Origin of the sequence: Desulfovibrio sp. 1214_IL3152, assembly GCF_036763055.1 — a bacterium.
In the GTDB taxonomy this organism is placed as follows: domain Bacteria; phylum Desulfobacterota; class Desulfovibrionia; order Desulfovibrionales; family Desulfovibrionaceae; genus Desulfovibrio.
The window spans coordinates 1-43,346 of sequence record NZ_JBAIYW010000496.1 but is presented as its reverse complement, the minus strand read 5'-3'; the positions used below and the strand labels follow the sequence as shown (position 1 = coordinate 43,346).

Annotated in this window: 39 protein-coding genes; 24 read left to right on the top strand and 15 right to left on the bottom strand. The window is 55.2% G+C overall.

Going from position 1 to position 43,346, the window contains the following annotated elements; translation table 11 throughout:
* Both V6C07_RS10725 and V6C07_RS10720 read right to left on the bottom strand, forming a co-directional pair.
* The coding region (locus V6C07_RS10725) for an NAD(P)H-hydrate epimerase (protein ID WP_333536476.1) at positions 1 to 884 on the bottom strand (884 nt) is incomplete at its 3' end.
* Positions 884 to 1,258 (bottom strand): holo-[acyl-carrier-protein] synthase, encoded by a 375-nt coding sequence (locus tag V6C07_RS10720; protein WP_333536475.1) that lies wholly within the window; start codon positions 1,256 to 1,258, stop codon positions 884 to 886. The genes V6C07_RS10720 and V6C07_RS10725, both read right to left, overlap by 1 nt.
* Positions 1,259 to 1,431: 173 nt before the next feature.
* Here V6C07_RS10720 and V6C07_RS10715 point away from each other — a divergent pair, with 173 nt between their 5' ends.
* Together V6C07_RS10715 and V6C07_RS10710 are read left to right on the top strand one after the other, a co-directional pair.
* Positions 1,432 to 2,766, top strand: coding sequence for a UDP-glucose dehydrogenase family protein (locus tag V6C07_RS10715; protein ID WP_333536474.1), 1,335 nt, complete (start codon positions 1,432 to 1,434; stop codon positions 2,764 to 2,766).
* A gap of 363 nt (positions 2,767 to 3,129) precedes the next feature.
* Positions 3,130 to 4,698 (top strand): sigma-54 interaction domain-containing protein, encoded by a 1,569-nt coding sequence (locus V6C07_RS10710; RefSeq protein WP_333536473.1) that lies wholly within the window; start codon positions 3,130 to 3,132, stop codon positions 4,696 to 4,698.
* A 220-nt stretch (positions 4,699 to 4,918) separates the two neighbouring features.
* On the opposite strand, the gene V6C07_RS10705 is transcribed toward V6C07_RS10710, so the two are convergent.
* Complete coding sequence (locus V6C07_RS10705) at positions 4,919 to 5,065, bottom strand: hypothetical protein (protein WP_333536472.1); 147 nt, start codon at positions 5,063 to 5,065, stop codon at positions 4,919 to 4,921.
* A gap of 148 nt (positions 5,066 to 5,213) precedes the next feature.
* On the opposite strand from V6C07_RS10705, the gene V6C07_RS10700 reads away from it, so the two are divergent.
* The 5 genes from V6C07_RS10700 (at position 5,214) to V6C07_RS10680 (ending at position 11,493) form a co-directional block, all read left to right on the top strand.
* Positions 5,214 to 6,419 carry an ammonium transporter gene (locus V6C07_RS10700; protein WP_333536470.1) on the top strand — a complete coding sequence of 402 codons (1,206 nt, stop codon included), beginning with the start codon at positions 5,214 to 5,216 and terminating at the stop codon, positions 6,417 to 6,419.
* Positions 6,420 to 6,437: 18 nt separating this feature from the next.
* Positions 6,438 to 6,776, top strand: coding sequence for a P-II family nitrogen regulator (locus V6C07_RS10695; protein WP_333536469.1), 339 nt, complete (start codon positions 6,438 to 6,440; stop codon positions 6,774 to 6,776).
* A 51-nt stretch (positions 6,777 to 6,827) separates the two neighbouring features.
* Positions 6,828 to 9,020: a glutamine synthetase III family protein gene (locus tag V6C07_RS10690; RefSeq protein WP_333536468.1), complete on the top strand. Its 2,193-nt coding sequence runs from the start codon at positions 6,828 to 6,830 to the stop codon at positions 9,018 to 9,020.
* Between the two features lie 362 nt (positions 9,021 to 9,382).
* Positions 9,383 to 10,246, top strand: a complete 864-nt coding sequence (dapF, locus tag V6C07_RS10685; RefSeq protein WP_333536467.1) for a diaminopimelate epimerase — start codon at positions 9,383 to 9,385, stop codon at positions 10,244 to 10,246.
* A gap of 20 nt (positions 10,247 to 10,266) precedes the next feature.
* Positions 10,267 to 11,493, top strand: a complete 1,227-nt coding sequence (locus tag V6C07_RS10680) for an LL-diaminopimelate aminotransferase (RefSeq protein WP_333536466.1) — start codon at positions 10,267 to 10,269, stop codon at positions 11,491 to 11,493.
* A 259-nt stretch (positions 11,494 to 11,752) separates the two neighbouring features.
* On the opposite strand, the gene gdhA is transcribed toward V6C07_RS10680, so the two are convergent.
* On the bottom strand, positions 11,753 to 13,102 hold the full coding sequence (gene gdhA, locus V6C07_RS10675; RefSeq protein ID WP_333536465.1) for an NADP-specific glutamate dehydrogenase: 1,350 nt from the start codon (positions 13,100 to 13,102) through the stop codon (positions 11,753 to 11,755).
* 606 nt (positions 13,103 to 13,708) lie between these two features.
* Between gdhA and V6C07_RS10670 the strand changes: the two genes are divergently transcribed.
* The 6 genes from V6C07_RS10670 to V6C07_RS10645 all read left to right on the top strand — a co-directional run bounded on the left by V6C07_RS10670 (position 13,709) and on the right by V6C07_RS10645 (position 21,902).
* The gene (locus tag V6C07_RS10670) at positions 13,709 to 14,695 is read left to right on the top strand and encodes a transglutaminase-like cysteine peptidase (protein ID WP_333536464.1); all 987 of its coding nucleotides are present in this window, start codon (positions 13,709 to 13,711) and stop codon (positions 14,693 to 14,695) included.
* Positions 14,696 to 14,703: 8 nt separating this feature from the next.
* The gene (locus tag V6C07_RS10665) at positions 14,704 to 16,800 is read left to right on the top strand and encodes an HD domain-containing phosphohydrolase (protein ID WP_333536463.1); all 2,097 of its coding nucleotides are present in this window, start codon (positions 14,704 to 14,706) and stop codon (positions 16,798 to 16,800) included.
* Positions 16,801 to 17,389: 589 nt separating this feature from the next.
* Complete coding sequence (locus V6C07_RS10660) at positions 17,390 to 18,448, top strand: glutamate synthase (protein ID WP_333536462.1); 1,059 nt, start codon at positions 17,390 to 17,392, stop codon at positions 18,446 to 18,448.
* Positions 18,436 to 20,061, top strand: a complete 1,626-nt coding sequence (locus V6C07_RS10655; protein ID WP_333536461.1) for a glutamate synthase-related protein — start codon at positions 18,436 to 18,438, stop codon at positions 20,059 to 20,061. Before V6C07_RS10660 ends, V6C07_RS10655 begins: the two co-directional genes overlap by 13 nt.
* A 22-nt stretch (positions 20,062 to 20,083) precedes the next feature.
* The gene (locus V6C07_RS10650; RefSeq protein WP_333536460.1) at positions 20,084 to 21,217 is read left to right on the top strand and encodes a 4Fe-4S dicluster domain-containing protein; all 1,134 of its coding nucleotides are present in this window, start codon (positions 20,084 to 20,086) and stop codon (positions 21,215 to 21,217) included.
* 175 nt (positions 21,218 to 21,392) lie between these two features.
* Positions 21,393 to 21,902, top strand: coding sequence for a nitroreductase family protein (locus V6C07_RS10645; protein ID WP_333536459.1), 510 nt, complete (start codon positions 21,393 to 21,395; stop codon positions 21,900 to 21,902).
* A gap of 515 nt (positions 21,903 to 22,417) precedes the next feature.
* On the opposite strand, the gene V6C07_RS10640 is transcribed toward V6C07_RS10645, so the two are convergent.
* From V6C07_RS10640 to pdxR, 4 genes are all read right to left on the bottom strand, one after another.
* Positions 22,418 to 23,125, bottom strand: a complete 708-nt coding sequence (locus tag V6C07_RS10640; protein WP_333536457.1) for a DNA-3-methyladenine glycosylase family protein — start codon at positions 23,123 to 23,125, stop codon at positions 22,418 to 22,420.
* A complete protein-coding gene (locus V6C07_RS10635; protein WP_333536456.1) occupies positions 23,103 to 23,603 on the bottom strand; it encodes a methylated-DNA--[protein]-cysteine S-methyltransferase in 501 nt (166 codons plus the stop codon). Before V6C07_RS10635 ends, V6C07_RS10640 begins: the two co-directional genes overlap by 23 nt.
* A gap of 45 nt (positions 23,604 to 23,648) precedes the next feature.
* Positions 23,649 to 24,251 carry a bifunctional transcriptional activator/DNA repair enzyme AdaA gene (locus V6C07_RS10630; protein WP_333536455.1) on the bottom strand — a complete coding sequence of 201 codons (603 nt, stop codon included), beginning with the start codon at positions 24,249 to 24,251 and terminating at the stop codon, positions 23,649 to 23,651.
* An 89-nt stretch (positions 24,252 to 24,340) separates the two neighbouring features.
* Positions 24,341 to 25,765 carry a MocR-like pyridoxine biosynthesis transcription factor PdxR gene (gene pdxR / locus V6C07_RS10625; RefSeq protein WP_333536454.1) on the bottom strand — a complete coding sequence of 475 codons (1,425 nt, stop codon included), beginning with the start codon at positions 25,763 to 25,765 and terminating at the stop codon, positions 24,341 to 24,343.
* 186 nt (positions 25,766 to 25,951) lie between these two features.
* Between pdxR and V6C07_RS10620 the strand changes: the two genes are divergently transcribed.
* The 4 genes from V6C07_RS10620 (at position 25,952) to V6C07_RS10605 (ending at position 29,530) form a co-directional block, all read left to right on the top strand.
* Positions 25,952 to 26,413 (top strand): pyridoxamine 5'-phosphate oxidase family protein, encoded by a 462-nt coding sequence (locus tag V6C07_RS10620; protein WP_333536453.1) that lies wholly within the window; start codon positions 25,952 to 25,954, stop codon positions 26,411 to 26,413.
* Between the two features lie 419 nt (positions 26,414 to 26,832).
* Positions 26,833 to 27,153: a cupin domain-containing protein gene (locus V6C07_RS10615; protein WP_333536452.1), complete on the top strand. Its 321-nt coding sequence runs from the start codon at positions 26,833 to 26,835 to the stop codon at positions 27,151 to 27,153.
* Positions 27,154 to 27,352: 199 nt separating this feature from the next.
* Positions 27,353 to 28,828, top strand: a complete 1,476-nt coding sequence (locus V6C07_RS10610) for a DUF438 domain-containing protein (RefSeq protein WP_333536451.1) — start codon at positions 27,353 to 27,355, stop codon at positions 28,826 to 28,828.
* 348 nt (positions 28,829 to 29,176) lie between these two features.
* The gene (locus tag V6C07_RS10605) at positions 29,177 to 29,530 is read left to right on the top strand and encodes a hypothetical protein (RefSeq protein ID WP_333536450.1); all 354 of its coding nucleotides are present in this window, start codon (positions 29,177 to 29,179) and stop codon (positions 29,528 to 29,530) included.
* 149 nt (positions 29,531 to 29,679) lie between these two features.
* On the opposite strand, the gene V6C07_RS10600 is transcribed toward V6C07_RS10605, so the two are convergent.
* The 4 genes from V6C07_RS10600 to V6C07_RS10585 are packed head-to-tail and all read right to left on the bottom strand — an operon-like array spanning position 29,680 to position 34,209.
* Positions 29,680 to 30,513 carry a lysophospholipid acyltransferase family protein gene (locus tag V6C07_RS10600; protein ID WP_333536449.1) on the bottom strand — a complete coding sequence of 278 codons (834 nt, stop codon included), beginning with the start codon at positions 30,511 to 30,513 and terminating at the stop codon, positions 29,680 to 29,682.
* 2 nt (positions 30,514 to 30,515) lie between these two features.
* Entirely contained in the window at positions 30,516 to 31,739 is a 1,224-nt protein-coding gene (locus tag V6C07_RS10595; RefSeq protein WP_333536447.1) for a replication-associated recombination protein A, read from the bottom strand.
* Positions 31,736 to 32,494: a 16S rRNA (uracil(1498)-N(3))-methyltransferase gene (locus V6C07_RS10590; protein WP_333536446.1), complete on the bottom strand. Its 759-nt coding sequence runs from the start codon at positions 32,492 to 32,494 to the stop codon at positions 31,736 to 31,738. Before V6C07_RS10590 ends, V6C07_RS10595 begins: the two co-directional genes overlap by 4 nt.
* Positions 32,491 to 34,209, bottom strand: coding sequence for a hypothetical protein (locus tag V6C07_RS10585; protein ID WP_333536445.1), 1,719 nt, complete (start codon positions 34,207 to 34,209; stop codon positions 32,491 to 32,493). The genes V6C07_RS10590 and V6C07_RS10585 overlap by 4 nt, the downstream gene beginning before the upstream one ends.
* A gap of 274 nt (positions 34,210 to 34,483) precedes the next feature.
* Between V6C07_RS10585 and V6C07_RS10580 the strand changes: the two genes are divergently transcribed.
* The 3 genes from V6C07_RS10580 to V6C07_RS10570 all read left to right on the top strand — a co-directional run bounded on the left by V6C07_RS10580 (position 34,484) and on the right by V6C07_RS10570 (position 37,542).
* Positions 34,484 to 35,524, top strand: a complete 1,041-nt coding sequence (locus V6C07_RS10580) for a GAF domain-containing protein (protein ID WP_333536443.1) — start codon at positions 34,484 to 34,486, stop codon at positions 35,522 to 35,524.
* A 2-nt stretch (positions 35,525 to 35,526) separates the two neighbouring features.
* The gene (locus V6C07_RS10575; protein ID WP_333536442.1) at positions 35,527 to 36,552 is read left to right on the top strand and encodes a rod shape-determining protein; all 1,026 of its coding nucleotides are present in this window, start codon (positions 35,527 to 35,529) and stop codon (positions 36,550 to 36,552) included.
* 204 nt (positions 36,553 to 36,756) lie between these two features.
* Complete coding sequence (locus tag V6C07_RS10570) at positions 36,757 to 37,542, top strand: inositol monophosphatase family protein (RefSeq protein WP_333536441.1); 786 nt, start codon at positions 36,757 to 36,759, stop codon at positions 37,540 to 37,542.
* 60 nt (positions 37,543 to 37,602) lie between these two features.
* Here the strand turns inward: V6C07_RS10570 and V6C07_RS10565 are convergent, their stop codons facing one another.
* Positions 37,603 to 38,118, bottom strand: a complete 516-nt coding sequence (locus V6C07_RS10565; RefSeq protein WP_333536440.1) for an NUDIX hydrolase — start codon at positions 38,116 to 38,118, stop codon at positions 37,603 to 37,605.
* On the opposite strand from V6C07_RS10565, the gene rimI reads away from it, so the two are divergent.
* The 4 genes from rimI to V6C07_RS10545 all read left to right on the top strand — a co-directional run bounded on the left by rimI (position 38,117) and on the right by V6C07_RS10545 (position 40,993).
* Positions 38,117 to 38,590 carry a ribosomal protein S18-alanine N-acetyltransferase gene (rimI, locus tag V6C07_RS10560; RefSeq protein WP_333536439.1) on the top strand — a complete coding sequence of 158 codons (474 nt, stop codon included), beginning with the start codon at positions 38,117 to 38,119 and terminating at the stop codon, positions 38,588 to 38,590. The two genes, V6C07_RS10565 and rimI, sit on opposite strands and share 2 nt — an antisense overlap.
* Positions 38,591 to 38,607: 17 nt before the next feature.
* Complete coding sequence (gene tpiA / locus V6C07_RS10555; RefSeq protein WP_333536438.1) at positions 38,608 to 39,375, top strand: triose-phosphate isomerase; 768 nt, start codon at positions 38,608 to 38,610, stop codon at positions 39,373 to 39,375.
* A 53-nt stretch (positions 39,376 to 39,428) separates the two neighbouring features.
* Entirely contained in the window at positions 39,429 to 39,821 is a 393-nt protein-coding gene (gene secG / locus V6C07_RS10550; RefSeq protein WP_333536477.1) for a preprotein translocase subunit SecG, read from the top strand.
* Between the two features lie 566 nt (positions 39,822 to 40,387).
* Positions 40,388 to 40,993, top strand: coding sequence for a Smr/MutS family protein (locus V6C07_RS10545; RefSeq protein ID WP_333536436.1), 606 nt, complete (start codon positions 40,388 to 40,390; stop codon positions 40,991 to 40,993).
* 214 nt (positions 40,994 to 41,207) lie between these two features.
* Here V6C07_RS10545 and V6C07_RS10540 read toward each other — a convergent pair whose 3' ends face one another.
* Both V6C07_RS10540 and mutS read right to left on the bottom strand, forming a co-directional pair.
* Positions 41,208 to 41,618 (bottom strand): DnaJ family domain-containing protein, encoded by a 411-nt coding sequence (locus tag V6C07_RS10540; protein ID WP_333536434.1) that lies wholly within the window; start codon positions 41,616 to 41,618, stop codon positions 41,208 to 41,210.
* Positions 41,611 to 43,346, bottom strand: a 1,736-nt coding sequence (mutS, locus tag V6C07_RS10535; RefSeq protein WP_333536432.1) for a DNA mismatch repair protein MutS, incomplete at its 5' end; no start/stop codon positions are given. The genes mutS and V6C07_RS10540, both read right to left, overlap by 8 nt.

Here is a 43,346-nt window from a genome sequence, read left to right as displayed (position 1 = left end):
TCTAGACCGGCTCCGGCTCTCAGCGCGGCACGCGAGGCCAGATGCGCTGCACCGCCATATCCCGGCGCACCGCCGAGAACCAGCACATGACCAAAAATGTTTTTAAAGCTGTTTTCAGGCAGACTGTCGGAAGAACCAAGCCGCGCAATGCAGCGCCCATCTATAAGATAGGCAGAGCAGGGCGTTTGGTGGCGCACTATTGTCGGGATGCCGATGTCGCATACGTGTACCCGTCCTGTCCAGGGGCGGGCGCAGGGAAGAGCCAGCCCCGGCTTGCCCGCGGCAAAGCTTGCAGTGACCGTAGCCCGGACAGCTTCGGGCTGCGGCAGACCGGTGTGCGCATTCAGGCCGGAGGGAATGTCCAGCGCCAGCACCAGCCGCTGTGCGGCAAGGCTGTTGATGGTTTCGATAAGGGTCAATGTCTGTGGGCGCAGCACCCCGCTGAAGCCCGTCCCCACAATGCCGTCAACAATAATATCAGGCAGATTGTCTGTGGGGAGACGCCACTTGCCCCTGCTTTGGCGCAATGGGAAAAAGGGAACGCCCGAGGCTCTGGCAATGGCGACATGTCTGGCGCATGCGCCCTTGCAGTGGCTCAGCGCTTTTGCGTGGAGCACCAGGGGGCGGGCGTGTGCATCAAGAAGCTGGCGCGCAAGGCAGGCAGCATCGCCGCCGTTGTTGCCGCTGCCCATGAAAAGCCATATGCTTTTTCCCGTCAGATCCGGGCAGTGGCGACGCAGAACATGCAGCGCCGCGCGTGCGGCATTTTCCATAAGCAGGATTTCCGGCAAACCGAGAGCCGCCGCGTCCTTGTCCCAGGCGCGTAATTCTTGCGGCAAGGGCAGCGGAGGGAAAAGGGGCGGATCGCAGACAAGCCCTGTCATTACAGCGCCTCCAGGACTACCACGGCCACAGCAGAGGAGCGGTCATGGCTGATGGTTACATGACAAGCGGTCACGCCCATATCCCGGGCGCGTTGCAGGGCTGCCCCATGCAGCCGCAACTGCGGTTTGCCGCCGGGAGTTGCCACGGTTTCCACAAGAGCGGGACCGATGCCCTGGCTGAAACCCGTACCCAATGCCTTTACGGCAGCCTCTTTGGCTGCAAAACGTCCGGCTACGTAGTTGACGGTCAGCGCGGGCATGGCAGACAGCTCTTCTGGGCCGAGAATTTTTTCGGCAAAGCGGCGTCCGAAGCGCGCGAGGTTTTTTTCTATGCGCGCAAGTTCAACAATATCAATGCCCAAGCCGACAATCATGCTCCGTCGCTCCCTTGTGAAAAAAAGTGTGTTCCAGGGGCTAGGCCCCTAAAGGGCTGGTTGCCCAATGAAAAAAAATGTCGTATATGCGGCCATTCGGAAAACTATTTTGACCCGTTCCCGGCTGTAAGGTCAAGAGCGCAGCCAGGTTTGGACGCAGGAGAACGTCATATATGAAACTGTGCATTATCGGCACCGGCTATGTTGGCCTGGTCAGCGCCGCATGCTTTGCGGAAATGGGCAACACCGTAACGTGCGTTGATGTGAATCCCGAGGTGGTAAAAAAGCTGAATGCGGGATCCGTGCATATATTTGAACCGGGCCTTGAACCGATGGTGCGCCACAGCCGCGCTGACGGCCGGTTGACGTTCACCACCAGTCTTGAAGAAGGCATTGCTCAGGCCGATTGCGCTTTTATCTGCGTCGGCACACCGCCACAGCCTGATGGTTCGTGCGATTTGAGCTTTGTGCGGCAGGTTGCCTGCGAAATCGGCCAATATATGCAGAAAGATATGGTCGTCGTGGACAAGTCCACCGTACCCGTAGGAACGGCGGATGAAGTGCGCGGCATTATTAAAAAAGAATTGGAAAAACGTGGCGCTGACCTGCGGGTGGACGTGGTTTCCAATCCCGAGTTCCTTAAGGAAGGCGACGCCATTGCCGACTTTATGAAGCCCGATCGTGTGGTCATTGGCACGGATTCGGAGAAGGCCGCCACACTTATGCGCGAGCTTTATTCGCCTTTTGCCCGTACGCGGGACAAAATCATTGTCATGGGCGTGCGCAGCGCAGAGATGACCAAGTATGCGGCCAACTGCATGCTCGCCACAAAAATTTCATTCATTAATGAAATTGCCACCATATGTGAACAGGTGGGCGCGGATGTGCGCGATGTGCGCACGGGCATCGGCTCGGATTCTCGCATCGGCTATCAGTTCATTTACCCCGGCGTGGGGTACGGCGGTTCGTGCTTCCCCAAAGACGTGAAGGCCCTTATCCGCACTGCGGAAAGCGCCGGTGTCGAGCCAAGGCTGCTTAACGCGGTTGAAGCCGTCAACGCCAGGCAGAAAAAATACATGGCTGCCCGTGTGGAAGGGTATTTTGCGCCTCAGGGCGGCGTGGCTGGCAAAACCCTGACCATGTGGGGATTGGCTTTCAAGGCCAATACCGACGACATGCGCGAAGCCGCCTCCATTACCATTATTAATGAGCTGACGGCCAAGGGCATGAAAATTCGTGCGTTTGACCCTGTTGCCGCTGACAATGCCCGGAATATTTTTGCGGACAACAAGCTGGTGGAGATCGTGGACGATCAGTACGCGGCCTGCCAGGGAGCACAGGGACTTATGGTTGTGACGGAATGGAACCAGTTCCGCAATCCCGACTTTGAAAAGGTTCGCGGGCTGCTCACAGCCCCCCTGCTGTTTGACGGGCGTAATCTGTATTCGCCTTCTGCCATGGCCGAGCGCGGCTTCGCCTATTTCTGCATTGGCCGGGCCAATGCCTAGCTCATAGCAGTGCCGGGTTTAATAGCCTTGCAGCAAGGGGGTTGAACGGATTACGTTCAATCCCCTTGTTTATCTGTGAAAGGCGCCTGTTGCCGCGCTGGGGCAGGGTGCAGGGCGACAGTCGGACCCTGTCCTGCGAACTGCCGATCGCCCCTCGTGCTGGAAAAAATCGCAGAACGGGCCATTCATCCATGCATGCATGCGTGCGTGCCGCTGTCCGGCAAGCGGAAAAACGGGAAGTACGGCTCCCGGCATATGCGCTCTCCATGCGGTCTGGCGCAGGGGTTCTACGCATTGCATGCCCGGCGCTGCTGGAGTATACCGACCAGAGTGAACAAACCTATTTTATTCAGGCAAGAAATTATGCAGCAGACAAATCTTGTTCATGAAAATGCCAATAAGCTTCATGAGCAACAGCTCAGCCTTTTATATGAGCTTGCGCAGATCATGAATTTTACGACAGATTTGACTCAGGCTCTGGATAAGGCGCTAAAACTTATGGCTCGGCAGCTGCACATGATGCGCGGGGCCATAACCCTCATTTCGCCGCATACCGGAGAAATACGCACTGAGGCAGGTTATGGGCTGAAGCCCGCAGAGTTGCGCCGTGGCCGCTATGTGCGCGGTGAAGGCATTACGGGCAGGGTCATTGAGAGCGGGCGACCCATGTACATCTCCAATGTGTCTGAAGAGCCGCTGTTTTTGAACCGTACCCGTTCGCGCGATTTGAACAAGGAAGGCATTTCTTTCATATGTGTGCCCATTCGCCTCAACGATCAGGTGGTGGGCGCTCTTTCCGTGGATCATCTGTTGGTGGACGATGCTACCCTGGAAGATGAAATGCGCCTTCTGACCATAGTGTCCACACTGCTTGGCCATGCCGCGCTGGAAAGTCAGGGGCGTATGGACGAAGAAACTTCCTCCCCTCTGCGGCCCAGAGGCTTTGTGGGTAATTCCGAAGGAATGCAAAAGGTTTATGCCCAGATAGCCCAGGTGGCTCCTTCAGTGACAACCGTTTTTCTTCAGGGTGAATCAGGCACGGGCAAAGAGCTTGCCGCCCGTGCCATTCACGCCGGCAGCGCCCGTGCCGGCAAGCCATTCATCTCGCTCAATTGCGCGGCCTTGCCGGAAAACCTCATAGAGAGCGAACTGTTTGGTCATGAACGCGGGGCATTTACCGGGGCCAGCGCCACGCGCAAGGGGCGGTTTGAACTGGCCCACGGTGGTACCCTGTTTCTGGATGAGGTGGGCGAGTTGTCGCTCATGACCCAGGCCAAGCTTTTGCGTGTCTTGCAGGAACGCGCTTTTGAGCGCCTGGGTGGTATGGATACGCACTATGTGGACGTGCGTTTTATTACTGCCACCAACAGAAACCTTGAACACATGGTCGCCAAGGAAAGTTTCCGCCGCGACCTTTTTTATCGCTTGAACGTGTTTCCCATCTACCTGCCTCCGCTGCGCGGCCGCCCTGAAGACATACTTCCGCTTGCCAACCATTTTATCCGAAAATTCGCCCAGGCCAATGGACGGGAAAATGTGCGCCTTTCCCTGGCTGTGATGGACATGTTGCAACGATATGCCTGGCCCGGAAATATTCGTGAACTGGAAAACGTCATGGAAAGGGCGGTGTTGCTTTTGGGCCGTGAAGGTCTTGTGCTGCCGCAGCACCTGCCCCCGGCTTTGCATGGCGCGCACTGCGCCGGCATGAATGGAGAAAACGCCTGTGCCGCGCGCCCGGGCTTTTCCGGCAGCCTTCAGGACCAGCTGGATGAGCTTGAACGGGCCTCCATCGTGGAAGCGCTGGAGTTCAGCCAGGGGCAAATGGGCAAGGCCGCTGCGAGCCTTGGCCTTACGGAGCGGATTATGGCCCTGCGCATGAAAAAGTATGATATCAGCTACAAGGAATTTCGTCCCAAGCATAACCGTTCATAGTGTGGTGTCGTTTCTGCTGCCATATTGTCTCAAAAGACTATAAAGGGCATAAAATTACAGATTTGTAGTTTTATGCCCTTGTTCTTTATGGGGTGCTTTTAATAAAAAATCTATTTATTATATATCATTATAATGATTTTGATGCGCAAAAAAGCAAATCGGACATGAAAAGCAACAAAAATGTATAAAATTATAATATATTGATATAATTTATTTAAATTTAAATTTTTCCAATAGCACGGTTTTCACTGTGCTCACATGTCTTTTTTTCTACAAAAACGTAAAAAATTTCATATTTTTTCAACCAGCCACCACAGCCAGTCACAATACCATAAAATAAATATCCTTCAATATCAGAGCATTGCAAATGATCTCCTCCCTGCATTTGCCTTGGCACAGTTAATGCTTTTAGGGGGACAGGCAGCGATATTGTATCGTTGCTGCGGATCCGGCGCCGGGCCGCTGAAGAAATTCAGCAACACGCACCTCTTGTGCGTAATGATCAAGGACGCTCTATGAATACCCCTGATACTGCCTTTGTCATTATCTGCGCCGCCATGGTCATGCTCATGCTTCCGGCTTTGGCCCTGTTTTATGGCGGCCTTGTCCGCGCGAGCAATGTTCTTTCAACCCATATGTACAGTTACGCCTGTCTTGGGCTTGTTTCCGTGCTTTGGGCGCTTGTGGGCTACACGCTGGCCTTTGGCGATGATGTGGGCGGCCTGGTGGGAAATTTCAGGTTTGCCCTGCTCAACGGGGTAAACGGCAGTCCCGCCCCAATGGCCCCGCAGTTGCCGCATACGGTCTTTATGGGCTTTCAGTGCATGTTCGCCGTGCTCACCGTGGCCTTGATTTCGGGAGCCTATGCCGAACGTATGCGTTTTTCCGCCATGCTGCTTTTCTCTGCCTTGTGGCTCGTTTTTGTGTATGCCCCCGTGGCCCATTGGGTGTGGGGCGGTGGATGGATGGGCCGCATGGGCGCTCTGGACTTTGCCGGTGGCGCAGTGGTGCACATGTCTTCAGGAGCCGCGGCGCTTGCCTGCGCCCAGGCTTTGGGACCCAGAATTTCAACCGGATCAAGCCATGCTCCGCACAATCTGCCGTTAACGCTTCTTGGCGGCGGTATCCTCTGGTTCGGCTGGTTCGGCTTTAACGCCGGCAGTGCTCTGGCTGCGGGAACTCTTGCGGGGCAGGCGCTGGTCACCACGCACATGGCAGCGGCCTGCGGCATTCTTGGCTGGATAATCATTGAATGGAAGCACACGGGCAAGCCTACCAGTCTGGGAGCGATTTCCGGCGCTCTGGCAGGGCTTGTGGCAATCACCCCGGGTGCGGGCTTTGTGGAGGTGCTGCCAGCCATGCTCATAGGATTTATAGGCGGAATGGTGTGTTACGGCGGCGTGTTGCTGAAGAGCCGGTGCGGTTATGACGATGCCCTTGACGTTGTGGGCATACACGGCCTTGGCGGAACCTGGGGCGCGCTGGCTACAGGCTTGTTCGCCAGTGCGGCGGTCAACGGCGTGGACGGTCTTTTTTACGGCAATCCCGAGCAGGTGTGGATACAGCTTGTGTCCATCGCAGGAACCTGGGCGTTTGTTTACGTTGCCACCCGCATCATCGTTCGCCTTGTGGATGCCGTGGTCGGATTGCGGGTTGCTCCCGAGGAGGAATACAGCGGCCTTGATCTCGGTGAACACAATGAACGTGGCTATAATCTGTAATCCGGGAGAGGCAGCGCCATGAAAAAACTCGAAATAATTATCCGTCCCGGCATGTTTGAAAAAGTCAGGGATGTGCTTTCAGAGTTGGGCATTCACGGGATGAATTACACGGAAATAAAGGGCTTTGGACGGCAACGCGGCCACACTGAAGTGTACCGTGGCTCCATCATGCAGGTGGACTGCCTGCCCAAGATAAAGATTGAAGTGGTTTTGCATGACGCCATGCTTGAGTCGGCAGTGGACGCGGTAATGCTTACTGCCCGCACGGGGCAGGTAGGGGACGGAAAGATTTTTATCAGCCATGTGGATGATGCCGTGCGCATCCGCACAGGCCAACGCGGCGATGCGGCCCTCTAGGCCGGAAGTTTGACGGCAAGATTCACCTGTCCAACTGAAAGGAGTAAAGGCATGAGTTCCACCCGCAAAAAAGCTTTATTCATGGCTATAAATACCGCGCCTGTGGTTCCCGCTCACAGGGAAGGACCCGCCTGCCGCGTGGAAGACAACTTTGGCCGTTATGTTTTTGGTCTTTCCACCATGCGCAAGCGCCTGCCCAAGGATGTCTACAGCAAGCTGGTCAAGACCATTCGCGATGGCGAACGGCTGAATCCGGACATTGCCGATGTGGTTGCCAATGCCATGAAGGACTGGGCCATAGAAAATGGCGCAAGTCATTATACGCACTGGTTTCATCCCATGACCGGCCTTACGGCCGAAAAGCACGATGCCTTTTTGTCGCCCACGTCCGATGGGCAGGTCATAAGCGAATTTTCGGGCAAAATGCTTATCAGTGGTGAACCTGACGCCTCGTCCTTTCCTTCGGGGGGCCTCCGCTCCACCTTTGAGGCGCGCGGCTACACCGCCTGGGACCCCAGTGTGCCGGTTTTTATCATTCCCGCGCCTTATGGGGCGACACTGCACATTCCCACATACTTTTATTCGTATTCCGGCGAGGCCCTGGATCGCAAAATTCCGTTGTTGCGCTCCATATCCGCCTTGTCCCGGCAGGCCATGCGCATACTTCGCCTGTTCGGCAACGACTCTGCGGCATATGTGCGCGCCATGGTGGGACCGGAACAGGAATACTTTCTTGTGGACAAGCATCTTGCGGCCCTGCGGCCGGACCTGCTGCTGGCAGGACGCACCCTCCTGGGGGCGCCTTCGGCCAAAGGACAGGAAATGGAAGACCATTACTTCGGCGCAATTCCTGCCCGGGTAATGAGTTTCATGCAAGATGTGGAAAAAGAGCTGCTGGCTTTGGGCATTCCTGCAAAAACCAGACACAATGAGGTGGCTCCGGGCCAGTTTGAGCTGGCCCCGGTTTACGAAGAGGCCAACATTGCCTGCGATCATAATATGCTCACCATGAACATGATGCGGCATATGGCCGCAAGGCACGGCTTTGTCTGCCTGCTGCATGAAAAACCTTTTGCCGGAGTAAACGGCAGCGGCAAGCACAATAACTGGTCCATGAGCGATTCCGACGGCCAGAATCTTCTCAATCCCGGAACAACGCCGCAGGATAATGCGCAGTTCCTTGTTTTTCTGGCCGCCGTTCTGCGCGCGGTACACAAACACAGCACGGCCTTGCGGCTTGGGACCATAAGCGCGGGCAATGACCATCGCCTGGGGGCCAACGAGGCCCCTCCGGCCATTCTTTCAGTCTATCTCGGTGAGCAGCTCACCGGGGTGCTGGAGGGCATCATCAGCGGTCAAGGACACAAAAGCAAAAAGAGCGGCTTTATGGAGGTAGGCGTCTCAACGCTGCCGCCTCTGCCGGTGGACCTTTCCGACCGCAACCGCACAAGTCCTTTTGCCTTTACGGGCAACAAGTTCGAATTCCGTTCGGTTGGCTCATCGCAGTCGGTGGCCCCGGTCAATATCGTCCTTAATGCCGCAGTGGCCTGCGCCCTGGACGACATTGCCACCGAGCTGGAAGCTTCCGTCTCCGCCGGAGCCGACCTTAATGCCGCGCTTCAGGAACTGTTGCCGCGCATGTTCAAGGAGCATATGCCGGTTGTTTTCAACGGAAACGGTTATGCGGCATCGTGGAAAACAGAAGCCGCCAGGCGCGGCCTGCCCAACCACAGCAATACGGTAACAGCTCTGGAGCATTACAGTGATCCGGACGTTATGAATGTTTTTCTGCGGCACGGCATCCTGACGGAACGCGAGATACTGTCACGCCAGGAAATATTGCTTGAAAACTACTGCAAAACCATCTGCATCGAGGGGAATCTGATGCTGGACATGCTGCGTGCTTCTGTAGTGCCTCAATGCCTTGAGGCGCAGTCACGGGCGGCCGATGCCGTTATCAAGACGCGCGCCGTTTTGGGAGACAGTGGAGCCGCACCTGAAGAGAGGTATTTTAATAAGCTGCATGCAGACCTGGCGGCGCTTCAGGGCAATATGGAAGAACTTGAGCAGGCCCTTGTCAAAACGGCCAGCATCAAGGGAATTCTGGAAGAAGCCAAGGCTGCCCGGGACGGCGTGCTGGTCGCCATGAACCGGTGTCGTGAACATGCCGACAACCTTGAAAGGCTTGTTGACGACAGCCTGTGGGTCTTGCCCAAATATGCTGAGTTGCTGTGGTCGCATTAAGGTCGCTATGAAAAATTCACTGCGGCAGTAAGTGCTGTTTCAATATGAATTATTTCGGAGGCGTAAGGGAAAAACAGACTTTGCAATGTTGATGGCAGAAGCCTCATCCCGGGGGGGAGCGTGGCCTTCATGCCGTCAGCCCCTGCGCATGGCGCGGGGAGTCTCCGGCCAGGGTCGTTTGCCGCAACGAACGGCTCTGGCCGGAGCCACAAGGCGGAGAGTCTGGCGGCTCTTCGCCTTTCATTGCGGGGCGGGTACACCGCGTTTACTTTTGATTTGAATCGGAATACTTTCTTTATACATCATATTGTCAAAGATGTTTTTTTGAGGCGCTGAGCGCCTTTGAAGAAAAAGGAGCAACTATGGCTGTGGCATTGCGCTTTACCAAGATGCAGGGCATCGGCAATGACTATGTTTATATCAACGGCTTTCAAGAGCGTATTGACAGCCCGGGAGAACTCGCCAAAAAAATCAGCGACCGCCATTTCGGCATCGGCTCTGACGGGCTTGTTCTTATTTTGCCGTCTGCATCGGCCGACGTGCGCATGCGCATGTTCAACGCTGACGGCTCGGAATCGGAAATGTGCGGCAATGCGGTGCGTTGCGTAGGCAAATATGTTTATGATCACGGCATACAGGTCAAAGACGTTATTACGGTGGAAACCCGCGCAGGCGTCAAGATTGTTCGCCTTTTGTTTGAAGCGGGGCAGGTTTGCGGCGCCACTGTGGACATGGGCGAGCCTGAGCTGAATCCGGCCAGAATTCCCGTGCTTACCGAAACATCAGGGGACGGCAGCCAGCAGCGCTTTGTGGCCCGCCCTGTGGACGTGAACGGCCAGCTCTATGAAATAACCGCCGTATCTATGGGTAATCCCCACGCCGTCATTTTCACGAAGGGCATTGACGACCTTGACCTTCCGCGCATCGGGCCGCGCTTTGAGCATCACCCCCTGTTTCCCAAGCGCACCAATACGGAGTTTGCGGAAGTCATATCCTCCACCAAGGTTCGCATGCGCGTGTGGGAACGCGGTGCGGGAGAAACGCTTGCCTGCGGAACCGGCGCCTGCGCCGTTGCCGTTGCCTGCGTGCTGAACGGCTATGCCGGACGCGAGGTGGAGGTTGAGCTTAAGGGCGGTTCTTTGCATATCCACTGGGATGAAGCCAGCAATCACGTGTATATGACCGGCGGCGCGGTGACCGTCTTTTCCGGAGAGTATTACATCTGAACCTGATTGAAGAGGATGGCATGACTACCATAAACAGCAATTTTCTTAAGCTTCAGAGCAATTACCTTTTTGCGGATATCGCCCGCAAGGTTTCGGCCTATAAGGATGCCAACCCTGGCAAGCGCGTTATCAGTCTGGGTATAGGCGATGTTACACGTCCGCTGGTTCCCGCTGTCATTCAGGCCCTGCACAGGGCTGTGGACGAAATGGGAGATGCGGCGCATTTTCACGGTTATGGGCCGGAACAGGGCTACGCGTTTTTGCGTGATATCATCATGCAGTATGACTATAAGGCGCGTGGCATTGCCCTTGACCCTGATGAAATCTTCGTCAGTGATGGCGCAAAGCCTGATGTAGGCAACTTTCAGGAGCTTTTTGCCCAGGACAGCATCGTGGCGGTTACCGACCCGGTGTACCCGGTATACGTTGACTCCAATGTCATGGCCGGGCGCTCGGGCGAAATGAAAAACGGGCAGTGGAGCAGGATTGTCTATCTGCCGTGCGTAAAAGAAAACGATTTCGTACCGGATTTTCCTGCCGTCCGGCCTGATATCATCTACCTCTGTTATCCCAACAACCCTACAGGCACAGTGCTTTCACGCGCAGCCCTGCAAGGGTGGGTGGATTATGCCAGGCGCGAGGGCTGCGTCATTCTGTATGACTCGGCCTATGAAGCTTTCATCACCGAAGCCGACATTCCCCACAGTATTTATGAGATTGAAGGCGCGGAAGAAGTGGCTGTGGAGTTTCGCAGCTTTTCCAAAACGGCCGGCTTTACCGGCCTGCGATGCGCCTATACCGTAGTACCCAAGGCTCTGCGCATCAGTGACGGAAAAAACGGTTCGGTGAGCCTTAACGCGCTTTGGAATCGCCGTCAGTGCACCAAGTACAACGGTTGCCCCTATGTTGTGCAGCGCGCCGCCGAGGCCGTATACAGCGAGCAGGGGCAAAAGGAAGTCATGGGGGTTATTGCGGGCTATCTGCGCAATGCCGCCATGTTGCGCACGGCGGCAAGTGAAATGGGCTTTGGCGTCTATGGCGGCGTGAACGCCCCTTATATCTGGGTGCGCGTGCCTGACGATACAGACTCCTGGAGCTTCTTTGACAAACTGCTGCAACAGGCGGCGCTGGTCTGCACTCCCGGAGCGGGCTTTGGCGTTTCAGGCGAGGGATATGTGCGCCTGACGGCCTTCGGCACGCCCGAAGATACGGAAGAAGCCATAAAAAGATTGCGCGGTTTGTGCTGATACATTGTTTTTTGCAACCGTGAAGGATGCGCAGGGGCCGCCGGAGAAAAACGGCGTTCTCCATGCCAGGCTCTCGGGCGCTGCTGTTTCAATTGTTTCTTCAGGGCGGGACAACGTGGCATGGTTGTTCCGCCCTGATGCTGTTTGGGGCGTACCTGCGGGCATAGCTGTGCGTTTAATAAAGGCATATATGTAAAAAACCGGAGGCCCCGCAGGACCACCGGTTTTTTACAAGACAGGCAGAAATGGTTTCTGGCCGTTATACGCCCTGGGCAACCATAGCGTTGGCAACCTTGCGGAAGCCAGCAATGTTGGCGCCCATCACAAGGTTGCCGGGCTCTCCGAATTCTTTGGCAGTTTCGGCGGCGCTCATATAAATATTGCGCATGATTTCGTGCAGCTTGCTGTCCACTTCTTCAAATGACCAGCTTTGCATGCTGGCGTTCTGTGCCATTTCAAGCTGGCTGGTGGCAACGCCACCTGCATTGGCGGCCTTGGCAGGGCCGTAACAGATGCCCGCCTCAAGGAAGGCATGCACCGCGTCAAGGGTAGAGGGCATGTTGGCCCCTTCGGCCACGCACTGGCAGCCGTTGGCAAGCAGAACTCTGGCGTCTTCAAGATTCAGTTCGTTCTGGGTCGCGCAGGGGAATGCGGCGTAGCAGGGAACAGACCACACGGCATTGCGACCGTCAGCGTATTCGTTCACCGGCGTATACACAGCGGAAGAAACCAGGTCAGCGTAGCGGGTGAGGGATTCGCGTTCCACTTCCTTGATCTGTTTAAGCACATCCAGCTTGATGCCTTCCGCATCGTAAATCATGCCGCGCGAGTCGGAAACGGTAAGCGGAGTGCCCCCCACCTGATAGAGTTTTTCGCAGCAGTAGATAGCCACGTTACCAGCGCCGGAAACCGTACATTTTTTGCCTTCAAGGCTCTGGCCTTTGCCCTCAAGCATGCTCTGGGCAAAGTATACGGCGCCATAGCCGGTGGCTTCGGTGCGGGCAAGGGAGCCGCCGAACAGCAGGTTTTTCCCGGTCAGTACGCCTTCATAGCTCTGGGTAAGGCGCTTGTACTGGCCGAAAAGATAGCCAACCTCGCGGCCGCCGACACCGATGTCACCGGCGGGAACGTCAATGGTGGCTCCGATATGGCGGTAAAGTTCGCTCATAAACGCCTGGCAGAAGCGCATGACTTCCATTTCAGACTTGCCCTTGGGGTCAAAATCCGCGCCGCCTTTGCCGCCGCCAATGGCAAGTCCCGTAAGGGAGTTTTTGAAAATCTGCTCAAAGCCAAGAAATTTCAGAATGCCCTGGTTAACGCTTGGGTGAAAACGCAGGCCGCCCTTGTAGGGTCCAATGGCGGAGTTGTATTGAACACGAAAGCCTTTGTTAACCTGAATCTGCCCTTTGTCGTCAATCCATTGAACGCGAAATGATATGGTGCGCTCTGGCTCTACAATGCGCTCAAGAATCTTGTAACGTTCGTACTGCGGGTTTTTGTCCAGCACGGGCTGTAGGCTTTGTAGCACCTCTTGTACAGCTTGCAGGAAGATGGGTTCGTAGGCGTATTTATCTTGAAGATTACTCACTACACGCTGTACATAAGACATTGTCGCTCTCCTTGTGGCGATGATCAGGAAGTTGCCCTGAAAAGGCGTTCCTGTTTTTGGGGCGGGTTACTAAGTAATCCAAAATCGCGGCGTCTGACAAGGCTTTTCAGGCCCGGAAACCGACAAGAGAAAAAAATATTTGCGCCCCTGTCTGATATTTTTTCCTGCACGGCATGTTTCAAAAAAAACGTCATGCAGACCAATATGTTTGCGCAGCCCCAAGCCCCCTCTAACACCCTCATGGGAGCCGCGTGGAACACTGTGCGGGACTTCGGCCGGGGCGTGCAATCTTCAGTCGCGCGCCTTGCATTTCTTGCGGCCTGTCTCGCGCTCTGTCGCAGCGGTCGGCTGGCCCTTGGGGGTATATCATAGAAGGAAGAAAGGTCCAGCGGCAGGCAAGGGGCAGAGCAAGCATCACGTAAAACTTCTGGGGTGACAGATACAGGATCAGATGCTTGTGTCCGGACCCGACGAGTGTTAGCGTGCGCTAGTAAGAACGTATGCCGATATCTTTCCGCAACGCATTGTGACAATCCATTCATGAAGCATTCCCGCATATTACGCGTCTCAATTCTCATAGCACTGTTTGTGGCGGTGGTCTTTTTTTTGTCTGCCCTGGCCTGGCGGCATGTTGCGCCTGCCACTGCCAGGGCTGAGCAGGACTACCGCGCCGAAATAGTCGCCGGTAAGCCCATTGGCGAAGCTGCCGCGCCGGAGCGTCCTCTTTCTGCCAGCCTGGATGCGGTGGACGATGTAAAGCCGGCTTCTTTGGAAGATGCCGCTGCGCCCCCCCAGCCGCTTGTTTCAGCACCTGACTTTGAAACTCCTGATGCCTCTGCGCAGTCCGAAAACGCCGCCGCTTCGGCTCAGGAAGACAAAGCTTCGGTTCAAGGGGAGGCCGCCAATACGACTGATGCCGCTGAGGCAGCAGAAGAACCGCCCCAATCCGCCGAGCTTGCGGCCCAATCGTCTGCCGATGCAGGAAGCAGCGCCGCACAGGCAGCCGTTGCGCCAAAATCCAGTACGCAAAGTTCGAGGTTGCATCTTTTCGGCACCGTGGAATTTAAGCGCCCTTTATCTTCATTGCCGGGTTGGCTGGACGTCCTTAAGCGCAATAAAAAGGATCCGATCTTTATTCCCGGTAAGTATTTTAAAAAATCGGTTACCTGGGACAGCTTTAAGAAAAATGCTCAGGGCAAAAGCCCCATGGAACTTTTGCGCTATGTTAACGGCTTCTGGAATACCTGGCCCTACAAAGAAGACATCGTTAATTGGGGTGTAGAGGATTATTGGGCTATCCCGTCTGAATTTTTGAGAAAATCAGGTGACTGTGAAGACTATGCCATTGTCAAATATTTCACCCTCAAGGAATTGGGCATTCCGGCTGAAAACATGCGTATAGTGGTTGTGCGCGACACGTTGCGAAACCTGGCGCACGCCGTTTTGGCCGTTTATTTGAATGGTGACGCATATATACTTGATAATCTTAGTAATACTGTTTTGTCACACAGCAGGATCAGGCAGTATAGTCCACAGTACTCGGTCAACGAAGTTGGCCGATGGGCGCATCTCAAAGGGCGCAAGCTGAAGTAGGAAAATTTATGAAAATTCAAGAGATGGATGTCCAAAGTGTCGTCAGCAAGTACCGGTTGAGAAAAGCAGTGGTTGCTGCGGTAAGTTTGGCGTTTTTTCTGGTGGCGGCCTCTGTGGCCTACGTGCTGTGCGCGCTCCAGATCAAATATGCCACGCAAGATTTTTTGCACAATCAGAGAGAGATAGAGCAGCTCTGGCTGGAAAAATCCCTTGAGGGTGTCCGCACATGGCATAACAACCTTGTGGAGCAGGCGCGCTTTGTCAGTTCTGCGGAAATGTTCCGCCTGTATGCTGTGGATGTGCGCAATCTTGGACCCGATGGCGCTGCCCGGCTTGTCGCGCCTGACGCCTCGGCCAGCAGCAGCGAAGCTCTGCGCTCGTTGGCCGAACAGTTGCCATACATGCAAGACCTGCTGCAGGACTTTGCAAAGAGCAGACAGTGGACAGCAGCCCGTATTGTTTTGCCTGACGGCCAGTCGCTGATCATGCAGGAACATGCAGCGCCCCTTGGGGAGGCCCAGGCAGACATAGTGCGCAGGGCCATTGCCGGAAAATCCATTGTTTTTGGCCCTGTACGTGCTCTGGGACAAGACTTTGTCATGGATCTTGCCGACCCTCTTTATGAGGTGCTCGGTCAGGGCAGCACCGTGCCGGTGGCGGCGTTGCTGGCTACCGTGCCGGTGGACAGGGCGCTGGTTTCATTTCTGGCTCTGGGGCAGGAACAGTATCGCGACATTCGTCCGTGCATTGTGCAGGAGAATGATAAAAGCATGCAGGCAATACGCCTGCACGACGGCAAGGCGGAACTCGCCCCGATCTCTGCAGATCTGAAAAAGGGCAATTTGGCCTTCCAGCGCCGACAAGGCATTGCAGAGCAGGGCGACGTGTACTCACTGGGCAGCTATCTAAGCGCTTTCAACTGGTGGGTTGTGGTTGAGGTTCCTGCAAACATTGTTGATTTCTTTCTGGAGCGCCAGAGAACGCAGATATATGGTCTGGGCATTCTCGGCAGCCTGGGTACAGCCCTGCTGGTGGCCTTCGTGTGGGCCAGCATTGCGGGGCGTTCATATCGAGCCACGGCCAGACATTTCCAACGGCTTTATACGCTTATCAAACAGCAAAAACTCATGCTCGACAGCGTGAATGCTTCCCTTCAGGCGGGCCTTATGCTTGCCGACAGCCGAGGGCAATTGCAGATGTATAATCCGGCTTTCAGCGCCATGACCGGAAAAAGGGAAGCAGAACTTGCGGGCAGCAACCTTTGCAACGTCTTGCCCGAATCTGCCGCAAAAACGCTTCTGGATGGCATGCGAAAAGTCGTCAAAGAAAAAGCTGAAGGAAGCCTTGAAGTTTCTCTGGGGCAATCCCAGGAAGCACGCCTGTACCGGGTAACGCTTTTTCCCTTTGAAGACAGCTTGATGGAAGAAACTGCCGAACCCGGCGGATGCGTCGGCATTTTTCAGGACATCACCGAGTTCCGCCGCCGGGCCGAGGCCGCCCGCGAACGCCAGGCCAGCAGTATTGCAGCCCTTGTGCGCGCCATTGAGAGCGTGGATGTCAATCTCATCGGCCATTCACAAAAGATGGAGCAGGTTGTGGAACTGCTTGCCGAAAGTCTGCAGCTTTCTGACAAGGACAAAGAAACGTTGCGGCTTGCTGCACGGCTTTCTCAGGTGGGCAAGATATTTGTGCCGCACCACCTGCTGAGCAAGACCGGCAAGCTCACCCCGGAAGAGCAAAGCGAAGTTATGCGCGCTCCCGAATATGCATACAGGGCCTTGTGCGACTTGCAGTTTGGACTGCCCGTTCCGGACGCTGTATACCAGATGGGCGAGAGGCTCGACGGCACAGGGCAGCCCCGCAAGCTCAGCGGCGACGCCATTACGCCCAATGCGCGCATTCTGGCCGTGGTTAACGCCTTTTGCGCAATGGTCAGCTCCCGCTCATACCGGGCAGGCATGGATGCGGACGAGGCCATTGCCCTGCTTAAACGCGATCATGGTTTTGACCAGGAAGTGGTGGCAGCCCTTGCGGCCTTGCCGGTAGACAAGCTGCAGAAGGCTATTGACGACGTCATAACCATGCAGGCAAAAAGCGAAGAGTAAGCCTGACGGCTGCGGAACAGATTTTATTTTTTAGAGTCATGAGCAAAACAACAGACCGCCTGTCACAGGGCGGTCTGTTGTTTTGCTCATTGCTGTCTTTGGGGGAGGGATAAAATCGGTGCTGTTTCATGTGGGCAGGCAACCCCCTGGCATTAGCCGCACCTGGCCGTGCGACGTGTCACGCACTTGTCATGCCATTGCGCGTATGGGAGCGCAGAGATTAATTTAAATTATTCATGCCGGTTAAAATTTTTGCTGTTTTTTGAAGATAAATTCTTGCCTGTCGGGGCTGTTTGTAGCAATCTTGCTCTTCCCCCCCTATCGTGACCGAAACTACCCGCCAGTATGGTTTCGGCAATCCGTCAGGATTGCCCGGCTGCCCGCAGTCGTAAAGACCGAAGTTCGCTCACAGCCTTGCGGTTGCGCCATGCGCTCCACAGGGTTTTCACTCTGACCATCCATAGTGCGTACACATCAGCGTTGCGGCTGCCGCGTATTGCGGGCCGGTCTTTTCGTGACGCTTTTTATCGAGGTTACAACCATGTGCAGAATAGGCGCTATCAAGAGCGGAATGCCGGTGCCTCCCTCCGTGGCACTCAATCTCATGCTGCCGCAGCAGGAAGGACACGACAATTCCGGCTTTGCCATGATCATGCAGGATTTGGAAGGGGTGTTCAGCCATTATAAGAACAAACCCTTGCTTTCACTGGCCTGTACGCCGCAGGGCGTGCAGCTTGCCAATGATTTTATGGAAAAAAAGGGTTTTGTGCAGGTGGCGCAGTGGGTTCCTGACGTGGACAGGCAGCCGGGTCTTAAAATTGAGGCCATGCCCCGCTATATATTTAGAAACTATGATTATCCTGAAATATATCGCTATCGCAAACAAAAAGAGCGTGATGACCTGCTGCTTGATACGCGGCTTGAGCTGCGGGCCTTGCTGGAAAAAAACAATGACGGCTTTGTCTACTCTTTCTGGCCTGACACCCTGACGCTGAAAGAGATAGGCGATCCGGCAGATATCGCCACCTATTTTCGTCTCTGGAATGATGATGAACGCCTTACCGCCAGAAACATTGTGGTCCAGTGCCGCCAGAACACCAACTACGACATTGTGCGCTATGCGGCTCATCCCTTTTTTCTTCAGGGGTACACTGTTTGCGCCAATGGCGAAAACACTTTTTTTACCAGAAACAAAGAGCTTCAGAGCGCGCTGCACAGGGGATATGTGGGTTTTGAGTCCGACTCGCAGACTTTGTTGTACACCCTGCATTATGTGCTGCATGAGCTTGAGTGGCCCATAAAATACTTCAAGCACGTGATTACGCCCTTGCCCTTTGCGGAAGCGGAACAACGCGCTGACGGCAAGGTGCTCACCCTTATACGGGAATCTCTGGCGCATCTTGAAATCAATGGTCCCAACGCCATTATCGCTCTTTTGCCGGACGGAAGCCTGATGACCTGCTGCGATTCAAAAAAATTGCGGCCCCTTGTTGTGGGACGCCATAGGGACATGGTGGCAATTGCCTCCGAGGTCTGCGGGCTGAACGCAATTTTGCCTGACCGCAATGTGGCAGAAGATATCTATCCGCATGAGCGGGAGATGGTGGTCGTGGACAATGACTTGGCGGTGCAGCGATGGAATCAGTAAAAACTCAGGACATCAGCGTCAATGACCTGTTCTGGAAGATAGAGTTCAGGCCGAATATGTGTATCGGATGCGGCTCCTGTGCGGCTGCCTGCACCTTTGCGGCCATTGAGCCGGCCAGGCTGCGTCGCCGTGCCGTGTCGCGCACGGCTGCGGAGCCTGCGAAGGAGAATGCCGCTCCTTTTATCATCATGCAAAAGTCTTCAATCCAGCATGCCTGCGTTGGATGCGGCATGTGCGAAAAAAGTTGCCCCACCGGAGCCATACGCCCCGTACGCAATGCCGATCAGCGTGTCGGCTTTCTGGCGCGTGAGCATGGCCCCATAAAGCGCGGTGGACGGAGCAACCTTGCCATGCCGCGCACCCTTGATTCTATCGTTGTCGGGCGCATCAGCCAGATGACAGACCCCGCCCTTGATTCGGAACGGCACACCTTTGACATGCGCGCACCTCTGGGACGTGTTTTGCCGGCGGGTGATCTGCCGCTCAGGGTAGAAGGAACAAGCCTTGTGCCTGCGGGACGAGCGCCCACGGTGAACTGGATTTATCCGCTCATATTCAGTGACATGAGTATCGGAGCTTTGTCCACGCGGGCCTGGGAAGCAATCGCCCTGGCTACGGCCTACCTTAACGAAAAATGCGGTATGCCGGTGCGCATGTGTTCAGGCGAAGGTGGCATGCCCGGCAGGCTTCTGGAATCAGAGCAGCTGAAATACACGATCCTGCAAATAGCATCGGGGCATTTTGGCTGGAACCGGATCATCAGGGCCATGCCCCATATGAGAACCGACCCGGCCGGAGTGCTCATAAAAATAGGGCAGGGGGCCAAGCCCGGCGACGGCGGCCTGCTGCCAGCGGCCAAGGTGGCGCCGCACATCCAGGCCATACGCGGCGTACCCAGAACTACGCTGCATTCCCCGCCCAATCACCAGGGGCTTTATTCCATTGAAGAGTCTGTGCAGAAGATGCACCTTTCCCTCAATGCCGCCTTTGGTTTTCGCGTTCCTGTGGCGATCAAGTGCGCGGCTTCGGCCACATCCGTTTCTGTCTATAACAACCTGCTGCGCGATCCTTACAGAATCTGCGGCGGTTTTTTTCTTGACGGCATCCAGGGCGGAACCGGTGCTGCCAATGAGGTTTCCCTGGAGCATACGGGCCATCCCATAGTCTCCAAGCTGCGCGATTGCTATCAGGCCGCCGTGGCCCAGGGACTTCAGGGGCAGATTCCCCTGTGGGCGGGCGGTGGCATCGGTTTTTCAGGCAATGCGGCGGCTGACGCCTTTAAAATGATCTGCCTCGGGGCTAATGGGGTTATCGTAGGTAAAATTCTCATTCAGCTGCTCGGCTGCGTGGGCAACGAGCATGGCCGCTGCAATGCCTGCAATACGGGTAAATGCCCCACCGGTATCTGCACACAGGACCCGCGCCTGGTCAGACGCCTGGATGTGGACAAGGGCGCACAAAGCATTGTGGATTACATGCTGGCCTTTGACGCCGAGCTGCGCAAACTGCTGGCCCCTGTGGGCAACAGTTCCATGCCGGTAGGGCGGTCGGATGCACTGGTAACGACAGACAGGGCCGTTGCCGACAAGTTGGGCATTCAGTATGCCTGCTAGTTTTCAGTAAAAGGATAACTGTATGTTGCGAATGAACACGCTGCACAATCACGAACGCATGTCCACTCAGGATCTGCTGCTGGCAATTGAAGACGCAGTGGACAGGGGTGAGACGGTTTTTCATATAGAGGCATCGGGCCAGCACGATATTGGTGGCCCATTATGGAACAGGGACGGCAAAAAGCTCATGTTTACCGTGAGCAATCCCGGCCAGCGTGTAGGGTCCATGTGCCTGCCTGATACAGAAGTGCTGGTTGAAGGATCTGCTGCCGCTGATGTCGGCTGGCTTAACGCAGGCGGGCGCATTACCGTACGTGGCGATGCGGGCGATACTGCGGGGCATTGCGCGGCTGCAGGGGTGATCTACATCGGCGGGCGGGCAGGCACACGCTCCGGCTCACTGATGAAGCACGATCCCATGTATGAGCCGCCGGAACTGTGGGTGCTCAAAAGTGTGGGCAGCTTTTCCTTTGAATTCATGGGGGGCGGACGGGCTGTGGTTTGCGGCTACGAAAGCCAGACCATGCCGTCCATTCTCGGTGAAAGGCCCTGTGTGGGCATGGTGGGCGGCGCTGTCTATTTTCGTGGCCCTGTGGGCAATCTTTCGCCGGATGTGCGCGTAAGCGCCTTGACCGGCCAGGACCTTGCGTGGCTTGAGGCGGGGCTGGAGTCTTTTCTTGCCGCCATTGACAAGCCGCAGTTGCACAAAGAACTTTCTGTCTGGAAGCACTGGAAAAAAATTGTTCCAGTGCCGCAAGAGCAGGATGAACACAAAGGCGTTCAACAGATGGCGCAATTCCGCGCCGAGGAATGGATTAAAAACGGTATTTTCAGCGATGTGGCCCCAGATGATTTCGCGGTCAACGGGCTTGTCGCCGTGGGAGATTATCGCCTGCGCGTCCCGGCATGGGAAAACAGGGGGCATGCCGGGGACGGCTCCTCCGCTTGTTCGCTATCCGTTTCGGGGCCTTGCCGTGATTGCAAGATATGCATCAAATCATGCCCACAGAAAGCAATTCGCCGCAAACAGGTGAATGAAGGTTTTGACTACGCGGCAGATCCCGCGCGCTGCATTGGCTGCGGCATCTGCGCGGCAGTTTGCCCCTGCGGTGTCTGGCGGATGCATGCCAGCCAGGATATGTGCGCAGGGGGCTGAGTGGCATCATTGGCCTGTCATGCCTGAGGCCCGGCTAAAGGAGTGACGGGAAAAGCGGTGCGTATGCGCTAATGCTGTCGGCATGCGGTATTATAAGGTATATGCCTGCTTTTTCTTTTACGCGTTCTGATGCATACTGGAGCGGCGGGACAGTTCTTTTTCAGGAGAGTGCCATATGGACATTTTTGAAGCCCTTTTTACACGCCGCAGCATCCGCAAGTTCACTTCCGAAGATGTGAGCGACGCTGACCTTGAAATCATGCTGCGGGCAGCAATGGCTGCGCCCAGCGCCCATAACCGCCAGCCCTGGCACTTTGTTGTTGTGCGCGACAAAACCCTGCTGGCGGAAATAGCCAACCGCCATCCCTATGCCAAGATGGCCGCCGAAGCGCCCCTTGCCATTGTTGTCTGCGCCGACCCCGCCGAAGCCAAAGAGCCGCGCTACTGGCAGCAGGATTGTACGGCCGCGCTGGAAAATATGCTGCTGGCCGCGCGCGGCAAGAATATCGGCACGGTGTGGTGCGGCATGCATCCGCTTGAAGACAGGGTAGAGCCTATCCGCCAGTTGCTGAAAATTCCTGCGAACATCAATATTCTGGCGCTGGTTGTCGCCGGGCATCCGGCACAGCCCTTTGGCGAAGCTGACCGCTATCGCGAGGACAGGGTTCATCACAACGGCTGGTAGACAACCGCCTGTTACCGAAGGCAAATAAGAGTTCCGCTGTTTTTTGTGCGGGCCGCTCCGGGTATGGTCCGTTGCGGCCCGCCTTTATTTGGAAACAGCCCCCGGAGCGTTCACCGCTTGAAATATCTGCTTAACGGCTAGAGCATTTAACACTTGAAATGCTCGCTTACGGCAGGCAAAAGCCTGCCTTCTCGCATTTCGTGGCAAGGATTTTCAAGAAAATCCTTGCAGAGCAGTTAACTCATTTCATTCGTTAACTGCTCTAAACCTCTCTGCCGCTTTGCCACCTAGAGCAGATTAACTTTGAGAATATACATTCTCAAAGTTTAAGGCACGCTCACTTCGGCGTTTAACCGCGCAGATAAACTGCGCTTACGCCTCCGTAGCGAACGTCTGCTCACGCAGCCGTCCGAGCAATTTAAAAGTTAAATTGCTCTAGCTTCCTCGGCGTAAAAACCAGCATCGCCGTGGTGCGTCATCAGTTCAGGCGGTGTAACGACATGTCACAGACACGGTCACCGCGGTTCCTGGTTTTTCTGCGCTTTGACCGGCGGCTTTTTTGGCGTTTTGGTTTTCTTTTTCAGCGGCGCACAGTCTTTGAGGTTGGCGCAGGCCCCTCCCGCAATGGCCCACAGGTACAGGGCGGCAGTGGTGGCATGAGGGGAGTAGCGTCTTTTGTATCTGGCAAAGAGCGTGGGGGTAATCTGACGATGCCTGTACAGCATGCGCAGCCCGCGTTGGATTGCCAGGTCATCCCAACTCAGGATATCCGGCCGCTGCATGGAAAAAATCATAATCATTTCCGCAGTCCACACGCCTATGCCCTTCAGTTGCACCAAATGTGCGCAGACTTCCTCATCTGTCATGGATGGCAGACGCTCAAGATCGAGACTTCCATCCAGGGCAGCCGCGGCAATGTTTTTTATATAAACGGCCTTGCGCATGGATATGCCGCAGGTCTGCAAGCTCTCCGCGCTTATGCCCATCAGGTTTTCCGGGGTTAGAGGGCAGAACTGTTCCCGCATGCGCCTCCAGACAGTGGCCTGGGCTTTTGTTGATATCTGTTGCCCCACGATGGAATTTAAAAGCGCGCTGAAAATGTCAGGCGTGATTTCGCGCCGGATATGACCGATTTCGTCCATAGCTGCGGCCAAAACCGGATCACGCGACCTGAGCCATGATTTTTCTTTTTCGCCGTATTCAAAATAAGGTGTATTGGGCATGGGCTTTCTCTGGTTGCCATATTTTTTCATGCTCCAGCAGATATTGCTTGACGGCAAGGCCACCCGCATATCCGGTAAGGCTGCCGTCCTGCCCGATGACACGATGGCAGGGAACGATGATGGCTACCGGGTTGCGGTTATTCGCCATGCCGACGGCGCGGCTGCCGCCGGGCTTGCCGATCATGACGGCTATGTCTTTATAGCTGCGCGTTTCTCCGGCCGGAATGGTCTGCAACGCCTGCCATACGGTGGTCTGGAATGCTGTGCCGCCGAGATTCAGGGGCAAATCAAATTCTTTTCTGCTGCCCGAGAAATATTCCGTAAGCTGGCGTTCCGCCCGTTCAATAACCGGGCTTTTCTGTAGCGCAAAGCCGTCAGGCGGAGCCTCAGTGCTGAAAAATACCTGGCAGATGGCGTCATTTTTTTCAGCTATGCCGATCTTGCCGATAGGGGAGGCGTAAAACCATAAATTTGTCATGGTGTAGCTCCGATTGGCGGCGCATTGCGCCGGAAGTGAACTTTTTTAGTGTGTCGCGGCAAGGCGAGCACGCGCGTCACCTGCGCTTGCCGAATGTTGTCGTTGTTTACGGTATTTGGCGGGGCTTGTGCCTGTCTGTTTTTTAAAAAAGGCATAAAATGACGTCAGACTTTCAAAACCGATGGTCGCGGCAATGTCTGTGATGGGCATACCTGTTTTTTCCAGCAACGCGCAGGTCTGCCGCTCCCGAACCTGTCCGAGATACTGTGCCGGGGTCTGGCCGTACTGCTGCCGAAAAATAACCGCAAGATGACTCTGTGATACGCCAAGCCGTCCGAGTTCACATTTCAGGCGGGCGCGGTTGCCGAAGTGCCTGTCAATGAGGTTTTTGGCCTGCCCGGCAAGCAACGCCGCCGGATCATGCTTGTCCAGATCGGGACGGCAGCGTTTGCAGGGCCGCAGCCCGGCTTGTTTCGCCTCCTCTGCTGTGTGGAAGTATAAAACATTTTTCCGCAACGGCGTTCGTGACCTGCATGAGGGGCGGCAGTAAGCACCCACAGTTCTTACCGCATAAAAAAACTGTCCGTCATAGGCCGGATCACAGTCACACAGCGCCCGCCACATGGTGGCATCAGAAAGTTCTGTCATATATAAACCTCACCTGTTTCAAAGCCATAACACAGGCATACGCATGCGTCTTACCCGTTTTCAAGATGTAATTCCTGTCTGGGCAAAGGTCAAAACCATGCATTTTTCAGCCGTCCCAGAGCAGCGATGATATCCGCTTCCGGCAGCGTGCCATAGCCCAGAAACAGGCAATTGGCAGGGCAGCGTGTTTTGTCCTGCCAGAAAGGCGAAGCAGGGTACACACGAACGCCGCAAGCGGCGGCTTTTGCCGTAAGGCGTGTTTCGTCCGGTCCTGCGGGAAATTCCAGCAAAAGGTGCAGACCGGCATTGTGGCCGTGTATACGCACACGCTTGCCGAACAGGCGGCCAACCGTATGTACAAAAAGGTCGTGCTTTTTTTTCTTGAGCAGACAGATTTTTCTTAAATGTTTTTCCCAGTATCCCAGTTTCATGAAGCGGCTCAGAACCGCCTGCTCAAGCCACGGGGCAGTACACTGGAAACCGGAAAAAACAGAGCGGAACCTGTCTGCAAGCAACGGAGGAAGCACCATATACGACATGCGCATGCCTGGCGAAAGTACCTTTGAAAATGTTCCCATATAGATGACGCGGCCATTCTTGTCGATGGATTGAAGCGAGGGAACCGGCCTGCCGTGATAGCGCAGTTCGCTGTCATAGTCGTCTTCAACAATAAAGCCGTTGTTTTTCTTTGCCCATTCCAGAAGTTTCACACGCCTGCCAATGGGCATGACAACGCCTGTGGGAAACTGGTGCGAGGGTGCTATGTGAACAAGTCTGGCGGGTGACGCCGCAAGGCTTTCTATATCGATGCCGTCGCTTTTTACCGGAACAGGAAGCGTGGCTGCGTTGAAAAATTCATAGGCCGCTCTGGCTCCTGCATAGCCGGGGTCCTCAAGGGCAACAAGAGCACATTCATCCTGAAGCAGGCGCATGACGGCAAGAATTGAGGGCTGCAGGCCGCTGCATATGACCACCTGTTCGGGGGCGCAACAAACGCCTCGACTGCGGTAAAGATACGAAACCAGCTCGCTGCGCAGGGCCAGGCTGCCGCAGGCATCTGCATAGGTGTGCATATCTGTAGCCTGGCCGCTGTTTTTTTGAAGGGACGACAAAATGTCGGCCATCAGTCTGCGCCATAGCCCAGCGGGAAAGATAGAGGCATCCAGATTTTCGTAATTGAAGTCATAGTCGATGCGTTGCCGTGATGCCGGATTTTCTTTTTCGGATGCGTCCGTGCGGGCAGCGACGGGAAGGGGCCTGGCGGCATGCATGTCGCGGTATACGGAGTTCACCTTGTACCCGCTGCCAGGGCGAACGCGCACATAGCCCTCAAGAACAAGTTGTGCATAGGCATTTTCAACCGTATTTTTGCCAAGCTGAAGTTCTTTTGCCATAGCACGGATGGATGGCAGTTGAGCGTCAGGGACCATTGCTCCAGCAAGAATTTCGTTTTTTACCTGTTCATAAAGCTGTTGGTAGAGAGGAACACGAGCGGCGGTATTCAGATATAACATGACTTTTTCTCCGGTGCGCAAGGTCGCGCCTTGCGGAGTGCATAACTGGCGCGGGTTCTGTTTTCCGGTTGAAAGGACATAAAGCGTCAGGTTAAAAAAGATAAAACTGTCCCTATTCAGCAGCAGGTATTTTTTGTTATGCAGAGGGTCAAAATATCATAGCCGAGAGGAATTATGCAGACAAGAATGAAGAAATATCCATTGGCTGAAGAAAAAATACACGACCTGCTGGCCACGGAAGCTGTGGGCAGGCTAGCCAGCACGGGGGCGGACGGCTTTCCGTATATCACGCCGGTGCATTTTGTTTTTTGGGAGGGAAAAATCTTTATCCACGGCTTGGCTGTGGGTGAAAAGCTGAGCAATATAAAAAAGGATGCCCGCGTGGGCTTTGAGGTGGAAAGGATGCTCGGCCTTGTGCATGCTGACAAACTGCCCTGCGATACCAACACCAGCTATGAAAGCGTCATTATAAGAGGAAATGCCGTCCTGCTCGAAGACTCCGCGCTGAAGCTCGCCGTTCTGGACGCCTTTGTGGCTAAGTATGCTCCGCACCATGCCGGGAGATCATACCCTGAGTCCATGCTCAAAATGACGGGCGTTATTGCAATGGATGTCCTGTCCTGTACGGGGAAATATTATCCTGCGTAATGGTTTCAATAGGCCGCGCGGTTACGCCGGACTTGTCGTCATGCCCCCTGTACGGATCTTCAGCATCTGGCAGGGGGCTTTTTTTGTGCTGCTGCCTGAAGAGTGTTGCGCCGTTGAAAATACGGTACACAATTTTTCAAACATTATATTTTGCGCGTAACAGTATGTTCTATTTACGCTTAAGCGGCTTAGGGCGGTCGTCTGCTATTGTCGCGGCCATGACCATTGCCTGCTGAAATCGTCAATATGCCTCTTGGTTATTGACAATGAAGTGACGCAGCATATCGTAATACTACGGAGTGAAAAAAATTTTCAATTAATTGTGCGCATGCTCACAGAATCAGATACTCCGTCTGTGTATAGCAAAGATGACAAGCGTGATCACAACATGCAACAGCCGCAAAGGCGAAGGAAAAGCCATGAAGATACTGCAGCTTGAATCAACAAGAGAATTCTCGGCCAATGCCATGAAGCGGTTTTTTCTTGTGGAGGATTCGCCGTATTTCAAGATGATAAATTTTAACCTGGACGCCGGGGTGACTTTTCCTGTCCATTCGCACGACCTGGACGGCGAACTGTCCATACAGGTGCTGGAAGGAGAGGGATTTTTCCTTGGGGCGGACGATGCAAAGCTGCCCGCCAAGGCAGGGGATATCCTTGTGTCTGAAATTCGTGAGCCGCACGGGGTTGAGGCTGTGTCGCGCATGCGCCTGCTGGTGACCATCACGCCGCCTATCTAGAGCAGATTGACTTTGAGGATGGACATTTTCAAAGTTCAAAGCATGCCCGCTGCGGCACTTAACATCGCGAATAAATTGCGCTTACTCACGCAGTCGCCAAAGCAGTTTCAAAGTAAAAATGCTCTGGGTTCCATCCAAGGCTGCCGCTTCCGCATGATCTGCATTGCCGCGCGCAAGCACAGAAACGTCCGAGGTGTCTATGTTGCTCACAAAAGATACGACCATTCACTCCCTGACGAGCGAATATCCTTTTTTGATAGAATCGTTGGCGCTGCATAACAGCAGCTTTGAAAAGCTGAAAAATCCGCTTTTGCGGCAAACTGTGGGGCGTATTGCCACAGTCGAAAAAGCCGCAGGCATGGGCAATGAGGATGTGCTTGCCCTGCTCTTGTTCATTGCAGGAGAGATCATGGCCCAAACAGGGCAGCCGGTAGAAATATCGCCGCCAGAGGTACGGCAGGCGAAATCTTCGGTAACGGCGTCGCGGGAACAGCGGTTGGCGCAACTCAAAGAAATCATCAAGGAACTGCATGACGGTGTGGAATTTGCGGCCCTGCAGGAAAAATTCAACAAAACCGTGGGCGATATCAGCCCCGAAGAAATCGCCTCCCTTGAGCAGAGCCTTGTTAACGAAGGCATGCCGGAAACGGAAATAAAAAAAATGTGTCACCTGCACGCGGCGCTGTTTCAAAATGCGTTGGAAGGGCAGGCGATGCCGCAGGTTCCGCCCGGACATCCGGTGGATACCTACCTGAGGGAAAACGCACAGGCCAAAAAATTCACTGCTGAAATCAAAGACGCCCTTGCGCTGGTCGCCGGTGACGATGGTGAAAAATCGTGGCCCTTCACTGTGGGCAGGCTCAAGTCGCTGACACAGGAGCTGGCCGACATACAGACCCATTACGTCCGCAAGGAAAACCAGCTGTTTCCCTTACTTGAACAGCACGATCTGAGCGCCCCCGGCAAGGTCATGTGGGAAGTGCATGACGATATCAGGCGCTTGATCCGGCGGGCACAGGAGCAGTTTGATGCGGGCGACCGAAGCGGCATCACTACGGCGGTGAAAGAGCTTGTGGATGAAGTTGATGAAATGTTCCGCAAGGAGGAAAATATTCTCTTTCCCATGAGCCTTCAGTTGTTGACCGATGCTGACTGGGGGCGCTGCCGCCGGGGCGACGATGAAATCGGCTATTCCTTCGGTGTGGTGCCGGGCGACCAATGGGCTGCCCCGGAGGCATCCTCTGGAGGCCGTGAAACAGGGCAGGCAGGACTTGTAGACCTTTCCACCGGCCGTTTGCCGCAGCAGGTGGTGGACGCCATCCTTTGCAACCTGCCTGTGGATATAAGTTTTGTAGATGCTGACGACCGGGTTGCCTACTATTCTGACAGCGCTCATCGGATTTTTCCCAGAAGCGCCGCTGTCATCGGGCGCGAGGTGAAAAACTGCCATCCCTCCAAGTCCGTTCACATGGTTACTGAAATACTGGAAGCCTTTAAAAAAGGTGAGAGAGACAAGGCGGAATTCTGGCTGGAACTTGGCGGAAAGTTTATTCACATCCAGTATCTGGCTTTGCGGGATAAGCAGGGAGAATACCTGGGCTGCCTCGAGGTCGGACAGGACGCCACCTACCTTCGTTCGCTGACCGGACAAAGGCGTCTGCTTGAATGGACATGATCAGCCGCGCAGCGGCGCAGGGTTTTCTGTAGTTTTCTGTACTGCAACGGTTTATGGCGGCAAAGGGGAATCCTTTGCCGCCATAAACAATTTGAACGCAAGGCTGTTTTGCGGTTGCGTGGGGCGATGTGCGTCATGGCAGCTACATCACACGGCATCACACGCAGTTTCAGTCTACTGGCTGAAATGGTGAAGACGACAGCGCCCTCCATCCCTGCTCCGCACTTTGCTGAGCGGTGCTACCTTGACCATGTATACGGGCAGAGTAAAACGCTTTGTTCCGCAAGAACGGCGGGGCAGACTGCCGCAGAAAAGCCGCAAGGCAGGGCTGGCGTGGAAAGTTTTTCTATGTCATATTCTGACGCCCAGAAATGGGGCATGCCGGGCAGGGCCGTGTATTTTTACGAAGGTGGAGAGGATATGGACAAGCAGTTACGGAAAGCCAAAGACAGATGCTTTATGTATGGGATATGTGTTTTTTTTGGCATATGCGCCGTCATTCTCAAACTGCATGGCTTTTTAAGCGGCATGGGCTTTGAGGCACGCTCAACCCCCATGATGCTCATTGATTCTTTGCTGTATTTTCTGCTTTTTTTTGCGGTTATCTCCATCCGCCCCATCGCCAATTTTTTCTTTTCTTTGTACTGTAAGCGCCTGCAAAAGAAACTTGATGCAGCCGAATCTTCCGCGCAGGGCAGCTAGGGCGTCTGCCCACGCAGCCACCAGAGTAATTTCAAAGTGAAAATGTTCTAATATATTCTAATTGTATTATTGAAATTTTTCCATAAAAGCGGCCCGCCGGAAATACTGGCGGGCCGTTGCTGTTGCTGCCGGATGCGGGCGAGATCCCATCAGGCTGTCTGGCCGTTGACGCCATCCATGCGCTGCCAGCTATCGAGGTGTTCGGCAATGTGGCGGCAAATGGCGGCGTGTTCTTCCTTGCCTTGCCCCTGAATGCGTACGGGGCTGGCAAAGCAGTACCGTACGGGCATTCCTGGTTTTACAGGCCCAAGTTCCTTGATTTTTTTACCCTGGCCCCAGGCATCGGTTTTAAGGGCCAGCGGTATTAACGGCACTCCGGCTTTGCGGGCCAGCTTGACGCCGATAGTGTTGAAATGCCGCTGGTCAAAAGCGAGCGCGCGCGTGCTTTGCGGAAAAACAATGATGGAAATGCCTTTGCTCAGGCGCTCAAGGCCGCCTTCCAGCACCGCGGTAAGGTCTTCGCGCGGGTTGGACCGCCCAAGCACAATGGGGGCGCGCGAGCGCATGACCGGCCCGAAAAGGGGCATGGTGGTCAGGCTCTTTTTTACCACAAATGTCACGGGCATGCGCGGGCGTATCATGCCCGGCAGCATGAATGTTTCCAGCGTGCTCATATGGTTGGCGACAAAAAGGCAGGGGCCGTCCACTTTTTCAATGGCGTTCATGCCTTGCACCTCAATGGGGCAACCGATGCGCTCCATGAGTTCTGAAACCCACACGCTGGCGTGTACCCATGCACTGTCGTCACATTTTCCTTTGGCTGCCCTGGCGCACAGCCAGCGCAAAGGGCCACCGAACAGGCGGGTGTAAAAGCTCAGCGAGGGCATCAGACGGGTAAAAAAGCCTGTATGTGTTCCCTGGCTTGTGTAGCTATCGCCAGTGAGAAATTTTTTTGCAAATTCGCCTTCAATATAAGGGTGCATACCTAATCTTCCGTCTTTTTGATTTTATGCAGCTTGCGCCACCATTGCGTAAGGCGGGGTTCTTCGCCGTTGTCGCGTGGCTGATAAAAACGCCGCCCTTCCAGTTCTTGCGGCAGGTAGGTCTGCTGGATCCAGGATTCCGGATAGTTGTGAGGATATTTGTATTCTTTGCCGTACCCCCATTCTTTGTGCAACTGCGTGGAAGGATTACGCAGGTGTAGGGGAACCGGATGAGGACCGTTGAGTTTGATCTCGCGCTGTGCATTAAGATATGCCGCGTATGTGGCGTTGCTTTTACGTGCCAGTGCAAGATACGTCACTGTTTCCGCAAGCGGAATGAAGCCTTCGGGCATGCCCACAAATTCCACGGCCTGCTGACAGGCCACGGCCAGCTGCAAGGCGTTGGGGTCGGCCAGACCCACATCCTCGGAAGCGGAAAGAATAAGGCGGCGGCAGATAAAACGGGGGTCTTCAGCGCCTTCGAGAAGGCAAGCCAGATAGTAAAGAGCCGCGTCCACATCGCTGCCACGGATGGATTTGATAAGGGCCGAGGCAAGCTCATAATGGTTGTCGCCGTCTTTGTCGTGGCGAACCAGCACTTCGGGCAGGGCGGCCTTGATGTGCTCGATATCGCGCAAGTCGGCGGGCAGGGCGGCCACGTATTCCACCAGATTCAGCAGGGTACGCGCGTCCCCGTGGGCCACTCCCGCCAGAAGCTCGGCCAGGTCATCGGGCATTTCTGTCTGCAGATCCGCCGCGCCACGGCGCGCGAGTTCCACAAGTTCCGTGCGTCCCAGAGGACGCAGACGGAGCACATGCAGGCGTGAAAGAAGCTGCCGCGTCACACTGAAGGAAGGATTTTCCGTGGTGGTTGCCAGCAGGGTCAGTTCACCCGATTCCACCAGAGGCAGAAAAAAATCCTGCTGCGCCTTGGAAAAGCGGTGCAATTCGTCCAGCACAAGAATTTCAACGCCTGAAAGCGACCGCCGCAAATGTTGCAACCCCGCTTCGGGCGCGCTCAGCCGCAGAAAGGTCTTGCCAGTGGATTTGGCGAGCAAAAGAGCCAGCGTGGATTTTCCACACCCAGGGGGGCCAAAAAACAGCAGACTTGGCAAGCGTTTGGCCTGCATGAGGGAACGAAGGCGGCTGCCAAGATGGGTCTGCCCAAGAAAAAGAGCCAGATCATCCGGACGCATGCGCTCGGGCAGCGGCTTGCTCACACTCATGTCCCGGACTCCTCGCTGGAGCACATTTTTTCAGGCAGTTGCGAGGCCCACCAGTGCAGTCCCAGGCACAGGGTGGCCGCCGTTTCGCAGCGCAGCACACGGTTCCCCAAGCTTACGGCAATAAAGCCGGAATGCTTGAGCACGTCAAGCTCGCGCGATGAAAAGCCGCCTTCGGGGCCGATGACATACACGCTCAGGCCCGGTTGGCCTGCCAGGGCGGGAGTAAGCATGGGTACATTGTCCTGTGCCTCCCACGGTAAAATCCGGTGATCTGCCCCGGCGGCAAGAGCCGCCAGTTCATCAACGCCATTGGTGAGGCCGCGCATTTCCGGCAGCCAGGCATTGCCGCACTGTTTGGCCCCGGCCACAAGCTGCCCCTGGCATGCCTCTGTGGCGGCGGCTGAAAGCTTGCCCTGGCTGTGATCTCCCTGCCAGAGCCATATACCGTGCGCGCCCAGCTCCACGGCTTTTTCCATAAAGAATCCCCGGCGTACGGCCTTGCTGAAAGCAAGGGCAATGACCGCCCGCGCCGTGGGCAGCGGCAGATGTTCTTCATTGAGGCATTCAAGATGAACATTTTTCTTGCCGGTCTTGCGTACAATAAAGCGGCCTTTGCGGCCCCGGCCGTCCAGCAGGCCCACTTCATCTCCGGGACCAAGACGTAAAACCTGGCTCAGGTGGCGGGCTTCCTGATCTTCAAGACAAACTTCCTTTCCCCATTTTTCAGGAGCAAGGTAAAAAAAAGCTAAACTCATGCTATAATATTTTCCTTGCCCGTTCTCGCCTTGCGCACGGCCTTGAAGCCGTCTTGAAGGGAGACGAGGCGTCCGTAGTTCTTGCGAATTTCCAGTCCGGCAGGAGTAAGGCTGTCTTCCGGCTGCTCCAGATATTGACGCTGAAGGTAGCGGTCTCGCAAAATTTTTTCAACGCAGTCAATAACAGCATCAACCAGCGCCGGAAAAAAGTTGACAATCTCGAATTTCAGTTCGTTGAGCAGGGCCACCGTTTCGCTCATCATCTGGCGGTATGTGATGTGCACTCCCTTGCAGGTGCGGCCGCACAGGTCTTCAAGAATGCGCACACGCCTGGCTTGCTGGATATAGCTGAAGCGTGTGCAGACATCCTGATAAAGCTCGCGCAGCCCGTCAAATACCTCGTCATTGTCTGGTGAGTACAGGTAGTTGCACAGCACCTTGCTGACATTTGAAAAAAATTCGTCACTGTAGCTGATCATGCGGCGCTGATGCTTGGTGAGCCAGCTGTACAAAAATTTGAGGCGCTTTTCGTGGGTATCGGTATTTTCCACCACCTCGGTGCGCTTGTAGATGATGCGCCCGGTAAATTCGCCCCGCACAATGTCGTTAAGGCGCAAAAACATGTTTGAGGTGTCTTTGATAAGGTTCAGTCCCTTGAGCGGTTCGCCGGTAAGCGGGTGCAGAACCTCCTGGGCCACCACCGAAAGGGCGCGGTCCTGACGCACGTTGCTGGAATCAAAGCTGTGCTGGCGGTATCTTACACGCAAGATGACCACGCGCCGGGGCTTGTCGAGAAAAAAGCCGTCGCGGTCGATAATTTCAAGCGCTTCGTCATGGTCGGCGTCCACAGCCACCAGCGCAACCTTTTCCAGCAGGGGATAGCGCAAATTTTCCCCTGTGGCGGTATACGTGGTGATGGTTCTGTCTGTCTGGCCGAGAACGCGCAAAAGAAAATGTTCACCCATCTTGTGGAGCTTTCGGGAGAAGAGCGCGCTGGACGTGCGCCGCTCAGACACAATGGGAAAGCCGTAAAGCTCCATAAGGTACTGATAGACAAACATGCGGTTACGTTCGTAAATGTCGCTGTCGCCATAGACAAACTTGCCTATGCGGATGCCGAAGCGCTTGAGCTCGCTGTCAATGTCGGAAGGAAAAGAGGCAAAAATTCCCGCAAGGTGAAACAGGTTGTCCGCATCCCATGCAAGAACCTGCGCCCTGTCCATATTGAGCAGATAGGGCATGAGGGCCGGGTAGTTTTCAAGCAGCACCGTGTCCGTGGAGCGGAACTGGTGGCGAAACACTTCCTGATGCATGCGCGGCAGGCGGGAGGCAAGGGTTTGCAGGTTCTGCCCCATAACCTGGTTTTCCAGCGGGCAGCAGGCCCCTTCGCCTTCTGTTATGACGGGGTGCAGCTTGTCGAACTGAAATATTTCGGAAAAGTAATCAAGCTGGCGGGCAAAGGCCACCATGGCAAAGCCAGGCAGGTCTTTGTATTCGAACATGTCGTTGTCAAAAGAGGGCAAAAGCTCACGCCCTTCGACAACCGGGTAGTTTTTATTTTCCTGGTAGGGTTTTACCAGGCAAAAACGTATGTGTACGGCATCAAGAAAATGCTTGAGTGACGCAAGGTCGCTTATGGTCACTGGAGCGGACAGGCAGCTTGCGTCCTTCCAGGGGTAACCATTTTTGCTGAAGACCTCTTGCCATTTTATCATCCGCGCATCCCGATACCTGATTTTTTAATTTTTTATACTTATTTTAAAAATAATTCCAGTAGTCCCTACAGGTAAATAAGCATTTTTCGCCAGGGGGGCCACCTGCACCTGTTTCAGAATGGCCGAAACTGGCTTGTTTTTCCCTGTAAGCCATCCGCTCTCTGCCTTGAAACGCCGCAAAAGCAGTTGCCGGGGGCGGTACGCTTTGCTACAAGGAGTGTGCCTCTCAGATATTTATGCGGCCAGCCCGCTTCACCATAAAACCCGCATCATCATGACTGAAAACACGTTGGAAAAGCATATACTCAGTATCGTTTGCAGCGTTTTTGACGCATATTCCGTTGTACTTTTCCTGCCCGATGAAGAAGGCGATCTGCATCATTTGGCCGCCTCGTTCAGCCTGGGCGACAAAGTCGGCGGCAATGCCACCGTGCTGCCCGGCAAGGGGCTGGTTGGCTGGATTGTGCGCAATCGCCAGCCTCTGCTCGTGCCAAACTTTGATCAGCGCCAGAGCAATCTTGGCTATTACTCCGGTGGAGAAGAAGCGTCCATCAAGGCCTTCATGGGCTGCCCCGTGCCTACGGGGGGCGCCTTGTGCGTCGACAGCAAGCGGCAATACTCTTTTTCCGACAAGGATCACAAGATTCTTCAGATGTTCGCCGAGCTTGTGGCCCGCCAGCAGGGCAGCAGGGGCCGTCAGGACCTTGCCGGAGACATCCCGCGCTACTTTGTGGAGCTGGGGGTTATCCAGGATTTACGCTTCCGCTATAAACGCTGGCCGCAATTCTTGCAAAACTACCTGCGCATTATGGTGGAAGCCACCGGTTTTGACTACTGCGCCTTTGCCTCTGTCGATACGCCGGGCGAAACCTACTGCGTGGAAGCCGAGTCTGCACGACTGCTGCTTGACGGACAGGAAGAACCGCTGATCTTGCCTATGGGCAGCGGCATAACGGGTTGGGTTTTTCGCAATGACCAGCCTGTCATGGCCGAAGGTGTGGAAGGCGCGCCCTCGGCCGTACTTTTTGGCAAGCTGCCCGACATGCCGGATTTTCAGGCTGCCATCTGCATGCCGGTCATGATCAATAAGAGCACGCGCGGCGTTTTGTGCCTGGCGCATACGCAGCCACGGCAAATTGATGAGTCCATGCGCAGTTTTGTGCGCCAGGCTGTTGACCATCTGGCCCTGTTTCTTGAAAACCTGTACCTCAAGGTTCGCCTTCGCGGCATGCTGCCCAAGGCCAGAGTACACAGTAACGGCCCCCAGGCATACGACCCGGACAATGCCCCCATGCCGCCTGAAAAAGAATATTAGCCATGTTTTTGCGGCGTCTTTTCCGCTTTTTGTCCAAAGACATCGCCATGGACCTGGGTACGGCCAACACGCTGCTTTACACCAGGGCGCATGGCATTGTCGTCAACGAGCCCTCGGTAGTGGCTCTTGATGCGGGTACGGGTAAAGTTCTGGCTGTGGGCGCTGCCGCCAAGGAATATATCGGGCGCACGCCCCGGAGCATTCGCGCCGTTCGGCCCATGAAGGATGGCGTTATCGCGGATTTTGACGTTACCCGGGCCATGATTTCGTATTTTGTGCAAAAGGCTGTTAATGGTCTGCGCCTGGTCAGGCCGTCCATGACCATATGCATTCCCACCGGTATCACCCAGGTTGAAAAAAGAGCTGTCATCGACTCCGCCATGCTGGCCGGAGTTGTTGACATTTCCATGATCGAAGAGCCTATGGCTGCGGCCATAGGGGCTGACCTGCCCATCCATGAGCCTTTGGGCAACCTTGTGCTGGATATTGGCGGCGGCACAAGCGAGGTGGCTGTGATCACGCTGTCGGGCGTTGCCAACTCCCAGTCCGTGCGTGTGGCCGGCGACACCATGAATTTGGCGGTACAGCGCTTTATGCGCGATGCCTTTCGCATGGAAGTGGGTGACAATACCGCCGAAAATGTCAAAAAAATCATTGGCTCGGCCATGCCCATGCCCAATGCGCCCATTCTTGAAGTTTCAGGTAAGGATATGGTGCGCGGCTGCCCCCGCGTGGTTAAAGTGACCGAAGCCCATATCCGCGAAGCGTTGCGCGAGCCAGTACAGGCCATTCTGGAGGTTGTGCTGCGCGCCCTTGAAAAAACGCCTCCGGAACTGGCGGCGGATATTTACCGCAACGGCATGCTCATGGCCGGCGGCGGTTCCCTGCTCAAGGGCCTTGACCAGTATATCTCCCGTGAAACGCGCCTCAAGGTTTTTGTGGACAAAGACCCGCTTACCACAGTGCTGCGCGGCACGGCCAGGGCCATGCTTGACCGGGAGACCTACCGCTCCGTCTTTATCAATTAGAGCAGATTAACTTTGAGAATGGATATTCTCAAAGTTTACTTCGGCGCTTAACAGAGTAAACAAATTGCGCTTACTCACGCCGTCGCAGAGCAGTTTCAAAGTGAAAATGCTCCAAGGGCAGCCGCTGTATTTTCTTTTCATTGTGTTCTGCGCCGGAGCGTCCGGCAGACGGCTATGCCCTCATTCCATGCCCAAGGATTTGCCATGATTGATATTCACCCCATTCTCAAACGCTGTGTAGACATTGTGCTGCAAAGCGGCGAGATCGTGCGCGAGCATTGGTTTCAGCCGAGCAATGTTCGGCATAAAGGCAGTATTGATCTGGTAACCCAGACAGATCTGGCCGTTGAAAATTTTTTAAAGGAAAAACTCGCTGACCTTGTGCCGCAAGCGTGTTTTCTGGCAGAGGAAAGCAGTCAGGAAGATTCCGCCCCCAAGGATACCTGCTGGATTATCGACCCTGTGGACGGCACGACAAATCTCGTACACCGCATTCCCCAGGTCGGCACATCCGTGGCTTTATGGCATCAGGGGCGGGTTGAGCTTGGGATTGTGAACGTGCCGATGCTGCGCCGTTGCTACTGGGCGGCGCGCGGGCATGGCGCGTTTTGCAACGATTCCCGCATTGCTGTCAGTGGAGTAGACAGCCTGAGCGATGCCCTTGTGGGTACGGGCTTTCCCTATGACATTGCCACACGTTTGCCTGAAGTTATGGAGCGCCTTGCCCTGGTGTTGCCCATTGCCCAGGGGGTGCGCCGCATCGGCGCGGCATCCATTGATCTTGCCTACGTGGCTTGCGGCAAATTGGATATTTTTTACGAGGCCGGCCTTAAGCCCTGGGACTACGCCGCGGGCATGCTTCTGGTGGAAGAGGCGGGCGGCCGGGTGAGTGACCTTAACGGTGATCCGTTACAGTTTGGCGAACCTCTGCTTGCCAGCAATGGGCGGCTGCATGCCCTGGCCGTGGACTTGCTAAGCCCGACCAACTGACGAGTGTCTTGATCCGGCAGTTTTATGGATGACCGCGCAAGAACATGGTGGGGTGCGGGTTCATACCGAAAAAAAATACTGTCGTTGGATGGCGGCGCGCATGAGGGGGGAAAGCAGGTCTCCAAAATGCGTCCCCAGCCCCTTCAGCTCATCACGGTCCACCAACAGATGACGGTCCCGGTCGGCGGCCCTGACGGCAATGATGGCGCGCGGCAGCCTGGCCGTAAACAGGTTCAGGAATGTCGCGTCATTTTCAGGGCCTGGGGGAATAAGCCCAAGGGCAGAAACCTGTTTTCCCTCATGCCCCCAGTGGTTGAGCAGCAGCTCCCCAACGCGGCATTCGCACGACATGCCAGCCGGAACACGGCCATGCGACGAAAAGCACCAACCCTGACCGCTGCGAGTCAGCAGGGCGTGTCCATTTTTGTCGCGCACAAGCAAGGCCACAGCGCGGTGCGGCAGGCGCTGACGGAGAACATCCTCGTCAGGCATGATGCACAACGGCCTGTTTTCGCCGTCCACCACTTCAAGGTAGTGGTCAGAATTTTTTAGTCCGCTATAAGGGATTGTTTTCATGAGTATATCCACGGGGCCAGTATGGCGCATGCTGCGGCTTGAGGTACGGCATGCGGCTGAAATGGCCGTCATTGAGCGGGAATGTTTTACTCTGCCCTGGTCCGAAGAGCAATGCCGCGCCGCCTTCGGACAAAAAGCCTTTGCCGCCTTTGGTTTGAGCAACGGCAAAACGCTTGCGGGCTATATCTCCATCTACCACACAGAAGACGAGCTGGAAATACTCAATCTGGCGGTGCGCCCCTGCCTGAGGCGGCAGGGACACGGCTTGCGCATTTTACGTGTTGCCTTGCGTCTGGCGCGTAAAATGGATATGCATAAAGTCTTGCTTGAAGTACGGGATAGCAACACGCCAGCCATTAGCCTGTACGAACGCTGCGGCTTCAAACGTGTCGGCCTGCGACGCAAGTATTATGCCGATACGGGTGAAGACGCCCTTATTTACCAGTGCGAGCTGAATTCCTGTCAGCTTTAACGCCGCAAGGGGTATGTATGCACAAGATTATTGCTGCAAACTGGAAGATGTATAAAGACCGTACTCAGGCCGCCACAACCGCCGGCGAGCTTGCGGCCGCTTTACCCGAAGTTCTGCCTGCGGGACGCGAAGTGGTGGTTTTCCCGCCTTTTACCGCCATTGAAAGCGTGGTTCGTGCTTTTGCCGGTAAAGAAGCTCTGGCCGTGGGCGGGCAGAATTTTTATCCCGCGCCTGAAGGCGCTTTTACGGGCGAGATTTCTGTTGATATGCTGCGTGATGTTGGAGCGCAGTGGGTTCTTGTGGGGCATTCCGAACGCAGACATGTTTTTGGCGAGAGCGATGAGCTTGTGGCCCGCAAAGCGGTGTTTGCCCTTAGTCATGGCCTCAAAACCATGCTTTGCATCGGGGAAAAGCTTGAAGAGCGCGAGCAGGGCAGCCTGTATGCCGTGCTTGAACGGCAGCTGACCGCATTCTTTGAGGCCAGACCTCACGGAATGTCTGGTGAAAGCCTGCCGGGACGTTTGGCGATAGCCTATGAACCTGTGTGGGCCATAGGCACGGGCAAGGTGGCTGGCCCCGGTGAAGTGCGCGAGGCGCACGGTGTTACACGGACCCTGCTTGAAAGATTTGTGGGGGATTCCGGCAAAAAACTGCCTATTCTGTATGGCGGCAGCGTTAAGCCTGATAATGCCGGAGCGCTTATCGCCCTTGACAATGTGGATGGTCTTTTGGTAGGAGGAGCCTCTTTAGAGGCGCAAAGCTTCTTACAAATTATCGGGGCCTGATGCCCAACTTCTGGCGCGCCATCGGGCTGTGGCCGGACGGCGAGGAGGAATACGTGCAGACTCTTATTCTTACGCTGCATATCATTGTATGCGTGTTGCTTGTTATCCTTGTGCTCCTGCAGTCGGGCAAGGAGGGCATGGGCGTCATCTTCGGCGGAGGCAATACTTCTGTTTTCGGCAGCGGCGGCGCCGGCGGCATACTTGCCAAGCTGACTACGCTTATGGCCGTGATATTTGTCATCACTTCGCTGAGCTACACCTATGTGAGCAGCTCTCGCCCCAGCAGCGAATCCACCATTCTCAACGTGAAAATTGAAGATCCCGTTGCGCCGAAATCGGTTCCGGCTCCGGCACAGCAGGCTGAGCCGCTTCAGACAAGCCCGGCAGCGCCCGCTGAAAACCAGAGCGCTCCTGCCGAGGCTCCGGCAGCGCCTGCAGGGCAATAGACCCTCTCTCAATCGGATTGAAAAGCCGCGGTACGCCGCGGCTTTTTTTACAGGCAGTTTTTTGCAGGAGGTGGCATGTGACCGGTTCAGACTCGTTTGGAGAAAATCCTTTTCGTTCTCTTGCTGCCGAAAAATTTCCGGATAAAGACAAAAAACGCCAACCGGGAAAAAGCGTCAGCCAGGAAAGATCACGCCGCATCAGCCGCGCCAATCTGCATAAAGGTCGGACCACAGCAGGAAATGACGGCGCGGATGCCGAAGACTGTGAACTTTTTTTGCATGCTGTCGGTCAGGTCTGCGCACCGGAAAAGGGCCGTGGAAAAAGAAAGCCGAAAGATGTGGAACAGCCCGGCACCTTTTTGCTTGAAGAGCACTGTGCTTTGCCGGGTAAAAAGCTCACAGTCAAAAAAAATAAAAAAGAATCGCCCGCCTGCGCCGCAACACAGGAAAATCCTTCCCTGCAAAAAAAAGAAGCTCAGCCAGCCAGCGGGCCGGGGAGAGCTTTTATGAAAAACCATGCAGTCAAGCCTGGACATGCCTGTGCAGAACCGGGGGCTTGCAGAGATATGGCGTCTGAAAACACGGGCTCGGACCGGGATGCGGATGAAGACGCCGTCTTCATGCAGGCCATGGGGCAGGTGCAACCCCTTCAGGGCCGTGGCCGTGATATTGCCCCCGCTCCTGAGGCAGGCTCTCCACCGCCGCAAGGCCAGCTCGGCTTGCAGGACTTTATGGAAGGCAAGCTGGAATTTGCCCTGTCCTTTACTGACGAATACATTGAAGGACATGTGGTCGGGCTTGACCAGATGATAATGAACAAGCTGCGGGCAGGTTCTCTCAGCCCGGAAGGACACCTTGATCTGCACGGGCTTAACGCCGTACAGGCTTTTGAAGCCTTGCGCGGCTTTTTACGTGGCAGCTGGTATAAGGGACTGCGCACTGTGCTGGTTGTTCCGGGGCGCGGGCGCAACTCGCCTGACGGCATCGGCATCTTGCGCGAAAAGCTGCAAATCTGGCTGACCCAGGAACCGCTCAAAAGAGTAGTGCTGGCTTTCTGTACCGCACAGGCTCATGACGGCGGGCCGGGCAGCGTTTATGTGCTGTTGCGCAAATATCGCAAAAAAGGGCGTATTTACTGGGAGCGACTGCCAGCGGATTCCGACTTGTATTAGCATTTTCTGGCCGCGCTAGAGCAATTTCACTTTGAAATTGCTCTGGCGTCTGCGTGAGCAGACGTTCGCTACGGAGGCGTAAGCGCAGTTTATCTGCGCAATTAAACGCCGAAGTGAGCGTGCCTTAAACTTTGAGAATGTATATTCTCAAAGTTAATCTGCTCTAAATTGTCCGGTGCGATGCAGCCGTCGCGGCACATCAAACCACGTACGTCTAAAATATCTTTTTTTGTTTGCCCGCGGCACAGATTCTGTCCAGCAGCCTGTCGTAATAAGGATCATCCTGCTCAATACACATATGGCGCTGGTAGCGCATACGGGTGCGTACAACCATGAATTGCAGTTTCTGCATCTGCCGTACGCGTTCCTGCTCATCCTCGCATTGATAAAGCAGATCAACAAGGCGGTTCAACTCTTTGCGTTCCGCCAACTCCGGGGGCAAGTAGCCGGCATTGCGGAGAATTTTGTACGCCATGCGCAAGTCTTCCGGCACATGGCTTGTATCCTCAAGCTCAAGAGGACGCCCCTGACCCGGCAAATTGTCAAAGGCCCCACGTGATTGCGCTTCTTCAATGCGCCGTTCGGCAATGAACTGGAGGACGGACCACGGATTGCCGTCAGCCACGGCTGCCTTCTTCCCCGCGTCCCTTGTGGGGATTTTCGCTTTGTGCGGTATCGCTGCCCGGCTGTGCGCCCCAGAGTTTTTTCCATTCCATAAGAGTTTTAAGGGCATCAAGCGGGCTTAATTCTTCCGGTTCCAACTGGCGCAGCAACTCTACCACAGGATGCTCGGAGCGCGGAGGAGCCGCATGTAGAACAGGCATTTCTTCTTCGGGGCTGGCTTCAGGCAGGTCAAGGCCGGGCAGGCACACGGCGGAAACGACCGCTTTGCGCGCCATATCGCGCCCGCGCTCCAGGTTAGCCAGGATAGCTCTGGCACGTTGCACCACGGGAACGGGAACGCCAGCCAGCCTGGCCACCTCAACGCCGTAACTTCTGTCCGCCGGGCCGGGAACGAGCTTGTGCAGGAAAAGAATATCGCCGTTGTACTCGCTGATGGCGATGTTCATTGTAAAAACACCGTCAACACGACCTTCAAGGGCCGTAAGCTCGTGATAATGTGTGGCGAAAAGGGTGCGCAACTCTCCTTGGGCGCGGCGGGCCAGGTCTTCCACCATGGCCCACGCCAGAGCGACACCGTCATAGGTGCTGGTGCCGCGTCCGATTTCATCCAGGATAATGAGGCTGCGCTTTGTGGCCTGCCGCAGGATGCGCGCAGTCTCCATCATTTCCACCATAAAGGTGCTCTGACCCTGAGCCAGGTTGTCAGAAGCGCCCACACGGGAAAAAAGCCTGTCCACAAGGCCGAGACGGGCCGATGTGGCCGGAACCATTGAACCCATCTGCGCCAGCAGGCAGATGATGGCAACCTGACGCAATACGGTGGATTTGCCCGCCATGTTGGGGCCGGTAAGCAGGCACAGGCGGCGTTTTTCATCCAGCCTGAAATCGTTGGGAACAAAGTTGGCGCGGCCGATCATGGCTTCCACCACCGGATGACGGCCCTCACGGATGGTCAGATTGGCGTCGCTTTCCAGATATGGTCGGCACCAGTTGTTGAGGCGGCCCACCTGCGCAAGGCTCTGCCAGTAGTCCAGGTGCGCTATAAGCTGGGCCATGTGGGCAACACGTTCCCGCTGGTTTGACATATGCTGGCGCAGATCCTGAAACAGGCTGTATTCCAGTGCCTTGCGTTTGTCAGAAGCGGAAAGCAGTTCTTCCTCAAGATTTTTAAGGTCCTCGGTGGTAAAGCGTTCGGCATTGGCAAGGCTTTGGCGGCGAATGAAATGATAGGGCATTGTGCCGCTATGGGCCGCCCGTGATACTTCAAAATAATAGCCAAAAACACGGTTATAGCCTAGTTTCAGCTTGGGGATGCCCGTGCTTGCCTGCTCTTGGGCCAGCATGGCCTGCAGCTTCTGCTCACCGTGCTCGGCCAGATCCAGCAGCCTGTCCAGCTCGGCGTTATAACCGTTTTTGAAAAGTCCCCCGTCAGTAATGACCGGAGGCGGATTATCCACCAGGGCGCTTTGTAAAAGTTGTGTGCAATCCTCCATCGTATCCCAGGCCTTGAGAAGTTCGGCCAGGGCGCGGGGCTGCGTGGCGCGGTTTTCCTGCGAGGGGTTTTCTTGGGCGTCGCTTTCCTGGTCAGGCCGCAGCATGAGGGATGTTGTGGGGCCGGTAAGAGCGGCAAAAACCTGCGGCAGGGCAGCCAGACTGTTGCGCAGCGCGATAAAGTCGCGCGGGCTGCCCTGATTGAGGCTGATGCGCGTGGAAAGGCGCTCCATGTCGT

Excerpts from the sequence above, each read along its gene's own strand:
- V6C07_RS10700 (WP_333536470.1), top strand. The coding sequence starts at position 5,214 with ATGAATACCCCTGATACTGCCTTTGTCATTATCTGCGCCGCCATGGTC.
- V6C07_RS10640 (WP_333536457.1), bottom strand. The coding sequence starts at position 23,125 with ATGCCCAATACACCTTATTTTGAATACGGCGAAAAAGAAAAATCATGG.
- V6C07_RS10710 (WP_333536473.1), top strand. The coding sequence starts at position 3,130 with ATGCAGCAGACAAATCTTGTTCATGAAAATGCCAATAAGCTTCATGAG.
- V6C07_RS10680 (WP_333536466.1), top strand. The coding sequence starts at position 10,267 with ATGACTACCATAAACAGCAATTTTCTTAAGCTTCAGAGCAATTACCTT.
- tpiA (WP_333536438.1), top strand. The coding sequence starts at position 38,608 with ATGCACAAGATTATTGCTGCAAACTGGAAGATGTATAAAGACCGTACT.
- pdxR (WP_333536454.1), bottom strand. The coding sequence starts at position 25,765 with ATGTTATATCTGAATACCGCCGCTCGTGTTCCTCTCTACCAACAGCTT.
- V6C07_RS10585 (WP_333536445.1), bottom strand. The coding sequence starts at position 34,209 with ATGATAAAATGGCAAGAGGTCTTCAGCAAAAATGGTTACCCCTGGAAG.
- V6C07_RS10650 (WP_333536460.1), top strand. The coding sequence starts at position 20,084 with ATGTTGCGAATGAACACGCTGCACAATCACGAACGCATGTCCACTCAG.
- dapF (WP_333536467.1), top strand. The coding sequence starts at position 9,383 with ATGGCTGTGGCATTGCGCTTTACCAAGATGCAGGGCATCGGCAATGAC.
- V6C07_RS10545 (WP_333536436.1), top strand. The coding sequence starts at position 40,388 with ATGGCGTCTGAAAACACGGGCTCGGACCGGGATGCGGATGAAGACGCC.
- V6C07_RS10695 (WP_333536469.1), top strand. The coding sequence starts at position 6,438 with ATGAAAAAACTCGAAATAATTATCCGTCCCGGCATGTTTGAAAAAGTC.
- rimI (WP_333536439.1), top strand. The coding sequence starts at position 38,117 with ATGAGTATATCCACGGGGCCAGTATGGCGCATGCTGCGGCTTGAGGTA.
- V6C07_RS10630 (WP_333536455.1), bottom strand. The coding sequence starts at position 24,251 with ATGACAGAACTTTCTGATGCCACCATGTGGCGGGCGCTGTGTGACTGT.
- V6C07_RS10655 (WP_333536461.1), top strand. The coding sequence starts at position 18,436 with ATGGAATCAGTAAAAACTCAGGACATCAGCGTCAATGACCTGTTCTGG.
- V6C07_RS10715 (WP_333536474.1), top strand. The coding sequence starts at position 1,432 with ATGAAACTGTGCATTATCGGCACCGGCTATGTTGGCCTGGTCAGCGCC.
- V6C07_RS10570 (WP_333536441.1), top strand. The coding sequence starts at position 36,757 with ATGATTGATATTCACCCCATTCTCAAACGCTGTGTAGACATTGTGCTG.
- V6C07_RS10620 (WP_333536453.1), top strand. The coding sequence starts at position 25,952 with ATGAAGAAATATCCATTGGCTGAAGAAAAAATACACGACCTGCTGGCC.
- V6C07_RS10605 (WP_333536450.1), top strand. The coding sequence starts at position 29,177 with ATGTCATATTCTGACGCCCAGAAATGGGGCATGCCGGGCAGGGCCGTG.
- V6C07_RS10645 (WP_333536459.1), top strand. The coding sequence starts at position 21,393 with ATGGACATTTTTGAAGCCCTTTTTACACGCCGCAGCATCCGCAAGTTC.
- gdhA (WP_333536465.1), bottom strand. The coding sequence starts at position 13,102 with ATGTCTTATGTACAGCGTGTAGTGAGTAATCTTCAAGATAAATACGCC.
- V6C07_RS10720 (WP_333536475.1), bottom strand. The coding sequence starts at position 1,258 with ATGATTGTCGGCTTGGGCATTGATATTGTTGAACTTGCGCGCATAGAA.
- V6C07_RS10635 (WP_333536456.1), bottom strand. The coding sequence starts at position 23,603 with ATGACAAATTTATGGTTTTACGCCTCCCCTATCGGCAAGATCGGCATA.
- V6C07_RS10575 (WP_333536442.1), top strand. The coding sequence starts at position 35,527 with ATGTTTTTGCGGCGTCTTTTCCGCTTTTTGTCCAAAGACATCGCCATG.
- V6C07_RS10580 (WP_333536443.1), top strand. The coding sequence starts at position 34,484 with ATGACTGAAAACACGTTGGAAAAGCATATACTCAGTATCGTTTGCAGC.
- V6C07_RS10590 (WP_333536446.1), bottom strand. The coding sequence starts at position 32,494 with ATGAGTTTAGCTTTTTTTTACCTTGCTCCTGAAAAATGGGGAAAGGAA.
- V6C07_RS10615 (WP_333536452.1), top strand. The coding sequence starts at position 26,833 with ATGAAGATACTGCAGCTTGAATCAACAAGAGAATTCTCGGCCAATGCC.
- V6C07_RS10610 (WP_333536451.1), top strand. The coding sequence starts at position 27,353 with ATGTTGCTCACAAAAGATACGACCATTCACTCCCTGACGAGCGAATAT.
- V6C07_RS10600 (WP_333536449.1), bottom strand. The coding sequence starts at position 30,513 with ATGCACCCTTATATTGAAGGCGAATTTGCAAAAAAATTTCTCACTGGC.
- V6C07_RS10595 (WP_333536447.1), bottom strand. The coding sequence starts at position 31,739 with ATGAGTGTGAGCAAGCCGCTGCCCGAGCGCATGCGTCCGGATGATCTG.
- V6C07_RS10565 (WP_333536440.1), bottom strand. The coding sequence starts at position 38,118 with ATGAAAACAATCCCTTATAGCGGACTAAAAAATTCTGACCACTACCTT.
- V6C07_RS10690 (WP_333536468.1), top strand. The coding sequence starts at position 6,828 with ATGAGTTCCACCCGCAAAAAAGCTTTATTCATGGCTATAAATACCGCG.
- V6C07_RS10665 (WP_333536463.1), top strand. The coding sequence starts at position 14,704 with ATGAAAATTCAAGAGATGGATGTCCAAAGTGTCGTCAGCAAGTACCGG.